The organism is Pantoea sp. Cr_R13, from assembly GCF_029222565.1.
Lineage (GTDB): Bacteria > Pseudomonadota > Gammaproteobacteria > Enterobacterales > Enterobacteriaceae > Pantoea > Pantoea eucalypti.
The window spans coordinates 1-57028 of the sequence record NZ_JARHXL010000014.1 but is presented as its reverse complement, the minus strand read 5'-3'; the positions used below and the strand labels follow the sequence as shown (position 1 = coordinate 57028).

Here is a 57028-nt window from a genome sequence, read left to right as displayed (position 1 = left end):
GATCATCACCTCTGCCCAGCAGACGGAGATCGCAGTGGGCAGCGATCCGGCAGTGATTAACTTCTGCGCCAATAACTATTTAGGTTTGGCGAACCATCCGGCGCTGATTCAGGCGGCGAAAGCGGGGATGGATTCGCATGGTTTTGGCATGGCGTCGGTGCGCTTTATCTGCGGCACCCAGGATAGCCATAAGCAGCTGGAAAAGCGGCTGGCAGACTTTCTGGGCATGGAGGATGCCATTCTTTATTCCTCCTGTTTCGATGCCAACGGTGGCCTGTTTGAAACCCTGCTTGATGCCCAGGATGCAATAATTTCCGACGCGCTGAATCACGCCTCCATTATTGATGGCGTCCGGCTGTGCAAAGCGCAGCGATATCGCTATGCCAATAATGACATGGTGCAGTTGCGCGCCTGTCTGCAGGAGGCGCGCGATAAAGGTGCCCGTCATATTTTGATCGCAACTGATGGCGTCTTCTCTATGGATGGGGTGATTGCGAATTTGCCCGCCATCTGCGATCTGGCAGATGAGTTCTCCGCGCTGGTGATGGTGGATGACTCCCATGCGGTGGGCTTTGTCGGGAATGCCGGACGCGGAACCCATGAATATTGCGATGTCATGGGTCGGGTCGACATCATTACCGGCACACTGGGTAAAGCGCTGGGCGGCGCGTCCGGGGGCTACACTGCAGCAAAAGCTGAAGTAGTGGAGTGGCTGCGTCAGCGCTCCCGTCCTTATCTGTTCTCCAACTCACTTGCCCCGGCCATTGTGGCTGCCTCACTGCGGGTGCTGGATCTGCTCAGCGAAGGCGATGGGCTGCGTCAGCGTCTGTGGGATAACGCCCGTTACTTCCGGGAGCAGATGACGGCCGCGGGCTTTACGCTGGCCGGTGCCGACCACGCCATTATTCCGGTGATGCTGGGTGAAGCCAGCGTCGCCCAGCAGTTTGCCCACCTGCTGCAGCAGGAAGGTATCTACGTGACCGGTTTCTTCTATCCGGTGGTGCCAAAAGGTCAGGCACGTATTCGCACTCAAATCTCAGCGGCGCACACCCAGCAACAACTGGAGCGTGCGGTGGCGGCCTTTACCCGCATCGGCAAACAACTGGGCGTCATCGCCTGAGGAGTCCGTCATGAAAGCACTCGCCAAACTGAAGAAGGAAGAGGGCATCTGGATGGTGACCGATGCGCCGGTTCCTGAGCCCGGTCATAATGATCTGCTGATTAAAATTCGTAAAACCGCCATCTGCGGCACCGATGTCCATATCTATAACTGGGATGACTGGTCACGCAAAACCATCCCGGTACCGATGATTGTCGGTCATGAATATGTGGGTGAGGTGGTTGCGATAGGACAGGAAGTGAAAGGCTTTACGATTGGCGATCGGGTCTCAGGTGAGGGGCATATCACCTGCGGGCACTGCCGCAACTGCCGCGCTGGACGCACGCATCTATGCCGGAACACGATGGGCGTGGGCGTTAACCGCCAGGGGTGCTTCGCGGAATATCTGGTCATTCCGGCCTTCAATGCGTTCAAAATACCCGACAATATTTCTGATGAGCTGGCGGCAATCTTCGACCCCTTCGGCAACGCCGTACATACCGCACTGTCGTTTGATCTGGTCGGCGAGGATGTGCTGATCTCCGGCGCAGGCCCAATTGGCATTATGGCTGCAGCGGTCTGTCGCCATGTCGGTGCACGTAACGTTGTGATCACGGACATCAATGAGTACCGCCTGGAGCTGGCGCGGAAAATGGGTGTCACGCGAGCGGTCAATGTGGCGAATGAGAACTTGCGGGATGTGATGCATTCGCTGGGTATGACGGAAGGGTTTGATGTCGGGCTCGAAATGTCCGGTGCACCGCCTGCGTTTCGTAGCCTGCTGGAGGTGATGAACCACGGCGGGCGGATTGCATTGCTGGGCATTCCGCCGGGGGAGATGGCGATAGACTGGAATCAGGTGATCTTCAAAGGGCTTTTTATCAAGGGAATTTATGGCCGCGAAATGTTTGAAACCTGGTACAAAATGGCAGCACTGATCCAGTCCGGCCTCGATTTAACGCCTGTGATTACCCATCGCTTTGGCATTGACGATTTCCAGCAGGGCTTTGATGAGATGCGTTCAGGACGTTCGGGAAAGGTGATACTGAACTGGAATTAAAACAACGGCCGCCGGGGCGGCCGCCTGATTAGCCTTGCTTTTTCTCTTCATCGGTCAGGTAGCGGACTTTGCGCGTATAGTCCTGGCCTTTAAAGTTCAGCGGCTGTTGCGGATCGGTCAGGTATTTTTGCCATTCCGACAACGGGAATCCGCCGTGAGCGCCAACCACTTCAGGTGGGATCACCGCCGACTGTCCGCCAATTTTCTTCGAGACCGGCCAGTTAGCCCATTCCCCCAGATTGACGGTTTTAATATCCAGCATGTCCAGTAACACCGCTAGCGGGAGCTGATCGGTAGGCGGCTGGCTGTCGTTCATTAAATTCCAGGTATCATTAAACAGCGTCAGCCACAGCGGTGAAATACGCTGCCAGACTTCTCGCGTAGCAGCCAGGTAAGCGCCGTTAACATGGTCTGTCAGATAGGGCCTGATACTGTGCGGATAATAGGCGGGAATCGCTTCATCCGGCGCACCCTCCAGCTTGGCAATCATTTTTCCCTGACGAAAACTGGAGTAGAGATGGCCTGGACCCATCTTGATTTCAGGCATCTTAAGCAGATTGAGGTCGGAATCGATCATCAGAATGCCGTCGCCTTTTGCCTGCAGGGGCGCCTGCAATTTGATTAAACGGCTGCGATAGATCTGTTTGTAACGGTAGCTCTCTTCCCGATGTGGGACATCCAGCGTTGCCACGCGGGTTTTTACGGGCAGGCTGCCAAAGGCGTGAGCGGGCTGATCGCTGACTATCACAATCTCTTCTGCTTCTGTCGCAAAGCGCGCCGCAAAATCAGCACTGAGCAGGGCTTCTTCAATATAGTCCGCGCCAGTGCAGGGAATCACGACAGAAGTGACCGGCACAGTGCCCTGAACCGCTCTATTTGAATAAGGCAGATTATGGCGCGCTCTGATATGACGGTAACGGGGATTCAAAAAATTAAGCATGAGGTTTCTTTTTGGCGACGCTTTGCAAAATATTCTCGACGCCGCTGATATAGGTTTCAATAGCGTACTGTTCACGTACGCGTTTCGCTGCCGCATTGGTCAGGCGCTGACGTAACTCCGCATCCTGCCACAGCGCAGTCAGATGCTGTGTCAGTTGCACCACGTTGCCATAATCAAACAGCAACCCGGTTTCATCATGACTGATCAATTCGGCAGTGCCGACTACGCGGGAGCCCACGACGGTGGTATTTACCAGCATCGCCTCCAGCACAACCCTTGGCAAGCCTTCACTGCGTGAGGCAAGAATAAAGGTATCAAAGGCTGTAAGGTAATCCATCGCATTGTTCTGGAAGCCCGTAAAGACCACGTGATGCTGGATGTTCTCTGCGGTAGCCAGTTGCAACAGATGCTGAAGCTCCGGGCCCGCTCCGACAATCACCATTCGCCAGTCTGCATCGGGGTTGGCGCGTTTAAAACGCCCCAGAGCCTGCAGAATGTGGTGATTAGATTTACGTAATATCAGCGAGCCGATCGTGCCAAACACAAAGGTCGACGGAGAGAGTTTAAAACGCTGGCGTACGTCAAGACGGCTGGGCAGAGGCTGGTTGATATCGATAGCATTACTGACGGTAAAACAGCGCTCCGCTTCCACGCCATGGCGGCGTAAGGTGTCACTAACACCCTGTGACACGGCAATGACCGCCTGACAATCCTGATTAACCATGTTAACCAGCCGCGGTTCCAGAACCGGATCGATACGGCAGTGCTGAACCACCGCGACCGGCAGGCTGCGCGCCGCCAGATAACCTTCCACATTGGTGCTGGGCTGGTTATTCATGTAGAGCGTGTCAAATTTCCCCAGTTGCAGCAATGAATTGATTTTGCTTGCATTGGGCATAATGCGCCAGTGTGTATCAACCTTATCGATGGCGCGTTTCCTGAGTTTTTTATTAAAAAACAGCAGCGCCCGAGCGGCTTCTTTAAAAAATTTCGCCCAGCGTGGTTGCCTGATTTGCGGAATAAAAAAGACCGGAATAGCCAGCGCATTCAACGTGGCTTCAATGGTTTCGTCGTTGCCACGGCTGTAGTTGTGATAGAAGCAGCAGGTAATATCAAACTTTTGACGATCGATACGTTTCAGCAACTCCAGCATGCTGTTGGTGCCGCCGCCCCACTCTCTGCCATTGTCCAGCAGCAGGATTTTTTGTTTATTAATCGTCATCCCTACACTGTTTCCGCAAAGTCTGTTATTGCCTGACCCAGGATTATAGTAATTTCTGTATATAAATGAACGCTAAGCTCAGCACTTAGCATTCATGGCAAATTCAGAACAGATTTTTCAGCATTTTAAACAGCGGACTGTTATTCACACTTTCGGCAATGACCGTCAAGGCTCTGGTCGCCGGAACCGGCGTCAGCGGCTGCTTCGGTTTACATATGTCGGCAGGCCGGAAGCGCGGCGTCACAGGTTTTGTCGGTGCCACAGGCGTCCGTGAGTTACTGTGAAGAGATTCGTTCGATAGCTGGCTGGGGCGAACCAGCGTAACGTCGGCTGGCAGTGTGGGTAACATCTGCTGCAGCACCCGTACGGTGTTAGGGTGGGGATGCCCAATGGCAATGGCGTACCCATCGCGCTGCGCCAGCTTCACCGCCCGACTGAACTGCTGGCGGATGGCGTTGATATCCTGGCTGTCATCAAGGAAGACCCGGCGTTTTAACACTTTGACCTGGGTACCCTGCGCGGCAGGAATAGCCTGACTATTGGCGATGGTCATGCTATCAAGAAAGTAGAGATTATAGTGGTTCAGCGCCTGCATCACCTTCTGCATACCGGGCAGGCTTGAGGTCATCCTGCTGCCCATATGATTGTTCAGACCCACGGCATAAGGCACGTTGTTAACCGCATTGCGCATGATGCGGGCGACCTCTTCGCTGCTCATCTCCGGCGTTAAGGTATCTTTTTCCAGCGGCTGTTTGCTCAGCGGCGCCATGGGCAGATGGATCAATACTTCGTGACCCCCCTGATGCGCTTTAGTTGCCATTTCACGGGCATGGGGTGCGTTGGGTAATACGGCTACTGAAATAGCCTGCGGCATCTGCAGAACCTTGTTCTCTTCGGCAGGGCGATAGCCAACATCATCAATGACAATGGACAGTTTGCCCGCCTGCGCAGCGGAGCAGAACAGCAGGGCGCTCATCAGAACGGGGAGTTTTCGACGTTGCAGCAAAACTTATCTTCCTAACCACGGGAGTGGATTGACGGCCTGTCCCTGACGTCGGATTTCAAAATAGAGCGATGGGGTTCCACGGCCACCACTGGTGCCCACCAGTGCAATAGGCTGCCCTGCCTTCACCTGCGTACCCACGCTCACCAGCGCACTTTGGTTGTAGCCATACAGACTCATATCACCTTTACCGTGTTCCAGCACCACCACCAGACCGTAGCCCTGTAACCAGTCGGCCATCAGCACACGACCATCGGCGATAGCTTTGACTTCGGTGCCTTCCCGCGCATCAATCACCAGGCCTTTCCAGCGCAGTTCACCCTGTAGTTGTTCACCAAAGCGATGTTCAATGCGTCCCCGAACCGGCCACAACGCCTGACCGCCCGCACGACCGAGCCCACCAGTACGCGCCACCAGTTCGCGTTCGCTCTGGGTCGGCTGATAGCTGGAGCCTTTGGCTTTCGCCTGCGCCTGACGCTGACGCACTTTTTCAGCCTCACGCGCTTCGCGGGCTGCACGCTCGCGCGCCTCGCGTTCCGCCCGGGCGATTTTATCCTGCAGACGGCTTTCATTCTGGCGCATCTCGACCAGATCGGCCTGATCTTTTTCCAGCGCGCTTTCCAGCGACGTCAGGGTTTTTTTACGTGCTTCGCTCGCCTGTTGCAGCTTCTGCTGCTGGCCCTGCTGCTGTGCCAGTAAGTCTTTCTGCTGCTGTTGCTTTTGCTCAAGTGTGACGCGTTGCTGATTTAAGTCCTGACGCGTCTTTTGCAGCGATTCAATACTTTTCTGGCGGGCAGCATTCATATAACCAAAATAGGCCAGAATACGCTCACTGCGCTGGCTCTCTTCACCGCCCATCAAAAGCTGTACTCCGTTGTGCTTACCCTGACGAAACGCCGCATCAAGCTGCTCGGATAACAGGCTTTCCTGTTGAGTTTGCTGTTTTTCAAGACGGGCGATGGAGGTGGTGAGCTGCTTGATCTCATCATTCAGGGCGGTGAGGCTATTGCGGGTGTCACGCAGCTGACGGCTTGCCTGCGCGATGATTTTTTCCTGGCTCTGCAGCTGATCCAGTAATTTGCTGCGTTGCACCTTCTGCGCTTTGACGCTTTTCTCTTTCTCAGCAATGTTTTGCTGAATGGACTGCAACTGAGATTTGCTGTCTTCTGCACTTTGGGCTGCGGCAGGCAATAACAGTGCCCCCGCACAAAGCAGGCTAAGGGAGAGGCTGGACAGGTGTAAGAACAACGGCAGGTTATCGCCGTTGCGACGGGTCCTTGTGTGCGAAACGGTTGTTTTTCCCTTCATAGGCCAATGATTATTCCACGATGAACCGCCGCTTACCAGTGCTCCCCACTGGCATTTGCTTTTCCAGTTATGTCTACTTTCGCAATGACATACATTAAGCCTTACGCCATTTTTGCTATTCAGCCACTTTTTTTGGAAAATGGCGCACAAATCGATACTCTGGCCGCATAGCATCTGTACATGCGAAGTGGCGCAGGTATACTCAGAACCCTTGTTTTAGCTTATTAGCCCGGTCTGGAGTCGTTACCCCTCATGCAAGAAATTATGCAGTTTGCAAGCAATCACCCCATCCTGAGTCTGGCATGGGTCGTTTTACTCGTTCTGGTGATTGTGACTACCGTTAAAGGAATGTTCTCTAAGGTAAAAACGATCAGCCGCGGTGAAGCAACCCGCCTGATTAACAAAGAGGACGCGGTAGTGGTAGACGTGCGTTCGCGCGACGATTTCCGCAGAGGGCATATTTCAGGCGCTGTAAATGTGGCAGCCGCTGAGATTAAAAAAGGCAACATTGACGAACTGGCAAAGCACAAAGCGCAGCCCATAATTGTGGTATGTGCAACCGGACAAAGCGCGGGTGATTCTGCTGCGCACCTGAGCGCTGCAGGCTTTGAGCAGGTTTCAGTGCTGAAAGATGGTATCAGTGGCTGGAGTGGTGAAAATCTGCCATTAGTACGCGGTAAATAATCATACAGAGGTGTTGATCATGGCAAATGTTGAAATGTATACCAAGGCCACCTGTCCTTACTGCCATCGGGCGAAGGCGCTGTTAACGCAAAAAGGCGTATCGTTTCAGGAGATCCCTATTGATGGGGACATGGCGAAACGCGAAGAGATGATCAAGCGTAGCGGCCGTACCACCGTGCCTCAGATTTTTATTGATGCGCAGCACATTGGCGGCTGCGATGACTTATTCGCACTCGATAATCGCGAAGGTTTAGATCCCTTACTGCAGGCGTAATTTTACGCCGGACAATCTCATACATAGGATTTGGTCACATGTCAGAACATAACTCGAACGAAATGCAATTCCAGATTCAGCGCGTCTTCACCAAAGACATCTCTTTTGAAGCGCCTAATGCCCCGCAGGTTTTCCAGAAAGAGTGGGAACCGGACGTTAAACTGGATCTGGACACTGCATCTTCTCAGCTGGCTGACGAAGTTTACGAAGTGGTACTTCGTGTGACTGTAACCGCGACTGTGGGCGAAGAGACGGCTTTCCTGTGTGAAGTTCAGCAGGCCGGTATCTTCACCATCAGCGGTATCGAAGGAACGCAGATGGCACATTGCCTGGGTGCATACTGCCCGAACATTCTGTTCCCGTACGCTCGCGAATGCATTACCAGTCTGGTATCCCGTGGTACCTTCCCGCAGCTGAACCTGGCACCGGTTAACTTTGATGCGCTGTTCATGAACTATCTGCAGCAGCAGCAAGGTGAAGAAGGTGCTGAACCACATCAGGATGCCTGATGGAAACTCACGCTTCGATTAGCGTCATCGGTGCCGGTTCTTACGGCACCGCTTTGGCGATTACGCTGGCCCGTAACGGCCATCCGGTGATGTTGTGGGGACATAACCCAACGCATCTGGCTCAACTTCAGAGTGACCGCTGTAACACCGCTTTCCTGCCTGATGTCCCTTTTCCTGACAATCTTTCCCTTGAATCTGATCTGACCAAAGCTATTGCTGCCAGCCGCGACTTATTGATCGTGGTGCCGAGTCATGTCTTTGGCGATGTGCTGCAGCAGATCAAGCCTCATCTGCGACCAGACTCACGCATTGTCTGGGCGACTAAAGGGCTGGAAAAAGAGACGGGTCGTCTGCTGCAGGATGTGGCGCGTGAAATTGTCGGCGATGCTATTCCGCTGGCCGTCATCTCCGGACCCACTTTTGCAAAAGAACTGGCAGCCGGATTACCGACCGCCATCGCGCTGGCCGCAACGGATGCGCAGTTTGCTGACGACCTGCAGCAAAAACTGCACTGCGGTAAGAGCTTCCGTGTTTATAACAACCCTGACTTTATTGGCGTACAACTCGGCGGCGCAGTGAAAAACGTGATTGCTATCGGAGCCGGAATCTCCGACGGAATAGGTTTTGGCGCGAATGCGCGTACCGCACTGATCACCCGCGGTCTGACTGAAATGAGCCGGTTAGGTGCAGCGCTGGGTGCCGATCCCACGACGTTTATGGGCATGGCCGGTCTGGGCGATCTGGTACTGACCTGTACTGATAATCAGTCGCGTAACCGCCGTTTTGGCATGATGCTGGGCCAGGGCGAGGATGTAGATAGCGCACAACGCATTATCGGACAAGTTGTAGAAGGCTATAGAAACACCAAAGAAGTCAAGGCATTGGCTGCGCGGCTGGGTGTGGAAATGCCGATTACCGAGCAGATTTATCAGGTGCTGTATTGCGAAAAACCGGCGAGAGATGCAGCATTGAGCTTGCTGGGACGAACAAGGAAGGACGAAAACAGCACTGGCTAACGCAGGACGCGTAGCATCATTACCTGCAGCGCCCATTCAGGCGCTTTTTTTATCGGGAGAAAGCAGCAATGTCGTCTGATGAGTTAGAACTGGTCTGGAACAATATCAAAGCAGAAGCGCGTGCCCTGGCTGATTGTGAGCCGATGCTTGCCAGCTTCTTCCACGCGACATTGCTAAAACATGAAAATCTCGGTAGCGCACTGAGTTATATGCTGGCCAACAAGCTAGCTAACCCGATTATGCCCGCCATCGCCATTCGTGAAATCGTTGAAGAAGCCTATCGTGAAGATCCGTCGATGATTATGTCAGCGGCTTACGATATTCAGGCAGTGCGTCAGCGCGACCCGGCAGTGGATAAATACTCTACGCCGCTGCTCTACCTTAAAGGTTTTCACGCCTTACAGGCCTACCGCATTGGCCACTGGCTGTGGAATGAAGGCCGACGCGCACTGGCGGTTTACCTGCAGAACGAAATCTCAGTCTCCTTTGCTGTCGATATTCACCCCGCCGCCCATATTGGCCACGGCATTATGCTCGACCATGCCACAGGCATAGTGATTGGTGAAACCGCCGTGGTGGAAAATGATGTTTCGATCCTGCAATCGGTGACGCTGGGCGGTACCGGCAAAACCAGTGGAGACCGTCATCCGAAAATCCGTGAAGGGGTGATGATTGGTGCCGGCGCGAAAGTCCTTGGCAATATTGAAGTCGGCAAGGGAGCAAAAATCGGTGCCGGTTCCGTGGTGTTACAGCCCGTGCCGCCACACACCACTGCAGCAGGCGTTCCCGCGCGTATTGTCGGTAAGCCAGGCAGTGAGAAGCCGTCGATGGATATGGATCAGCACTTCAATGGCAGCCTGGCCGGTTTTCAGTTTGGCGACGGCATCTAGTCTTTGATCAGCGCGCCCGCGTAATCAAGCTGGCGCCACGCTTCATAAACCACAACCGATACAGCATTCGACAAATTCATACTCCGGCTTTCTGCTCTCATCGGGATGCGGATTTTTTGCTGCGCCGGTAACGCGGCCAGGATCTCAGCAGGCAATCCGCGGCTCTCCGGCCCAAACAGCAGATAATCGCCCGCCTGATAGGCCACGGCACTGTGTGCAGGCGTCCCTTTGGTCGTCAGTGCAAACAGACGCTCAGGCGACTCAGTGGCGATAAACGCCTGATAGTCAGCATGGAATTTAATGGCGGTGAATTCGTGATAATCCAGTCCGGCGCGACGTAAGCGCTTGTCATCCCAGGCAAAGCCGAGCGGCTGAATCAAATGAAGCTGGAAGCCCGTATTGGCGCAAAGGCGGATGATATTGCCGGTATTCGGCGGAATTTCTGGTTCAAACAAGACAATGTTAAGCATAAGGCCCCCGATGACAGGGGCCGAAGCATAGCAAATTATTGACGGCCGGAGGAGTAGAGCGGCAACCAGAGGGTCAGACGCAAACCGCCTAATGGGCTGTCATCGGCTTTAACCCAGCCGCGATGTTGCTGCACGGCTGTTTCGACAATTGCCAGGCCAAGACCGGTGCCGCCTGATTCGCGATCGCGCGCTTCATCGGTTCGATAGAAAGGACGGAAAATCTGTTCGCGATCTTCCGGACTCACGCCAGGACCATCGTCATCAACGTGGACCGTGATACCGGAAATATCAACGGAGAAGCTGACGCTGATGTGCGTGTGTGAATAGCGCAGCGCATTGCGCACAATATTTTCCAGCGCACTCTCCAGCGCATGAGGGTTGCCATAAAGCGGCCACGGGCCTGGCGGATAGGGAATATCCATCTTCTTGCCCATCTGCTCAGCTTCGAAACGGGCGTCTTCCAGCACCCCATTCCACAATTGATTCGCCTTCATTGCTTCGCTGACAAGCGCATTTTTATGCTGGGTGCGGGAGAGCACCAACAGATCGTTAATCATGCCATCAAGACGCTGTGCTTCCATCTCAATGCGGCCCAGCTCTTTACCTTCACCCTGACGCCGACGCAGCAGGGCGGTAGCCAGTTGCAGGCGGGTAAGTGGAGTGCGAAGTTCATGACTGATATCCGATAACAGACGTTGCTGACCGGTCATCATCCGTTCCAGCGCACTGACCATCTGGTTAAAGCTGGAACCCGCAGCCAGAAACTCCTGCGGACCCGACTCCAGTTCCGGATGCTGACGTAGATTCCCGCTTGCGACTTCGTCAGCAGCATATTTCAGCTTACGTGCCGGACGTGCCAGGCTCCAGGCCAGCCACAGCAGCAGCGGTGAGCTGATGAGCATGGTGACGATAAGCAGCAGCAACGGACGGTCAAACAGCAGATTAACGAAGTCGAGTTGAGAGCTGTTGGCGGGACGGATCATGTAAAGCTGGTAGTTATCTTCGCCATCGCGAACGGCAAAAGGCCCTACCAGCTCAACGCGACCATATTTCTTCTTCTGAGGATGATCGGCATTGTCAGACTGGCCGATAAAATTGCGGATAACCTGCATTTCATTATGTTGCGCGCCAATCACCCGACCTTCACTGGTTACTAACAGCAGCCGCTGACCCGGCGGTGCCCATTTTTCCACGGCACGAAACAGACGACGCCACCACATCAGATCGTTAGGGGGATCCTGTGACAGCTCTGCTTCAACGTGTTGCTCAATCATGATGCCCTGCCGCTGTTCACTTTCCAGCAGCGGGGTCATCTGTCGTGAATCGAGCTTGGGAACCATCAACACCAGCATCAACACCAGCGCCAGCGTCAACCAGAAGATGGCGAAGATACGGGTGGTCAGACTTCCAATCATGATGCGGAAACCATCAGGTAGCCACGGCCACGTAAGGTTTTAAACCAGGGATGACCGTCACGGCGCTCAGGCAGCTTGCGACGCAGATTCGAGATATGCATATCAATGGCACGGTCAAAAGGTGTCAGGCGTTTGCCCAGCACTTCCTGACTCAGATGTTCGCGCGACACGACCTGGCCCAGGTGCTGCGCCAGCAGATAGAGCAGGGTAAACTCTGTGCCGGTCAAATCCAGCGTAACGTCATCAAAACTGGCCTCCTGACGGCCGGGATTGAGTCTCAGGCAGTCCACTTCCAGTGTGGGCGAGCTGTTGTCGTGTTGCTGCTGCTGTTCACTCCAGTTAGAACGCCGCAAAATAGCGCGGATACGCGCCACCAGCTCGCGATCGTTAAACGGCTTAGGCAGATAGTCATCTGCGCCCAGTTCGAGGCCCAGAACACGATCCAGCTCGCTGCCGCGCGCCGTTAGCATGATGACGGGGGTTTGATGTTGCTGACGCAGTTCTTTCAGAGTGTCGATACCGTTTTTCTTCGGCATCATGACATCCAGTAAAAGCAAATCAATCGAGTTATCGATCAGGTTCAGCGCTTGTTCACCATCACTGGCGACGACCACTTCAAACCCTTCCATTTCTAACAGTTCTTTTAAAAGCGAAGTTAATTCGCGGTCGTCATCTACCAACAGGATTTTATTCATTTTTGTAGCCCTCCGCAGGCAAAATACCGTGTTCCTGGCGCACCTATCCATCGCTTTACGTAGTTTTACACCCCCTGACGGATGTTTGCAGCTGTCGCCGTACACTGGCTCTCGTTGAATCGCAAAACGGAACGAACTGGAGTGTACGATGCGCAAATTAACCGCCGTCGTCCTTGCCTCAGCGATGGCTCTGAGTGTCGCCAGCGCAGATGCTAAAGATGCGACGACGATTGACGAGATGCATCATGGCGGATTGCCGACAGGCAGTATGACGCAAAATCCGCAAAGCCACATGTTCGACGGCATCGAGCTGACTGAAGAACAGCGTCAGCAGATGCGAGACCTGATGCAACAGGCAAGACATGATCGCCCGGTCGTTCATGTTGACGATATCGCTGCATTACACGAATTAGTGACTGCAGACCAGTTTAACGAAGCGGCCATTCGCCAAAAGGCGGAAGTCATCGCCAGGGTTCAGGTTGAACAACAGGTCGAGATGGCGCGCGTACAGAATCAAATGTTTCAACTGCTAACGCCGGCCCAGCAGTCCGCGTTACAGAAAAATTACCAGCGGCGACTTAACGAGCTGCGACAGTTTTCGAATTTGCAGTCAGCTTCATCGCTGCAGGCAGTGAGTAGTACCAGCAGTAACCAGTAATATAGTATCCCTGTTTTCCTTGCCATAGACACATCCCTGTCTTCCCCCACCATGATGGTGGGGGTTTTTTTTATCTTTTTTTCACTTTTTTTATTTTGACAGGAATCATCACCGCACAACAAAACCCCCGTTTTATTAGCGCTTGTCGGTAATTTGTTGGGAAGAATCGCTGATTTCTTAATATCTGGAACATGCTGTAAATTTAAGCGAGCCGGTGAGCATTTTTTCATCATGAAAATATCATAACTTACTGAAACTAAATGAATTGCAGACAAGTCATTAACATTTTAATCATATTTTTCAGTGAGATACATTCCCCGCGTTACGCTTGCTGGTTCAGTCACACCTTCTACACTAAATCTTGTCACTGCAGGGAAGTTAAGTGTCTTTGCGAAGTCTCAGGGAGCAACAACCACATTATGTAGTCCTGATAAATCTATTAACGGAGTAAGTTATGGCAGAGCATCGTGGTGGTTCAGGTAATTTCGCAGATAATCCGCAAAAAGCGTCTGAAGCTGGCAAAAAAGGCGGACAGAACAGCGGCGGCGGAAATTTCAAAAACGATCGTGAAAAAGCATCTGAAGCCGGGAAAAAAGGCGGCAAAAAGTAGTCGCCGACACGTTCCTGGAATTAGCCCGCGGCTGAAAGTAGCCAGGCAATGATGTGTATAACACTTCGCCCCGTCCTTCCCAGGCCGGGGCTTGTTTTTTGTACCTGCTTATTCCTGTCGCGATTTCAAAACAGCCTTCTTCATCGAATGACCTCCTAAGCACAGCCCGCCTCCCGGTGTTAAACTTCAGCCATTCATCTCTTTAAGTGTGCATCTTCACTGATGCTGCATAGGGAATCTGGCATGCAACACTCTTATGGCCGACTGGTAAAGCGTGCTGCGCTCGCGGCCACCATTCTTGCGTCTGTGCTGTTACTCGTGAAAATTTTTGCCTGGTGGTACACCGGTTCAGTGAGTTTGCTGGCTTCACTGGTGGACTCGCTGGTGGATATCGCTGCATCGCTAACCAACCTGCTGGTGGTGCGCTATGCGCTGCAGCCTGCTGATGAAAATCACACGTTCGGGCACGGCAAAGCGGAGTCGCTGGCGGCGCTGGCACAAAGTATGTTTATCTCCGGCTCGGCACTGTTTCTGTTTCTGACCGGCCTGCAGCATCTTGCCTCCCCCAGCGAGATGCGGGCGCCGGGTGTTGGTATTGTAGTAACCATTGTGGCACTGAGCTCAACGCTGGTACTGGTTGCCTTTCAGCGCTGGGTAGTGCGTAAAACCCGCAGTCAGGCCATTCGGGCTGACATGCTGCACTATCAATCCGACGTCATCATGAATGGCGCCATACTGATTGCGCTGGTGCTGAGCAGCTATGGCGTTGTACGGGCGGATGCCCTGTTTGCGCTGGGGATTGGTGTTTTCATTCTTTATAGCGCATTGCGGATGGGCTACGAAGCCGTACAGTCATTGCTGGATCGCGCATTGCCGGAAAATGAACGGCAGCAAATCCTGACGCTTGCGACAAACTGGCCGCAGGTGCAGGGCGTACATGATCTGCGAACCCGGCAGTCCGGCCCGACCAAATTTATTCAGCTTCATCTGGAACTGGAAGATCAGCTGCCACTGGTTCAGGCGCATCGGGTTGCCGACCAGGTTGAGAAAGCATTACGCAAAGAATTTCCCGGGTCTGACGTAATTATCCATCAGGATCCCTGTTCTGTGGTACCGTCTGAGACCAGGGACTCTTTAGGTTTTTAACGTAAATGAATCAAATCGATACGGAAGGGATGACGTAGCGCTAACTTTGCTGCAAAAAATAGTGAAAAGTTGTCTGACCTGAATCAATTCAGCAGCAAGCCTTTGATATACTATCTGCCATCACATGTCGCGCTAATCGTGAAATGATCTTCTGCAGCGATCGACAGGCAGGATTAACCCTTAGTTTTGAACAATCCAGAGGTTGTCATGATCAAAAAAATTGGTGTATTAACCAGCGGCGGTGACGCCCCAGGCATGAACGCAGCTATTCGTGGAGTGGTACGTTCCGCGCTGAGTGAAGGACTGGAAGTTTTTGGGATCTATGATGGCTATCTGGGATTGTACGAAGATCGCATGATCAATCTTGATCGCTACAGCGTCTCCGACATGATTAACCGCGGCGGCACTTTCCTGGGCTCAGCGCGTTTCCCCGAGTTCCGTAATGAAGATGTGCGCCAGGTTGCCATTGAGAACATGAAAAAGCGCGGCATCGATGCACTGGTGGTGATTGGTGGTGACGGATCTTACATGGGTGCTAAGCGCCTGACTGAAATGGGCTTCCCCTGCATTGGTTTGCCAGGCACCATCGACAACGACGTGGCCGGAACGGATTACACCATCGGTTATTTCACTGCGCTGGAAACTGTGGTTGAAGCGATAGACCGCCTGCGTGACACCTCTTCCTCGCATCAGCGTATCTCGATTGTTGAAGTGATGGGCCGCTACTGTGGCGATCTGACCCTGGCGGCGGCGATTGCTGGTGGCTGCGAGTTCATCGTCCTGCCAGAATTCCCGTACACCCGCGAAGAGCTGGTAGCGGAAATCAAAGCAGGCATCGCCAAAGGTAAAAAGCACGCTATTGTGGCGATTACCGAGCATATCTGCGATATCGACGACCTGGCGCGTTTCATTGAAACAGAAACCAAACGTGAAACCCGTTCGACCGTTCTGGGCCATATTCAGCGTGGCGGCGCACCTTGTGCGTATGACCGTATCCTGGCCTCACGTATGGGCGCTTACTCCATTGAACTGCTGATGCAGGGTTACGGTGGCCGTTGCGTCGGTATTCAGAATGAGAAGATGGTGCATCACGACATCGTCGACGCGATTGAAAACATGAAACGTCCGTTCAAGCGCGACTGGCTCGACACGGCGAAAAAACTCTACTGATTCTTCTGCGGGGCGTGCTGCACAGCATGCCCCGGCATCCTCCCTCTATATTCCCCCCGGTTATAACAACTTATTTTTAATTCTTTTAGCTCTGTAATGGTTTATGTCACGCTTAGCCCATAACGACATTGGGAGAGTGCGTAATGAACAAGTGGAGTATCGGCGTTACCCTGTTGCTGGCCTCAACCAGCGTTCTGGCGAAAGACATTCAGCTGTTAAACGTTTCCTACGATCCAACCCGTGAGCTGTACGAACAGTATAACAAAGCGTTCAGTGCGCACTACAAACAGGAAACCGGCGATAATGTCGTGGTCCGTCAGTCGCATGGCGGCTCCGGCAAGCAGGCAACTTCAGTGATTAACGGCATCCGTGCGGATGTGGTTACGCTGGCGTTGCAATCGGATGTCGATGCTATTGCAGAACGCGGTCGTATTGATAAGAACTGGATTCAGCGTCTGCCAGATAACTCCGCGCCTTACACCTCCACCATTGTCTTCCTGGTCCGTAAAGATAACCCCAAGGGTATTCATGACTGGAGCGACCTGACCAAACCCGGCGTGTCCGTGATTACCCCAAACCCGAAAACCTCCGGCGGCGCACGCTGGAATTATCTGGCGGCCTGGGGCTGGGCACTGGATCATAACAACGGCGATCAGGCCAAAGCGCTGGCGTATGTCAGAGCGCTGTTTAAAAACGTTGAGGTGCAGGATTCCGGTGCACGCGGCGCCACCAACACCTTCGTTGAGCGCGGTATTGGTGATGTGCTGATTGCCTGGGAAAACGAAGCTTATCTGGCGGTTAACAAACTGGGTAAAGACAAGTTTGAGATTGTCACCCCGAGCGAATCGATTCTGGCTGAACCCACCGTGTCTGTGGTCGATAAAGTGGTAGATGAAAAGGGAACGCGCAAAGTCGCAGACGCCTATCTGAAATACCTCTACTCGCCAGAAGGCCAGACTATTGCTGCTCAGAACTACTATCGTCCGCGTGATGCTGAAATCGCGAAGAAATTTGCCAGCCAGTTTGCGCCGGTGAAGCTGTTTACCATCAAGGACAAATTTGGTGGCTGGGCACAGGCTCAGAAAGCGCACTTCGCCGATGGCGGCAGCTATGACCAGGTCATGAAACCGTAATAGATTGCGGTCAGCGCCCCGCGCTGACCGCTCACCCGCAACAATCCCACCTTCCTCTTTTCTCTGCCCGGCTGCTGGGTTATCTGCCCGAATTCACCGTGACATTTTTTTCCCGCCAGGCGAGGATGCAGGCTGCTAAACCATTCAGGAAGCGTTGTTATGCCGACACATCGTCGTGCAACCAGTCTGGTTGCGGTTCTGCTGGTGCTGGTCATTGCGGGGATACTGGTTGCTGCACTGCATTTCAAAAAGAACAGTGATGCGCTGTGGCAGATTGTCAGCGAGAAATGTGTGCCTCATCAGCAGAGCAGCGGAGACCCTGCGCCCTGTCAGCGTGTCGATCAGCAGCATCGCTATGCCATGCTGAAAGATATGAATGGGCCGTTGCAGTATCTGCTGATCCCGCTCGACAAAATCACCGGCATCGAAAGCCCACGGTTACTGCAACCCGCTACGCCCAACTACTTTGCCCTTGCCTGGCATGAACGCTCTCTGCTTGCAGAGCGACGCGGCTCTCCCATTGATGATCGGGTTCTTTCACTGGCGATCAATTCACAGTATGGCCGTACGCAGAATCAACTCCATATTCATCTCTCCTGTCTGCGACCCGACGTGCGTCAGCAGCTGGATCGGCTGACGCCGCAGCTTAGCAGTCAGTGGCAGGACATTACGCTGCGTAAGCACCGCTACTGGCTGCGAGCTCTGACGCCAGATGAACTGACTCAGCAGAGTGCCTTTATCCGGCTGGCCGATGAGCGGCCAGAGGCGCGCACAGAGATGGGGAAATATGGACTGGCACTGGCGGAATTAAGCGATGGGCGACTGGTGCTGATGGCCATAGAGCGGAACTGGCTGCTGCTGAACAGTGGTTCGGCGGAGGAAGTGCAGGATCACGCCTGTGAGCTGATTGCGCCCATAAAAAAGGCGGCTTAAGCGCCGCCCTTGACCGGAATGCTAATGCTTAGGCGCTTTTTGCCGCCGCCGCTGCTTTAACGATTACCGCGAAAGCATCTGCTTTCAGTGACGCACCGCCAACCAGCGCGCCATCGATATCAGGCTGGGTGAACAGCTCAGCAGCATTCTTGTCGTTCACTGAGCCGCCATACTGAATGATGACCTGTTCTGCGATAGCCGCATCTTTCTTCGCAATATGATCACGAATGAATTTGTGCACGGCCTGTGCCTGAGCAGGGGTCGCAGATTTGCCGGTACCGATGGCCCAGACGGGCTCATACGCGATCACCGCATCTTTAAACGCTTCGGCGCCCTGCGTTTCCAGAACGGCATCCAGCTGACGAGCGCAGACTTCTTCGGTTTTACCCGCTTCGTTTTCCGCTTCGGTTTCACCAATGCACAGCACAGGAACCAGGCCCACTGACTTCAGCACCGCATATTTCTTCGCGATGAACTCGTCGCTCTCTTTGTGATAAGTGCGGCGTTCTGAGTGACCAATGATGATATATTTCGCGCCGATATCTTTCAGCATCTCTGCGGAAACTTCACCGGTAAACGCGCCAGACAGGTTAACGTCCACGTTCTGCGCACCCAGTGCGATGTGGCTACCGGAGATGGCATGTTTTGCCTGCTCGAGATAGAGCGCTGGCGGTGCAATGGCCACGCCACAACCGTCAACGCCAGAGAGTTCCTTGCGCAGACCCGCGATCAGTTCAGCAGTGAGTTGCTTGCTGCCATTCAACTTCCAGTTACCCATAACCAGTGGATGTCGCATTCTATCCTCCGCATAACGCGATACATGAAAAATCGCTGCCAGCTGGCAGCGTTGTCTGCGAAACAGTATAGAGATCAAATGTAGCGATGGCTTTGCTTTTCGTCATTTTCAGCTACATCTTCAGGGGGGAGCGAGCGCAAGTTTTACCGGCTCGACAGCGAAGGTTAGCCCCTTGTCGCCGTTATCAGCGACCACAAAGCGAAGCGCGCCATCGACCTGCGCAAAGTAAGGCAAATCCTTGCCCTCCTTCAGTAAGCTCTCCAGCTTTTTGCGTCCCTCGTCTGCACCTAATCCCGGTACAAAGAAGCGCAGCATAGCGGTCATGTAGGCCATGGCTTTTTGCTCAGAGGCGTTCTGATCCGGGCCAGGCAGTGGCAGCCAGGTGATCTGCAGCGTCTTGATTTTGCCGGTACCGGGCTCCAGCGCGGTAGACGCATAAAGCGTCTCATTAATTTTGCTGGCAGCACGCGTCAGGTTACTTTTGTCGCCCCGATTATCAATGGCGCGATATTCCGGCAGCATCAGCGTCGCATTAGCCAGATTATACTTTTCGCGAAACTGGCCGATAGTCATATCAAAGGTGGGAGCACCCGCCAGCAGGTAGGGCGCGGTGGGTAATGCATCGGGCCGTTCCTGCGGTGGCGGATCGGCGGCAAAGACCGGAACCGTCAGCGCAAACGATAACAGCAGTGCGCCAGGCAAATTCTTCATTTTGTCGATCCTAACCCGTAAACTCAGGCGCAAATTAAAACGGTTTTTATCCGCGAGGTCAAAAGCGCGGCGGTTGTTTTCTCTCTGGATGATAATGCATGACGTTACAACAATGGTGTTTTTCCTGGCGTGGCAGGCTGGGACGACGTGATTTCTGGATCTGGCAGGCAGTCTGGTTGCTGACAACGACACTGTTATTTACCCTGGCAGCAAACGACTGGGTTGATACCCAGATGGCGGCTTTTGGCGTTGTCTGCCTGCTGTGGCCCGCCAGCGCGGTCATTGTAAAACGTCTGCACGATCGTAATCGTCCCGGCTACTGGGGATTTCTGGTGATTGTGGCCTGGCTGCTGGTGGCGGGAAACTGGAGCATGCTGGGCGGCATTCTGCCCTGGCTGCTGGGGCGCGCCATTCCCTTTGTGTTATTCGCTGGCCTGCTGCTCGAACTCGGCGTTTTTCGCGGCACCCCCGGCGCTAACCGGTTTGGTACCGCGACGCAGCCGGTGCGATACCGGCAACTGGCTCACCAGTAATGTTCGCTGGTGATATGGCCTGGCTTGCGCTTCAGGTGCTTACGCATCTCGCGCGTCTCTTTCAGTAATTGCTGGGTGTCGCGCACCATCTGCGGGTTGCCGCACAGCATCACATGGCTGCTGTCGGCATCCAGTGTTAATCCGGTGGCACGCTCCAGCTCGCCATTTTCGATCAGCGCCGGAACCCGGCCCGTCAGCGAACCGGGGATCGTTTCGCGGCTCACCACCGTCTGGATGTGCAGCTTGCCCTGATAACGCTGTTGCAGTTGCTGCATCAGTGGCAGAAAGCTCAGGTCTGCCGCATAGCGTGCGGCATGGACCAGCACGATGTTTTCAAAGCGATCCAGCCCTTCGCCCTGCTGAAGCATAGAAAGGTAAGGGCCAATAGCGGTGCCGGTTGCCAGCATCCATAAGGTTCTGCACGCCGGAACTTCATCAAGCACAAAGAATCCCGCGGCTTCTTTCGTGACCATTACCTGATCGCCAGGCTGGAGTGCCTGCAGATGCGGACTCAGCTTGCCATCGGGCACGGTTACCAGGTAAAACTCCAGCAGGTCATCCTTTGGCGCATTGACGAAAGAGTAAGCGCGCTGCACCCGCTCGCCGTCGATTTCCAGGGCCAGCTTGGCAAATTGCCCCGCGATAAAGGGATCGATGGGCGCTGTTACCCGCAGACTGAACAGCGCATCCGTCCAGTTTTTCACTTCCTTTACTTCAGCATTGACCCACTCAGCCATAATCACTCCCTGGTTGTTGATTATTCCGGCAGGTTTCTATTTTCGCGGCTGCCCGATGAGATTGCCAGCTTGTGGCCGGGGAAAGGCTCTAATCGACAAACTGTTGCTTTGTCTTTACAGGCTGGTGCATAAACTTGACAGGCGCAAGCCGGGACCTTTTGGCCTGCCTCTCGCTTTGTCATCTAATCCTGATATTTTGCCCGCCATAACAAGATGACTGGCGGGTGAACCGCTGTTTTAACCTCCTTTCACAGGAAGAAATTTTGCATAATCATGATTAGTAAACTGGAAAATCGCCCACTGCTGGTGATGCTCATTGTGCTGGTGGCTGTCGGGCAGATGGCGCAGACCATCTACGTCCCAGCGATGTCGGTGATGGCGGACGCGCTGAATGTGCGGGATGGCGCGCTGCAACGTGTGATGGCGGCCTATCTGATGACCTATGGCGGATCCCAGCTGATCTACGGCCCGCTGTCAGACAGTGTCGGTCGGCGTCCGGTGATCCTTGCAGGCATGATGATCTTTATGATCGGCGCAATCACGGCATTGATGGCGACCTCACTCGATATGCTGGTGCTCGGCAGCGCGATTCAGGGACTGGGAACCGGCGTAGCTGGCGTAATGGCCCGTACCATGCCGCGTGATCTCTACGAGGGGCACGCACTGCGCCGTGCCAACAGCCTGCTTAATATGGGCATTCTGGTCAGCCCGTTGCTGGCACCGGTGATTGGTGCACTGTTGACCCAGCTCTTTGGCTGGCACGCCTGTTTCGCCTTTCTGCTGCTGCTCTGTCTGGCGGTTACTTTGTCTATGGCGCGCTGGTTGCCGGAAACCCGGCCACAGAGTGCTGAAGTGACCCCGTTCTTCAAACGCTATGCCCGGCTGCTCAGTGACGCAAATTTCGTTCGCTACATTGTCCTGCTGATTGGTGCGCTGGCGGGCATTGCGGTATTTGAGTCGAGCTGTGGCGTGCTGCTGGGCGGCGTGCTCGGCCTGCACAGCCTGACCGTCAGTATCCTGTTCATTCTGCCCATTCCGGCGGCGTTCTTCGGTGCCTGGTTCGCGGGACGCGAGCAGGGTTCATGGCACAGTCTGATGTGGTGGGGCGTGAATAGCTGTCTGCTGGCGGGCATCCTGATGTGGATCCCGGCATGGTTTGGCGTAATGAATATCTGGACGCTGCTGGTTCCGGCCGCGCTGTTCTTCTTTGGGGCTGGCATGCTGTTCCCGCTGGCGACGTCAGGGGCAATGGAGCCGTATGCCTGGCTGGCGGGCAGCGCGGGTGCACTGATTGGCGGAATGCAGAACCTGGGATCGGGTCTTGTCGCGTGGCTTTCAGCCATGATGCCGCAGCGCGATCAGTTCAGCCTTGGCATGCTGATGTTCTTTACGGCACTGGTGATGCTGCTCTGCTGGTTGCCGCTCTCACGTCAACCGGAGCGCGGCAACCAGCCGGTTACAGGATAAACGGATGGAGCGCCGGATCCTTACGGTCAAGATAATGAATCGACTGGATGCGGCGAATAGTGCGAGATTTACCGCGAATCAGCAGAGTTTCGCTGGTGGCGACATTGCCCTGACGCGTAATGCCTTTCAGTAGTTCGCCACTGGTAATGCCGGTGGCGGCAAACACCACGTTGTCATTGCGCGCCATCTCACCTAGCGTCAGCTTCTTACCCGCTTCAATTCCCATCTCTGCACAGCGCTGCAGCTCCTGCTCGCCGAGGCGACGGTTTTCAGCATTATCGCCTTTGACGTGATGACGCGCCAGCAGCCGACCCTGCATATCACCGTCCAGCGCACGGATCACCGCTGCTGAAACGACGCCTTCCGGTGCGCCGCCGATGCCATACATCACATCGACTTCGCTGTCTGGCATGCAGGTCAGAATTGAGGCGGCAACGTCACCATCCGGGAAGGTAAATACCCGCACGCCCAGCTGCTGTAACTCGCTAATCACCACATCATGACGTGGCTTAGCCAGGATCGACACGGTCAGCTGTGACAGCGGCTTATTCATCGCTATCGCGATATTACGCAGGTTAGTTTCAAGCGGCAGGTCGAGGTCGATCGCGCCCTGTGCTGCAGGTCCCACGATCAGTTTTTCCATATACATGTCGGGAGCGTGCAGAAAGCTGCCTTTATCGCCCACGGCCATCACAGCCAGCGCATTCGCCTGGCCCAGTGCCGTCATGCGGGTACCCTCAATCGGATCGACGGCAATATCAACGGCATCGCCGTGACCGGTACCGACTTTTTCACCGATATAGAGCATCGGGGCTTCGTCGATTTCGCCTTCCCCGATCACAATCTGACCGTCAATTTCAATGGAGTTCAGGACATGACGCATGGCATGGACAGCCGCACCGTCAGCCGCATTTTTGTCGCCGCGTCCTAACCAGTGATAGCCTGCCAGGGCGGCAGCTTCGGTTACGCGGGAAAATTCAATGGCAAGTTCTCGTTTCATGGCATCTACCTGACAAAAAACCGGCAGGCAGTGTAACACAGCGGGGGGAGTGGGGCGGGGAAAAGGCCCGCGACGGCAATGTCGCGGGCGTTGATATTACTCCTGTTCTTCCCACGCCTGTGCGCGGGCAACCGCTTTTTTCCAGCCAGCATAACGGAAGTTACGCTCGGTGGTTTCCAGGCTTGGACGGAACTCACGCTCAATAACGGCTTTGGAGCGCACTTCATCCAGATCCTGCCAGAAGCCAACAGCCAGACCCGCCAGATACGCAGAACCCAGCGCGGTCACTTCACGCACTTCCGGACGCTCAACACGGGTGCCGAGGATGTCAGCCTGGAACTGCATCAGGAAGTTGTTGGACACCGCACCGCCGTCTACACGCAGCGCCTGCAGGCGGGTATTGGCATCGTTCTGCATCGCTTCCAGAACGTCACGTGTCTGATAAGCGATCGACTCCAGCGTCGCGCGGATGATGTGGTTAGAGTTTGCGCCACGGGTCAGACCGAAGATCGCGCCACGGGCATACGGGTCCCAGTAAGGTGCGCCCAGGCCGGTGAAAGCAGGCACCATGTAAACGCCGTTGGTATCTTTCACTTTCATCGCGAAGTATTCAGAGTCAGCCGCTTCACTGATCAGCTTCATCTCATCACGCAGCCACTGAATAGAGGCACCACCGATAAACACGGCACCTTCCAGCGCATAGTTCACTTCACCGCGCGGGCCACAGGCGATGGTGGTCAGCAGGCCGTGGGTTGAGGTCACCGCTTCAGTACCGGTGTTCATCAGCATGAAGCAGCCGGTGCCGTAGGTATTTTTCGCCATGCCAGGCTGTACACACAACTGGCCATACAGCGCGGCCTGCTGGTCACCGGCGATACCGGCGATAGGAATACGTGTACCCCCTTTACCACCAATGTTGGTCTGACCGTAAACTTCAGAAGAGGACTTCACTTCTGGCAGCATTTCACGCGGGATATCCAGGATATCCAGCATGCGCTGATCCCACTCCAGCTTGTGAATGTTGAACATCATGGTACGTGAGGCGTTGGTGTAGTCGGTGATGTGCACGCGTCCCTGAGTCATTTTCCAGACCAGCCAGGTATCGACGGTACCGAACAGCAGCTCGCCACGTTTTGCACGCTCACGCGCACCTTCAACGTGATCCAGAATCCACTTCACTTTCGTACCGGAGAAGTAAGGGTTAATCACCAGACCCGTGGTGTGCTGGATGTACTCTTCCAGACCTTCTTTCTTCAGTTTGTGACAATAGTCAGCGGTGCGGGGATCCTGCCAGACGATGGCGTTGTAGATCGGCTTACCGGTCTCTTTTTCCCAGACGATAGCGGTTTCGCGCTGGTTGGTGATACCGATTGCCGCAATCTCATCAGAGCGGATATCGGCATGTGCCAGCACTTCAACCAGCGTAGAGCTTTGTGAAGCCCAGATATCCATTGGGTCATGTTCAACCCAGCCCGCTTTCGGGTAGATCTGGGTGAATTCGCGCTGCGATACCGCGACGATGTTGGAGTCGTGGTCGAGAATGACGGCGCGTGAACTGGTTGTACCCTGATCGAGTGCGACAATGTATTTTTTATCTGTGGTAGTCATAAATTCATTCCTGATGATAAAAAGTGAAACTTAAGCTTTACGCTGCTGAGCGCGTGCAACCGGTTTGTCTGCTGGAACACTCGGTTCCTGTGCGGCACCTGGCAGGTAGCGGCCAATCAGTGTGCGATAACCTACTGCACCCAGGCAGGCACCCACCAGCGGGCCAAAAATCGGTACCAGGAAGTAAGGGATATCTTTACCACCCGTGAAGGCAACGTTACCCCAGCCAGCGAAAAAGGCGAACAGCTTAGGTCCGAAATCACGTGCCGGGTTAAGCGCAAAGCCGGTCAGCGGACCCATTGAGCCACCAATGACTGCGACCAGCAGACCGATCAACAGCGGCGCCATCGGTCCACGTGGGACACCGTTGCCATCGTCGGTCAGCGCCATAATCACCGCCATAAGCACTGCGGTAATAACCATTTCAACCAGGAACGCCTGGCCTACGCTGATGTGCGGATTAGGATAGGTTGAGAAGATACCCGCCAGGTCCAGACTCTGAACCGTACCGCGTACCATCTGATGACTCTGTTCGTAATCGAAAAACAGGCTGTAGTAGAGACCATAAACCAGCGCGGCCGCGCAGAATGCCCCGGCGATTTGCGCCAGAATATACGGCACCACTTTACGACCTTCAAAGTTTGCGAACAGGCAGAGTGCAACGGTAACGGCAGGGTTCAGATGCGCGCCAGATACCCCAGCGGTAAGATAGACAGCCATTGAGACGGCTAAGCCCCAGATGATGCAGATTTCCCACTGACCGAAGGCGGCACCGGCAAGTTTCAGCGCAGCTACACAGCCTGCGCCAAAGAAAATAATCAAGCCTGTCCCCAGAAATTCGGCAATACACTGACCTTTGAGCGTGTTAGTTGTCTGACTCATAATAGTGGTTCCTGAAGCGAGGTTAAATTTTATCAGTTTTTGTTCTCAGTCCATGAGGCACCCAGCTTTAATGTAGGGCTGATGTGAATTTATCGTTAACGAACATAAACGAGAAATAGCGAAATCGTTTTTTGTGTACTGCGTCATAAAAATGCGCGTTTTCGCGTATTCTGGCTTTCCTTAGCCCATATTCGCGCCTGATGACAGAGAGGGTGGACACGTGCTGGAAAGCAGACTTAGTAAGCGCAGCGTAAATTCAGGGATTGGCTGAAAAGTGTTACAGACTGCGCTCGCAGCGGCCGCGTTGCTGGACTTGAGGGGTGAGGCTACATACAATCGGGACAACGTTGCTGGCTTAAGCTGGCATCATCAACGCCTTGCAGGAATTTAGGAGAGGTCAGAAAGATGTCATTTGAAGTATTTGAGAAACTTGAAGCGAAAGTACAGCAGGCGATTGATACCATCACGCTGTTGCAGATGGAAATCGAAGAGCTGAAAGAGCAGAACAACTCACTGCGTAACGATGCGCAACAAGTCGCGGGTAACCACGATGCGCTGATGCGCGAAAATCAGCATCTGAAAGAAGAGCAACACGTGTGGCAGGAACGTCTGCGTGCATTGCTGGGAAAAATGGAAGAGGTTTGAAGCCTCAGCTGATGTGAAAAACGGGTGCTCTGGCACCCGTTTTCATGTCCGGCCTATTCGAGGTCCAGCGCATCCTCGGACAGAATCATACCGGTGTTGTCGGCATAGAGATGGTCACCAGAGAAGAAGGTGACGCCGCCGAAGTTGACGCGCACATCGCTTTCGCCAATCCCTTCACCCGCAGCGCCTGCCGGAATCGCGGCAATGGCCTGAATGCCAATCTCCAGTTCTTCCAGCTCATCAACCTGGCGTACCGAACCGTAAACCACCAGGCCTTCCCATTCATTAGTTGCCGCCAGGCGTGCCAGTTGGGCATCGACCAGCGCACGGCGCACTGAGCCGCCGCCATCAATCACCAGTACGCGACCCCGGCCATTCTCTTCCAGCAGATCGTAGAGTAAGCCGTTGTCTTCAAAGCATTTCACTGTGGTAATCTGACCACCGAATGAAGTGCGCCCACCAAAGTTTGAAAAAAGCGGTTCAACAACATTCACTTCTTCATGGTAGATATCGCAGAGTTCAGATGTATCGTATTTCATAAGGGTTTCGTCTGTTTGCCACAGGAAGGGTAAGTATATCGCTATATGCAGATTGTTGGCAAAATCATCAGTATGAAAAAAGCATCGTTCGATCAAGAACATGCATAAAAAAGCCCAGCCGGGTGGGCTGGGCTTCGGAAAAGCGCTGAATCAGTGAATCAGAGAATGAAGCGGCTAAGGTCTTCGTCAGCCACCAGTTCATCCAGGTGTTTAGCCACATAGTCAGCATCAATGGTAAAGGATTCACCATGACGATCGCTGGCGTCATACGAGATATCTTCCATCAGACGCTCCAGCACGGTATGCAGGCGGCGCGCACCGATGTTCTCGGTGGTTTCGTTAACCTGCCATGCGGCTTCAGCGATCCGGCGAATACCCTCTTCGGTAAACTCAATGTTCACGCCTTCGGTATTCATCAGTGCTTTGTACTGCACGGTAATCGAGGCATTCGGTTCGGTCAGGATGCGCTGGAAATCATTGACGGTCAGCGCCTGTAGCTCAACACGAATCGGCAGACGACCCTGAAGTTCCGGAATCAGATCGGAAGGGCTGGCAACCTGGAACGCGCCTGAGGCGATAAACAGGATATGGTCGGTTTTGACCATGCCATGCTTGGTAGAGACGGTGCAGCCTTCAACCAGCGGCAGCAGATCGCGCTGAACGCCTTCGCGAGAGACATCCGGGCCGCCCGCATTCTGGCCGCCACGCTTACAGATTTTATCGATCTCATCGATGAACACGATACCGTGCTGCTCGACCGCTTCAATCGCATCCTGCTTAAGCTCTTCCGGGTTAACCAGTTTTGCCGCTTCTTCTTCGATCAGGAGCTTCATCGCTTCTTTGATCTTCAGCTTGCGGGCTTTCTGCTTCTGGCCGCCGAGGTTCTGGAACATCGACTGCAGCTGGCTGGTCATCTCTTCCATGCCCGGAGGCGCCATGATTTCCACGCCCGGACTGCTTGCAGCCAGGTCAATTTCAATCTCTTTGTCGTCCAGCTGGCCTTCGCGCAGCTTCTTGCGGAACGACTGGCGTGCGGCAGAGGGTTCAGCACTCTGCTCTGCCTGACCCCAGTTGTTTTTCGCGGGTGGAATCAGCACATCAAGAATGCGCTCTTCTGCCATCTCTTCGGCACGATATTTATTCTTTTCAATCGCCTGACTGCGCACCATCTTAATGGCGGAATCAGTCAGATCACGAATGATAGAGTCCACTTCCTTACCGACATAACCGACTTCGGTAAACTTGGTCGCCTCGACTTTGATGAACGGTGCATTCGCCAGCTTTGCCAGACGACGTGCGATCTCGGTTTTACCGACACCGGTCGGACCGATCATCAGGATATTTTTTGGGGTCACTTCATGGCGCAGCTCTTCGTCGAGCTGCATGCGGCGCCAGCGGTTGCGCAGTGCAATAGCCACGGCGCGCTTGGCGCTGTCCTGGCCGATGATAAAGCGGTTCAGTTCGCTGACGATTTCGCGTGGAGTCATCTCAGACATATTTATACCCTTACGCCTTAGACGTTAATTCTTCGAAATTAACGTTGTGGTTAGTGTAGATGCAGATATCACCCGCGATATTCAGCGACTTCTCGACGATGTCGCGTGCGCCCATTTCGGTATTCTCCAGCAGCGCACGTGCCGCTGCCTGGGCGAAAGGCCCACCGGAGCCGATGGCGATCAGATCGTTTTCAGGCTGGATGACATCACCGTTACCGCTGATGATCAGTGAGGCTGACTCATCCGCGACGGCCAGTAAGGCTTCAAGGCGACGCAGCATACGGTCGGTACGCCAGTCTTTGGCCAGCTCCACCGCTGCTTTCACCAGGTGGCCCTGATGCATTTCCAGTTTACGTTCGAAAAGTTCAAACAGGGTGAAGGCGTCTGCGGTGCCGCCAGCAAATCCGGCAATCACCTTATCGTTGTATAAACGACGCACTTTTTTGACGTTGCCTTTCATCACGGTATTGCCGAGCGTAGCCTGGCCATCACCGCCAATCACTACCTGGCCGTTGCGTCGTACACTTACTATTGTTGTCACGGGCAGACCCCTTGTTGCTGTCGGAAAAGGACTCCGCGCACATGGCGCGGAGTATCATGCAACAGATATGGGGCGGGTTTGACGGGTTTCAACCCCCGACGGAGAGCGGAATACAGCTGGAATGTCCGGAACTGCGCAGACGTTTCAGGGTGCTGTCAGCGGATGCGCGATCTTTATACGGACCAATCACCACACGATTCCAGCCGCCACCGGTGGTAATGCGGCTTTCAAAGCCTTCAAAGGCTAAGCCCGCACGTACCGACTCAGCCTGGTCAGTGCCTTTGAACGAACCACACTGCACCATCCAGCGCTGCGAAGAGGCTTTCTCCGCCGGTTTCGCTTTCGCGGTCTCCTGTGGCTTTGACTCCACGTCTGGTTCCCGCGTTATTGGCGCAGGTTGCGACTGGCGCTGTACGTTTTGCTGCTGCTGCTGCTGCTGCTGCTGCTGACGTTGCAACTGCAGCTGCTGTTGACGCTGTTGTTGTTGCTGCAGCTGTAGCTGGCGTTGCTGTTGCTGCTGAGCCTGCAACTGCTGACGTTGTTGCTGAACCTGTTGCTGCTGCTGAACCTGCTGCTGTTGGCGTTGCAGCTGTTGCAATTGCTGCTGATGCTGCAGCGTCTGCTGACGTTGCGCCGGCGTCTGTTCATTCCACGGCACTTCATTGAGCTGTGTTGGCTGCTGACGCATATCAGCCTGCATCTGCTCCAGCAACTGGCGCTGTTCATCGGTCAATTGGGTCTGCGACTTCACTTCGCCACCCGAAGAGGGTTCGATCGGTGTCGGCACAGTAACCTGACGGTTTTCCAGCTCTTTAATGTATTTCCAGCGTTCTTCAGGCTTCGGCGGTAAGCCATTGCCGTTGGCTTTATGATCCGTAATGACCGGCACGTCTTCTTTCTTATGATGCGCCAGGAACCATAAACCACCGGCAAAGGTCACCAACACAGCGACCGCCAGTACAATCATCAATTTAGAAGTTCCCGAACCGCCTTTGCTCTTCTTGCCACGGCTGGGGCTTTTTTTGCGACGCGTCCCTGTTGAACGCCCGCGGCCTACATAATCTTTTTGTGCCACTCTCGTTCTTATACCCTTCAAAAATAGTGCCAGTTGGGCGAAATGATGATTTTTACGCGCCCGGCAAGGAGTCCGCCATGTTACTTAAGGGCCGGAACTTTGACCAGCTGTGTTCGCCTTAAGAATCTACTGAAAAAACCAGACGAATACGCTTATTTTTCACGCTTTTTTGCGCGTGCCGTACTGCCCCGAATCGTTAAACTGGCATCCAGCAGCCGCGATCCGCTGATCACCCGTTTGCCATTTAACTCATCCAGCAGCAGAAGCATCGCTTCCCGGCCTATCTGATAGCGTGGTTGTGTGACCGTCGTCAGCGGTGGCTCGCAGTAACGTGATAACTCAATGTCATCGAATCCCACCACAGAGAGATCTTCCGGTATCCGCAGCCCGCAGCGTCTGGCCTGATTCATCGCGCCCAGCGCCATAATGTCGCTATGGCAGAACAACGCGCGCGGCGGTTGCGGCAGGGTCATCAGCTGATTCATGGCGGCAACGCCTGCTTCAAAGGTGAAGTCACCGCGCACAATATAGGTGGGATCGACCGTCAGCCCGCTGCGACGCATCGCCTGGACATAACCCTGTAAACGATACTGACAGAGTGGCATCTCTTCCGGCCCGGCGATACAGGCAATCTGCGTATGACCTAACTGCAGTAGATGATTTACCGCTTCAAACGCGGCAGTCAGGTTATCAATGTGAACCGTGGGCAGCGACATTTCCGGCGCAAACTCATTCGCCATCACCATGGGTGGCAAGTTGCGTTGCTCATCAATGCTGGCATCAAAAGGCAGTTGTGAGCCAAGCAGCACCATGCCATCGATCTGTCGTGTGACCATCAGGTTAAGAAAGGTTCTCTCCTGCTGATTCTGATGGGCGCAGTCGCCGATCAGCACCAGATAGCCCTCTTCGGCGGCTGTGACTTCGACGCCACGAATGATTTCACTAAAGAAGGGATCGCAGATGTCAGGGACAATGACCAAAATGGTACGCGTCTCATTACGACGCGCGTTGCGTGTGGGGCCATGGGCCGCATAGCCGACGGCGGCAACCGCCTTCTCGACTTTATGGCGTGTAGCCGCAGAAACCTTCTCTGGATTCATCAGCGCACGCGATACGGTGGCGGTTGAGACGCCCGCGTGTTCCGCGACATCCTTCATCGTGGCGGCGGGCGGTTGTTGATTCTGCTCCAACACATGCTCCTGACGCGTTATGGCGCGTTCGATTCTGTTTTTGCCTGACCTGAAAGCAAACCGGGCAACATTGTTAACGATTGCCCGGCTGGTTGTTACTTAATTTGCATAAAAATTGTGACTTATGCGACATTTTTCGATCTGGCTCGCAGTGTCAGAAAAAATCAGCTCTCTGTCGGGTCAATATCCAGCGTCCATTTCACTTTGCGCGCGGCGGGTAGCGTGGAAACCAGCGGCAATGAACTGCTCAGCAGCTGTTGCAGACGCTGCCGGGAAGGATGCTGCAGCAGCAGTTGCCAGCGCCAGCGTCCGCTGCGTTTTGGCTGCAGAGCCGGCAATGGACCCATAAACCACATCGCCTTGTCATTGAGCGGGCTCGCCTCCAGCAAGTTACGGAGTTGTTGCAGAAATTCCGCCGCCTGCTGATTGTCCATATCTTCCGCGCGGAACAGCGCATGGCGGCTCCAGGGCGGCAGGTGAACTGCCTGTCGCTCCAGCAGCGCCTGCTGCGCAAATGCCGAATATCCCTGGTGCAGCAGTGTCTGAAGTAGAGGATGTTCCGGATGATGCGTCTGTAATAACACCTCGCCCTGCTTGCCAGCGCGGCCAGCACGACCGGCGACCTGAGTATAGAGCTGCGCAAAGCGTTCCGCCGCGCGAAAATCGGCTGAGAACAGCGCACCATCAACATCCAGCAGAGACACCAGGGTGACATCAGGGAAATGATGCCCTTTGGCCAGCATCTGGGTGCCGACCAGAATGCGTGCGCCGCCGCGATGAACGTCAGCAAGGTGCTGCTCCAGCGCCCCTTTGCGGCTGGTGGTATCACGGTCAATTCGCGACACCGGCACGCCAGGGAAGAGTGTACCGAGCTGCTGCTCCAGCTGTTCGGTTCCGACACCTACCGGCAGCAGATGCGTTGAACCACACTGCGGGCATTGATTAGGCAGCGGACGCTGGCTGTCGCAATGGTGGCAGCGTAACTGGCGATGATGCTGGTGCAGCGTGTAATAGCGATCGCAGCGGGTACATTCGGCAATCCAGCCGCAGTCGTGACAGAGCAGGGCGGGCGAAAAGCCGCGGCGGTTAAGAAACAGCAGCACCTGATTATCGGCCTGCAGATGCTGGCGCATTTTACCAATCAGGCCCGGTGCCAGGCCGCCGATCAGCTGCACACCTTTTAAGTCGATAAGCTGTTGCAGCGCCGGTCTGGCATTGCCGGCGCGCTTTGTCAGGTCGAGCTGGCGATACTTGCCGCTGCGTACATTGTGCAGCGTCTCCAGAGCGGGTGTCGCCGATCCCATAACAATCGGGATATCCTCTTCATGCGCACGGAAAACGGCCAGATCGCGTGCCTGATAACGCCAGCCTTCCTGCTGTTTATAAGAGCTGTCATGCTCTTCATCAATGATGATGACGCCAGGACGGGCCAGCGGCGTAAACAGCGCCGATCGCGTGCCAATCACAATCGCCGTTTCACCGCGTCGTGCACGTAACCACACCGCCAGCCGCTCACTGTCATTTAAGGCGGAATGCAGCACATCGATAGGCGCATCGAAACGTTCGCGAAAGCGGGCGATAGTCTGCGGAGTTAAGCCAATCTCCGGTACCAGCACCAGCGCCTGTTTACCGCGTGCCAGCACATTTTCCAGCACGCTGAGATAAACCTCGGTTTTGCCGGAACCGGTAATGCCCGCCAGCAGCCACGCAGCATAATGCTCATCATCTGCCCGAATCGCACCTACGGCCATCGCCTGATCCGTATTCAGTCGCAGACGCTCGCCTTTAACGGCATAGGTAGTACGCCAGTCGTGCATCTGCGGCTGATGCTCATGCAGTTCGCACAACCCTTTGGCCCGCAGAGCCTGCAGCGTGGCTTCCGTAAGGTCATGTTCACTGACCTGATGACGATAGAGGGGTTGCTGACGCAGTGCTGCCAGTGCCTGCTGCTGTTTCGGGGCCCGCTTTAAACTTTCGGGTGCCGTTGCCCGGCCCTGCTCGGTGATTTCCCAGCGCCATAAGGGATTATCCTGCGCCGCTTTGCCCTGGCGCAGCAGCACTGGAATGGCGTGGCTTAACACTTCTCCCTGCGGCGAATGATAGTAGCTGGCGGCCCAGTTAAGGATGCGCCACAGCGACGGCGGATAGAGTGACTCACTATCCAGCACCTCGATCACTTGCTTGAGTTGTGCTTCCGGCAGATCGCTGCTGTCACGAAAGGCGACCACAATCCCGATCATCCTGCGATTGCCAAAGGGCACACTTACGCGACCGCCGATGACCGGCTGCGCACCCTGTGGCGGCAGATAGTCAAACAGGCGGGGCAAGGGGACGGGCAGGGCGACCTGGACTACGGGCATAACTCTCTCTTTCCGGCATCATCATCGGGGAAGCTAGTGTACACGCTGACCCTGATGGCGGGTATCTCAGCAGATATTTGCAGCAATCGAAACTTACCTGTATAATATGCCGCCTTCGGTGAGAAATATCTGGCCGGAGTACACCCTATAATGTTCAACCGCGTGTGGTGCTGTGCAGGTCAAAGCCTGGCACGGAGAGCGACACGGCCTTCTATGAGGTTCCCCATGAAACAAGGTATTCACCCGAAATACGAAGCAGTTACTATCAAATGTACCTGCGGCAACGAGATCCACACCCGTTCAACACTGACTCACGAACTGAACCTGGACGTTTGTGGCAAATGCCACCCGTTCTATACCGGTAAGCAGCGTGAAGTGGCAACTGGTGGCCGTGTTGACCGCTTTAACAAGCGTTTCAGCGTGCCAGGCGCTAAAAAATAAGATTAAAAGGCACCTGAACCTGCGGGTTCGGCGGCAAGAAAAAACCCAGCTTCGGCTGGGTTTTTTTATGCGCTGACGAATCAATATTCCCAGGTGTCGGGATCGATGCCCATATCGCGCATGATCTTTTTCGCTTCTTCAGGAATTTCATCGCTGCGTTCTTTACGCAGGTCCACGTCGTCTGGCAACGGTTGCCCGGTAAAGGCATGCAAAAAGGCTTCGCAAAGCAGCTCACTGTTGGTGGCGTGACGCAGGTTGTTCACCTGACGACGGGTACGCTCATCCGTTAAAATCTTCAGCACGCTCAATGGGATAGATACTGTAATCTTCTTGACCTGCTCGCTCTTCTTACCGTGCTCAGCGTACGGGCTGATATATTCGCCGTTCCATTCAGCCATGGGTTACCTTAATTAATAAACGTTAAATGTGAGGAAATCAGCGAATTATGCCTGATTTTTTCCTGCCTGACCCCTGATATGGCGGGTTTTCTTCGCTCACTGCCTCTGCATCACAGAGGGGAACGCCAGGCGATGACGCATAATTTTAGCGGTTATTGCGTTTTTGCTCAATCTATACGCAAAGACATTTAGATGTCCAGATGTATTGACGTCTAATTAGAGGGTGATATCCTGTGACCTACATTTTATTCACTCTTCAGGAACAATTCGCTCATGACGCGTAAACCGGCAACCATCGCAGTGCGCAGCGGTTTGAATGATGACGAGCAATATGGCTGCGTTGTCCCGCCAATCCACCTCTCTACGACCTACAACTTCCTGGATTTTAATGAGCCTCGTGCGCATGACTACTCCCGTCGTGGCAACCCCACGCGTGATGTCGTACAGCGTACCCTGGCCGAACTGGAAGGAGGAGCGGGCGCGGTATTAACCAATACCGGGATGTCGGCGATTCACCTGGTGACGACGGTGTTCCTGAAGCCTGGCGATCTGCTGGTTGCGCCACACGACTGTTATGGCGGCAGCTATCGGCTGTTTGACAGCCTGAGCAAGCGCGGCGCGTATCGGGTTAAATTTGTCGATCAGGGCGACCCGGTGGCGCTGCAGGCGGCACTGGATGAAAACCCTAAACTGGTGCTGATTGAAAGCCCAAGCAATCCGCTGCTGCGCGTAGTGGATATCAGCGCGATTTGCGCCGCTGCCCGCGCAGCAGGTGCCATCAGCGTGGTGGACAACACCTTTATGAGTCCGGCACTGCAGAACCCTCTGGCGTTGGGTGCCGATCTGGTGATCCATTCCTGTACCAAATACCTCAATGGCCACTCCGATGTGGTAGCGGGCGCGGTGATTGCCAAAGATCCGCAACTGGCAACCGACCTGGCCTGGTGGGCGAATAATATTGGTGTAACCGGCGCGGCGTTTGACAGCTATCTGCTGCTGCGCGGGATTCGTACCCTGTCGCCGCGCATTGCGGCCGCACAACGCAACGCACTCGCGATTGTTGAGTATCTGAAGCAGCAGAAGCGGGTGAAAAAGTTGTATCATCCTTCGCTGCCGGAAAACGCCGGACACGAACATGCCGTACGTCAGCAGCGCGGCTTTGGTGCCATGCTGAGTTTTGAAATCGACGGTGATGAGGCACTGCTGCGCCGCTTCCTGAAAGCGTTGCGGCTCTTTACGCTGGCGGAATCGCTGGGTGGCGTGGAAAGTCTGATCTCCCATACCGCCACCATGACGCACGCGGGTATGTCAGCAGAAGCACGCGCGGCAGCGGGCATTTCCGATACGCTGCTACGGGTTTCTGTTGGTATTGAAGATCACGAAGATTTAATTGCCGATCTGGATAATGCATTCCGGATCGCAGCCGAGGGTTAAGTATGACGATTTCAGCAGGCGCGGGAACGCCGACTATCAGGCAGTTGCATAAGTTTGGTGGCAGCAGCCTGGCCGATGCGCGTTGCTATCAGCGCGTTGCCAGCATTATGGCGGATTACAGCCAGCCGGGCGACCTGATGGTGGTCTCTGCGGCAGGTTCAACCACCAACCAGCTGATTAGCTGGCTGAAGCTGAGCCAGAGCGATCGCCTCTCTGCGCACCAGGTGCAACAGGCCTTGCGTCGCTACCAGAGCGAACTGATCGGTGCGCTGCTGCCTGCTGAGATCGCCGAACCTTTAATTACTGCGTTTATTCGCGATCTGGAAAAGCTGGCCGCCCTGCTGGATGCGCCGATTACCGATGCGGTTTATGCCGAAGTGGTCGGGCACGGTGAAGTCTGGTCAGCACGCCTGATGTCAGCGGTCCTGAGCCAGCGTGATCTGCAGGCCTGCTGGCTGGATGCGCGTGAGTTTCTGCGTGCTGAACGTGCTGCTCAACCGCAGGTGGATGAAGGTAAATCCTGGCCGCTGCTGCAGACTTTGCTGGCACAGCATCCACACAAGCGCATCGTGGTCACCGGCTTTATCAGCCGCAACGATGCCGGTGAAACCGTCCTGCTTGGCCGCAACGGCTCCGACTATTCCGCTACGCAGATCGGCGCGCTGGCGGGTGTCGGGCGTGTGACGATCTGGAGCGATGTGGCGGGCGTTTATAGCGCCGATCCCCGCAAAGTCTCTGATGCCTGTCTGCTGCCGCTGTTAAGGCTGGATGAGGCCAGTGAGCTGGCGCGTCTGGCGGCACCGGTGCTGCATACCCGTACGCTGCAGCCGGTTTCCGGCAGTGATATCGATTTGCAATTGCGCTGCAGTTATCAGCCGGAGCAGGGCTCAACCCGAATTGAACGCGTGCTGGCCTCCGGCACAGGCGCGCGCATCGTCACCAGCCATGATGATGTTTGCCTGATTGAGATTCAGCTGCCAGAGCAGCATGACTTCGCTATCCTGCACAAAGAGATCGACCTGCTGCTGAAGCGCGCGCAGCTGCGTCCGCTGGCGTTTGGCGTCCATCCTGACCGTCAACTGCTGCAGCTCTGTTATACCTCCGAAGTGGTTAACAGCGCCTTTACGCTGCTACAGGATGCCGGTTTACCGGGCCATCTCCAGCTGCGCGACGGGCTTGCGCTGGTGGCGCTGGTTGGCGCAGGTGTTACCCGCAATCCGCTGCATACCCATCGCTTCTGGCAGCAGTTAAAGGATCAGCCGGTTGAGTTCATCTGGCAGTCAGAAGAGCACATCAGCGTGGTCGCGGTGCTGCGCGTCGGCCCGACACAGCATCTGGTTCAGGGACTCCATCAGTCGCTGTTCCGCGCAGAAAAGCGCATCGGCCTGATGCTATTTGGCAAAGGGAATATCGGTTCACGCTGGCTGGAGCTGTTTGCCCGCGATCAGGAAACGCTGTCAGCGCGGACCGGCTTTGAATTTGTGCTGGCGGGTGTCGCGGATAGCCGTCGCAGCCTGCTGAGCTATGAAGGGCTGGATGCCAGTCGGGCACTTGCCTTCTTTGATGATGAAGCGGTGGAACGTGATGAAGAGTCGCTGTTCCTGTGGATGTGTGCGCATCCGTTTGATGATCTTGTGGTGCTGGATGTCACAGCCAGCACACCGCTGGCACAGCAGTATCTCGACTTTGCCAGCCACGGCTTTCACGTGATCAGCGCCAATAAGGTCGCGGGTGCGTCAGACAGTCAGACCTGGCGGCAGATTCGTGATGCCTTTACCAAAACCGGGCGTCACTGGCTCTATAACGCCACCGTAGGCGCAGGTCTGCCGATCAATTACACGGTACGCGACCTGCGTGACAGCGGCGATACCATCCTGGCAATCAGCGGGATCTTCTCCGGTACGTTGTCCTGGCTGTTCCTGCAGTTTGATGGCACGGTGCCGTTTACCGAGCTGGTGGATCAGGCGTGGCAACAGGGCTTAACCGAGCCGGATCCGCGCGCCGATCTCTCGGGTCAGGATGTGATGCGTAAGCTGGTGATCCTGGCGCGTGAAGCAGGCTACAACATCGAGCCGGATCAGGTACGGGTGGAATCGCTGGTGCCAGACAACTGTCAGCAGGGCTCAGTAGACTACTTCTTTGAAAATGGTGAAGAGCTGAATGAGCAGATGCTGCAGCGTCTGGAAGCCGCGCAGGAGATGGACCTGGTGCTGCGTTACGTTGCCCGGTTTGATGCCAACGGTAAAGCACGTGTCGGTGTCGAAGCGGTGCGTCCGGAACATCCGCTGGCTTCGCTGCTGCCGTGCGACAACGTCTTTGCGATTGAAAGTCGCTGGTATCGCGACAATCCGCTGGTCATCCGCGGACCGGGTGCTGGCCGTGATGTTACCGCAGGTGCAATACAGTCAGATATTAATCGCCTCGCACAGTTGCTGTAATTTCTCTTTAACAGGCGCTTCGGCGCCTGTTTTCAATGCGTTATCTCTCCTCTGTTGAAACTTCTTCATGTTGATTGAAAATTGATCACGGCTGTTGATCATTTTTAAGTTGACGGCATCCGCAGATTACGTCATTTTGAACATCTGGACGTCTAAACGTGTAGATGTTCACAGGCCGATTGTTAATCGATGAGGGTGCAGGATGAGTTTCTTTCATGCCAATCAGCGCGAAGCGCTAAACCAGAGCCTGGCTGAGCTGAACGGGCAAATTAATGTTTCATTTGAGTTCTTCCCGCCGCGCACCAGCGAAATGGAAGAGACCCTCTGGACCTCCATCGATCGCCTGAGCAGCCTGAAACCGAAATTCGTTTCTGTTACCTACGGCGCGAACTCAGGGGAACGCGACCGCACCCACAGCATTATCAAAGGCATTAAAGATAGAACCGGGCTGGAGGCTGCACCCCATCTGACCTGTGTTGATGCCACGCGGGATGAACTGCGCACCATTGCTCAGGATTACTGGAACAATGGCATTCGCCATATTGTGGCGCTGCGCGGCGATCTGCCTCCCGGCAGCGGCAAGCCTGAGATGTACGGCAGCGATCTGGTGTCGCTGCTGAAAGAGGTCGGCGATTTTGATATTTCCGTCGCCGCCTATCCTGAAGTCCATCCCGAAGCGAAAAGCGCCCAGGCCGATCTGATTAACCTGAAGCGAAAAATTGATGCCGGCGCAAATCGCGCGATTACCCAGTTCTTCTTTGACGTTGAAAGCTATTTACGTTTTCGCGATCGCTGTGTTTCGACCGGCATTGATGTAGAAATTGTGCCGGGCATTCTGCCGGTCTCTAACTTTAAACAGCTCCAGCGCTTTGCCACGCTGACCAATGTGCGTGTGCCGGGCTGGATGAATGCGATGTTTACCGGTCTGGATGATGATCCGGAAACGCGCAAAATGGTGGGCGCCAATATCGCGATGGACATGGTAAAAATCCTGTCACGCGAAGGGGTGAAAGATTTCCATTTTTACACGCTAAACCGTGCCGAAATGAGTTACGCCATCTGTCACACGTTAGGTGTGCGTCCTGCCGCTGCGGCTTAACCCTCTTGTTTCAGCCAATAAAAAAGTCGGGAACGTCCCGACTTTTTCGTTTTCTGGCGGGCAGCGCTGACCGTTGTCAGCGCCTGACCACGATTAACCGGTATTGCGCATACCTGCCGCCACACCTGCAATCGTTACCATCAGCGCCTGCTCTACGCGGGCATCCGGCTCATCACCACGGGCTTCCTGCGCACGTGAACGATGCAGCAGTTCTGCCTGGAGTACGTTGAGCGGATCGGTATAGACGTTACGCAGCGCAATCGACTCGGCAATCCACGGCTGGTCAGCCATCAGGTGTGAGTCATTGGCGATGGTCAGTACCGCTTTGATATCCGCAGCAAGCTGTTCGCGCAGCTGTTTGCCCAGCGGCCAGAGTGATTTATCGACCAGACGCTGATCGTAATATTCCGCCAGCCACAGGTCGGCTTTCGAGAAGACCATCTCCAGCATCCCCAGACGGGTGGAGAAGAATGGCCAGTCGCGGCACATCGCTTCCAGCTGATCCTGATGACCGGCTGCCATCGCCTGCTGCAATGCAGCACCGGCACCCAGCCAGGCAGGCAGCATCAGACGGTTCTGCGTCCAGGCGAAAATCCATGGAATCGCACGCAGCGACTCTACGCCACCGGTAGGCCGGCGTTTGGCCGGACGTGATCCCAGCGGTAATTTACCCAGCTCCTGCTCCGGCGTAGCCGAACGGAAATAAGGTACGAAGTCAGCGTTTTCACGCACATAACCACGATACATCGCACAGGAGTCAGCTGAGAGCTGATCCATAATGTCGCGCCATTCGCGTTTTGGCTCTGGCGGCGGCATCAGGTTTGCTTCCAGAATTGCGCCGGTGTAGAGCGACAGGCTGGCTATGGTCACGGCCGGTAAGCCATATTTAAAGCGGATCATCTCACCCTGTTCAGTCACACGCAGACCGCCGCGCAGGCTGCCTGGCGGTTGTGACAGCAGTGCGGCATGGGCGGGCGCGCCGCCACGACCAATGCTGCCGCCGCGTCCGTGGAACAGCGTCAGTGAAATACCGGCCTTCTCGCAGGTTTTAATCAGGGCATCCTGTGCCTGATACTGCGCCCAGCTGGCGGCCATGACACCGGCATCTTTCGCCGAGTCAGAATAGCCAATCATCACCATCTGTTTGCCCTGAATAAAGCCGCGATACCAGTCGATGCTCAGCAGCTGGCTCATCACGTCGTTCGCGTTATTCAGGTCATCAAGCGTTTCAAACAGCGGTGCAACCGGCATGGCATAACCGATGCCCGCTTCTTTCAGCAGCAGATGCACGGCCAGCACGTCGGAAGGGGTTTTCGCCATCGAAATAACATAGGCGGCGATAGAACCCTGCGGGGCTTCCGCCGCGACACGACACGTCTCCAGCACTTCACGCGTCTCATCGCTGGGTTCCCAGGTACGAGGCAGCAGCGGGCGCTTGGAATTCAGTTCACGGATCAGGAACGCCTGCTTGTCTGCTTCAGACCAGCTTTCATAATCGCCGAGGCCCAGATAACGGGTCACTTCAGCAATCGCCTCTTTGTGACGGGTGCTCTCCTGGCGCAGATCGATACGCACCAGCGGCACGCCGAAGCATTTCACACGGCGCAGCGTATCGAGCAACTGACCGTTAGCGATAATGCCCATGCCGCACTGTTGCAGTGACTGATAGATGGCAAACAGCGGGTCCCACAGTTGATCGTTGGAGACCAGCAGATCGGCCGGACGCGGCAGGCGTTCGCCTTTCAGGCGGCGTTCCAGGAACGACTGGGTCGTCATCAGCTGACTGCGCAGACGTTTCAGGATCACACGGTAAGGTTCCAGCGCTTCCGGATCGCCGCTGAGTTCGCGGATCTCTTCACTACACTCGGACATCGACAGCTCGGAGATCAGCACGCCGATATCGCGCAGGAACAGGTCAGTGGCTTTCCAGCGGCTCAGCTGCATCACATGGCGGGTAATCGATGCCGTGACGTTCGGGTTACCGTCGCGGTCGCCACCCATCCACGAAGTGAACTGAACCGGCACGAAATCGACCGGTAGCCTGATGCCAAACGCCTCTTCGACCTGTTCGTTCAGCTCACGCAGGAAAGCAGGAACGCCTTCCCACAGGCTGTTTTCTACGACGGCAAAGCCCCATTTGGCTTCGTCGACTGGGGTCGGACGATATTTACGGATCTCATCGGTGTGCCACGCCTGCGCCACCAGCTGGCGCAAACGGCGCATAATCTGGTTACGTTCGTAGTCGGAGACATCGCTGTGATCAAGCTGCTTCAGACAGCTGTTAACTTCAACCAGCTTGTGAATCAGTGTACGACGGGTGATTTCGGTCGGGTGCGCAGTCAGCACCAGCTCCAGAGATAGTGATTCAATGGCCGCAAGGATGTCGCTTTCGCTGATATCTTTCTGCTGTTTCAGGGTATCAAAGGTCTTTTTCAGCAGTTCAGGATGATTCTCACCCTCACCACTTTGCGAAATGGTCTGATACTGCTCAGCCACGTTAGTGAGGTTCAGAAACTGGCTGAAAGCGCGTGCAACCGGCAGAAGCTCCTCGTTGGAGAGGTTCTGCAGCGTATTGAGCAGTTCTTTACGATGAGTGTCATTTCCTGCACGGGATGACTTGGAGAGCTTACGGATGGTTTCAACCTGGTCGAGGATGTTCTCTCCCAGTGCATCCTTAATCGTATCCCCGAGCAGTTTGCCGAGCATACTGACATTACTTCGCATTGCGGAATATTGTTCGTTCATTGGACCCTGACACCCTTATCGTCTTGAAAAACTCATACACCCGACCTTTCAGGCAGCAGAAAAATCAGCAACATTGTGTCCCCGATAATCTACAGGGAACCGGCTCCGTTGCCGCCTGTCCACATTCTGAAACGTTCTGGATAATCACCCGGTGGGCATAACATCGTCTTTTATCTAGCCACGTAATGCTGCGTTCGTCAAATGCGTTAAAGTGCACTGAAGATGTGGCTAACTAACGGAAATTCTTAGAATTTATAGAGAAAGAAGCGGGATAAGTTATTCTTATTGTTAAATCCCGCAGATTGCGGGGGCATTTTACTGTTAATACAGTGAAATGCCCCATTTGCTGTCAATCAGTGACAAAAATGCTGCACAACCTGACTGATTAGCGCCCGTGTCGGCTTAATAAATGCTGTATCAATAAATTCGTCGGGCTGATGCGCCTGATTGATTGAGCCCGGGCCCAGGACCAGTGTTGGGCAGAGTGTTTGAATAAACGGCGCCTCGGTACAGTAATTCACCACCTCGGTTGGCGTACCCAGTAATTTCTCAACCACACTCACCAGTTCATGATTTACCGGACACTCATAGCCCGGAATCGGCGGATGCAGTTCGGCCACGGTGACCCGGCCCGGCCAGCGTGCACTCACCGGTGCCAGCGCCTCGTTCAGTAATCCATCCAGATCGCTCAGCGACAGGCCTGGCAGCGGACGAATATCCATATGCAGTTCACAGCAGGCGCAGATACGGTTCGCGGCGTCTCCGCCATGAATATGGCCGAAATTCATGGTCGGATAAGGGATAGCGAAGCCGTCATGGTGATAACGCTCCTGCAGCGTCGTGCGCAGTTGCATCAGATGAGTGATTGACTCATGCATCAGTTCAATGGCGTTGACACCGCGTGCCGGATCGCTGGAATGGCCCGATTTCCCCTCAATACGAATCACATTCGACAGATGGCCTTTGTGCGCGCGCACTGGTTTAAGCGAAGTCGGTTCACCGATGATGGCACAGTCGGGACGCAGCTGCGTCGATTCAGAGAAATATTTGGCGCCAGCCATGGTGGTCTCTTCATCGGCCGTGGCGAGGATATAGAGCGGTTTGCTCAGCGTGCTGACATCCACATCGCGCAGCGTGTCGAGAATAAAGGCGAAGAAGCCTTTCATGTCTGCTGTGCCCAGGCCGTAGAGCTTATTGTCGTGCTCAGTCAGGGTAAAGGGATCACGCGTCCAGCGGCCATCATCAAAGGGAACGGTATCCGTATGACCGGCTAACAGCAGGCCGCCCGCACCGGTGCCGGTTCGCGCCAGCATATTAAATTTATTGCGGGTGCCGGGCACCGGCTGCACTTCAACGCTGAAGCCAAGGTCGCGGAACCAGCCGGCCAGCAAATTGATTAAAGTTTCATTACTCTGATCCAGTGCGGCATCGGTTGCGCTGATCGACGGTGTGGCGATTAACTGGCGGTACAGTTCAATAAAAGGCGGTAATTTTGTCTTCACTGTTGGCGGTCCTTGGGTTAGGATGTATCCATATTCATGCAGTAATAGTGAATAAAAATACATTAACGTCCTCTGCAAGGGAACCATAAATCACTGCAGATGACAGGGTGGGTAACGGGGCAAGGCCGCGACCCGGAACGTGCGACTGTAAAAAGGGTTACAGCCTGATGTTGAATACGCTGATCGTTGGTGCCAGTGGTTATGCCGGTGTAGAGCTTGCCACCTTCCTGAATCGCCATCCACATATCAACATAACCGCTTTGGCGGTTTCTGCGCAAAGCCCTGATGCTGGCAAGCGCCTCTCTGACTTGCATCCACAGCTAAAAGGCGTAGTGGATTTGCCGCTACAGCCGCTAAGCAGCGCAGCTGAGTGGGCAGATAAAGTGGATGTGGTGTTCCTGGCGACTGCGCATGAAGTCAGCCACGATCTGGCGCCGGAATTCCTTAAGGCCGGTTGTGTCGTGTTCGACCTGTCAGGCGCGTTCCGCGTTAATGACGCTGATTTTTATACCCGTTTCTATGGCTTTACCCATCAGCATGGTGACTGGCTGGACAAAGCGGTGTACGGCCTGGCGGAATATCAGCATGAGAAAATTCAGCAGGCGCAGCTGGTAGCGGTACCGGGTTGCTACCCGACCGCTGCGCAACTGGCACTGAAACCCCTGGTGGATGCCGGACTGTTAAACGATGCGCAGTGGCCAGTCATTAACGCCACCAGCGGCGTGAGCGGTGCCGGACGTAAAGCCAATGTCGGCACCAGTTTCTGCGAAGTAAGCCTGCAGCCTTATGGCCTGTTTAACCATCGTCACCATCCGGAAATTGTTGCGCACCTCGGTACACCCGTGATCTTTACGCCGCATCTGGGCAGTTTCCCGCGCGGTATTCTGGCAACGATTACCTGCCGTCTGAAAGCGGGTGTCAGCCGCGAAGATATCGCCGCTGTTTTCCATCGCGCCTATGACAATAAGCCACTGGTGCGGCTCTATGATAAGGGCGTGCCGGCGCTGAAAGCCGTTGTGGGCCTGCCTTACTGTGATATCGGTTTTGAAGTACAGGGCGAACATCTGATTGTCGTCGCCGCCGAAGATAATCTGCTGAAAGGCGCGGCATCGCAGGCGGTACAGTGCCTGAACATCCGGTTCGGCTTCCCTGAAACGCAGTCACTGATTTAACGGACAACTAAACCATGACCAATCCATTGATTATTAAGCTGGGCGGTGTGCTGTTAGACAGCGAAGAAGCGCTGGCCCGTTTGTTTGAAGCGCTGCTGAAATATCGCAGCGCCCATCAGCGTCCGCTGCTCATTGTCCACGGCGGCGGTTGCCTGGTCGATGAACTGATGAAAAAGCTGGCGCTGCCAGTTATGAAGAAAAATGGCCTGCGCGTCACCCCGGCCGATCAGATCGACATCATTACTGGTGCGCTGGCGGGAACCGCAAACAAAACGTTGCTGGCCTGGGCAAAAAAATCGGGCATCAACGCGGTCGGCCTCTGCCTGGGCGATGCGGGCATTGTGAATGTTGCTCCGTTTGATGAAGAACTTGGCCATGTTGGCCACGCAACGCCGGGTAATCCGGCCTTGCTGAACACGCTGCTGGCGGCGGGTTACATGCCGGTGGTGAGCTCAATTGGTATTACTGACAGCGGCGACCTGATGAACGTCAACGCTGACCAGGCGGCAACCGCTCTGGCCTCGACGCTGGGTGCCGATCTGGTTCTGTTGTCCGATGTCAGTGGTATTCTCGACGGCAAAGGTCAGCGCATCGAAGAGATGACCGCCGACAAAGCTGAGCAGCTGATTTCCCAGGGCATTATTACCGATGGCATGATTGTTAAAGTCCACGCGGCACTTGATGCGGCGCGTACACTGGGTCGCCCGGTCGATATTGCCAGCTGGCGTCATGCTGAGCGGCTGACTGATCTTTTTAACGGCGTGTCGATTGGCACCCGGATTCTCGCTTAACGACTCTGATTCAAGGATTACGAAATGCAAACGCAAAACATCAAAAAAATCGTTCTGGCTTACTCCGGTGGTCTTGATACTTCGGCTATCATTCCATGGCTGAAAGAGAACTACGGCGGCTGTGAAGTGGTCGCATTTGTAGCGGATATTGGTCAGGAGCGCGGCGATCTGGAAGGTGTGGAGAAGAAAGCACTGCAGTCTGGCGCCTCTGAATGTCATGTGGTTGACCTGCGTGAAGAGTTCATCAGCGACTACGTTTATCCGGTACTGCAGACCGGCGCGTTGTATGAAGGGACCTATCTGCTGGGCACCTCTATGGCGCGTCCTATCATCGCAAAAGCGCAGGTTGAGCTGGCACTGAAAGTAGGCGCGGATGCGCTTTGTCATGGTGCAACCGGTAAAGGCAATGACCAGGTGCGTTTCGAAACCACCTACACCGCGCTGGCACCACAGCTGAAAGTCGTGGCACCGTGGCGTGAATGGAACCTGCGTTCACGTGAAGCACTGCTGGACTATCTGAAAGAGCGCAACATCCCGACCACCGCATCGCTGGAAAAAATCTACAGCCGCGACGAAAACGCCTGGCATATCTCCACCGAAGGCGGCGTGCTGGAAAGCCCGGCCAATGCACCAAATAAAGATTGCTGGGTCTGGACTGTCGATCCGCTGGAAGCGCCTGACCAGCCTGAAGACGTGACTGTAACCGTTGAGAAAGGTCGTGTTGTGGCGGTTAACGGCGAAAAACTGAGTCCGTTCCAGTGTCTGGAAAAACTGAACGTGCTGGGCGCAAAACATGGCGTCGGCCGTATCGATATCGTTGAAAACCGTCTGGTAGGCATTAAATCCCGCGGCTGCTACGAAACCCCTGGCGGCACCATCATGGTGAATGCGCTGCGTGCGGTTGAGCAACTGGTGCTGGATCGCGATAGCTTCAAATGGCGTGAGCAGCTGGGCCACGAGATGTCTTACGTCGTTTATGATGGCCGCTGGTTCGCCCCGCTGCGTAAGTCGATTCAGGCTGCTGCCGAATCGCTGGCGGAAGAAGTTAACGGTGAAGTGGTGCTGCAGCTCTACAAAGGCCAGGCGACTGCCACTCAGAAGCGTTCTGCGAACAGCCTCTACTCGGAAGAGTTCGCTACCTTCGGTGAAGATGAAGTTTACGATCACCGTCACGCGGGCGGCTTTATCCGTCTGTTCTCGCTCTCTTCGCGTATCCGCGCCCTGAACGAGCAGAAGAAGTAATTTTTCAGGCGGGGTGCGCCTCGCCTCACAGTTTTGATTCAGGGGCGGCATTTATGCCGCCTCTTGTTTAACGATTCAGAGGAGTTTTCACATGGCACTTTGGGGTGGACGGTTTACTCAGGCAGCGGATCAACGTTTTAAACAGTTCAATGACTCGCTGCGCTTCGATTACCGCCTGGCAGAGCAGGACATCATTGGCTCTGTTGCCTGGTCCAAAGCGCTGGTGACGGTCAATGTGCTGACTCAGGATGAGCAGCAGCAACTTGAAGCGGCCCTGAATTCGCTATTGAATGAAGTGCGTGAAAATCCTGAACAGATTCTGCAGAGCGATGCCGAAGATATTCACAGCTGGGTTGAAGGCAAGCTGATCGACAAAGTCGGCTCGCTGGGCAAAAAGCTGCACACCGGCCGTAGCCGCAACGATCAGGTCGCGACCGATCTGAAACTGTGGTGCAAGGTACAGATCGAAGCCCTGCTGGGCGCCACACGTGAGCTGCAGCAGGCGTTAGTGGTTACCGCTGAAGCCAATCAGGATGCAGTGATGCCAGGCTACACCCACTTGCAGCGTGCGCAGCCGGTGACGTTTGCGCACTGGTGCCTGGCCTACGTTGAAATGCTGGCGCGTGACGAGAGCCGTCTGCAGGATACCCTGAAGCGTCTTGATGTCAGCCCGCTGGGCTGTGGCGCACTGGCCGGTACTGCTTACGAGATTGATCGTCAGCAGCTGGCAGGCTGGCTGGGCTTCGCTTCCGCCACGCGCAACAGTCTGGATACCGTATCAGACCGCGATCACGTGCTGGAACTGCTCTCTGACGCGGCCATTGGCATGGTGCATCTGTCGCGCTTTGCAGAAGATATGATTTTCTTCAACACCGGCGAAGCAGGCTTTATTGAGCTGTCAGATAAAGTGACCTCAGGCTCATCGCTGATGCCGCAGAAGAAAAATCCGGATGCGCTGGAGCTGATTCGCGGCAAATGTGGTCGTGTGCAGGGTGCACTGACCGGCATGATGATGACGCTAAAAGGTCTGCCGCTGGCCTACAACAAAGATATGCAGGAAGACAAAGAGGGGCTGTTTGACGCGCTGGATACCTGGCTCGACTGTCTGCATATGTCAGTGCTGGTGCTGGATGGCCTGCAGGTTAAACGTCCGCGTTGCCAGGAAGCGGCTGAACAGGGCTACGCAAACTCCACTGAGCTGGCCGACTATCTGGTCGCCAAAGGCGTGCCGTTTCGTGAAGCACACCATATCGTTGGCGAAGTCGTCGTGGCGGCTATCGGGCAGGGCGTAGCACTTGAAGCGCTGTCGCTGGCACAACTTCAGCAGTTCAGCGCGGTGATTGGCGAGGATGTCTATCCGATTCTGGCGCTGCAATCGTGTCTGGATAAGCGTAATGCGCAGGGCGGTGTTTCTCCGCAGCAGGTTGCCCGCGCTATCGGTGACGCTAAACAGCGTCTGGCGTGATCAGCAGGTAAAAAAAAGCGGGCACATTAAAATGCCCGCCAACCTCTAGCTTCAGAACTACTATTTTTTATAGGCACATCATCAAAGCGCCCGCTCTCCCGGCCGACGCTCAGACTCTCTTACGCTGACAGCAAGTATTGACGCAGATCCTCGCTGCCGCCAACATGACGACCGCCCATGAAGACCTGCAGTACCGTCGCCCGGCCTGAAACGGCTCCTGAACTGACGGTTGTCGAATCCTGTCCCATCACAATTTTCGTACTCAATGACATGCTCACTCAGCCTCTGTATGGCCTGCGCACAGAAACCGCAGCTGGCTTTATAGAGATGAAGACAGACTCCTGAGCTTTTTGTTGCGCGCATTATTCCCAACCACCCTTGATAGGGCCAATCGTTCATTGCTATTCTATCTATCGCCACGGGCTATCGTGGTTTGGAGGGTAATAATGAATATTCGTGATCTTGAATATCTGGTTTCGCTTGCTGAACACCGTCATTTCCGCCGTGCGGCGGATGCATGTCATGTTAGTCAGCCCACGTTAAGCGGGCAGATCCGTAAGCTGGAAGATGAGCTGGGTGTGATGCTGCTGGAGCGCACCAGCCGTAAAGTGCTGTTCACGCAGGCAGGTTTACTGCTGGTGGATCAGGCGCGTACGGTGCTGCGTGAAGTGAAAGTGCTGAAAGAGATGGCCAGTCAGCAAGGGGAAGCGATGTCAGGTCCGCTGCATATCGGCCTCATCCCGACCACCGCGCCGTATTTACTGCCACAGATTATCCCGACGCTGCACCAGACATTCCCGAAACTGGAGATGTATCTGCACGAAGCGCAGACGCAACAGCTGCTGTCACAGCTCGACAGTGGCAAGCTCGACTGTGCGATTGTTGCGCTGGTCAAAGAGAGTCAGGCCTTTATCGAAGTGCCGCTGTTTGATGAGCCAATGAAGCTGGCTGTCTATGCCGATCATCCGTGGTGCGATCGCGATCGTGTGCCAATGTCCGATCTGGCCGGCGAGAAATTGCTGATGCTGGAAGATGGACACTGTCTGCGTGACCAGGCGATGGGATTCTGTTTCGAGGCGGGTGCCGATGAAGATACCCATTTCCGGGCGACCAGTCTTGAGACACTGCGCAATATGGTGGCGGCAGGCAGTGGCATTACGCTGTTACCGGCGCTGGCCGTCCCACCAGAGCGTATTCGCGACGGTGTCTGCTATCTCACCTGCTACAAACCGGTGCCGCAGCGCACGATCGCGCTGGTCTATCGTCCGGGTTCACCTCTGCGCAGCCGTTATGAACAGCTGGCAGAGGCGATTAAAACCCACATGACACACTATTTCGACGCTGCGTTAAAACAGGCGGTTTAAGCCGTTTAACGCCGCAACGCGATAGGCTTCGGCCATCGTCGGATAGTTAAAGGTGGTATTCACGAAGTACTCAATCGTGTTACCACCATTTTTTTGCTCCATGATCGCCTGACCGATGTGAATGATCTCAGCGGCACGCTCGCCAAAGCAGTGAATCCCCAGAATCTCTTTGGTTTCCCGATGGAACAGAATCTTCAGGCTGCCGACGTTCATGCCCACAATCTGCGCGCGTGCCAGATGTTTGAACTGCGCGCGGCCCACTTCGTAAGGCACCTTCATTGCCGTCAGCTGCTGCTCGGTTTTACCCACGGAGCTGATTTCAGGAATGGTGTAGATACCGGTTGGGATATCTTCAATCAGGTGTGCTGACGCTTCCCCTTTGATAATCGCCTGTGCGGCAATACGGCCCTGATCGTAGGCGGCTGAGGCCAGGCTTGGATAGCCAATCACGTCACCGACGGCATAAATGTGCGGCTGCGCTGTCTGATACATACTGTTCACTTTCAGCAGGCCACGCCCATCGGCTTCCAGACCGACGTTTTCCAGCGACAGTGAATCGGTGTTACCGGTGCGGCCGTTGGCATACAGCAGGCAATCCGCTTTCACTTTCTTGCCCGACTTCAGATGCATGATGACGCCATCTTCCACGCCTTCGATCTTCTCAAACTCTTCATTGTGACGAATCACTACGCCGCTATTCCAGAAGTGGTATGAGAGAGAATCCGACATCTCCTGATCGAGAAACGCCAGCAGGCGATCGCGGGTATTAATCAGGTCAACTTTGACGTTGAGACCACGGAAAATCGACGCATATTCACAGCCAATGACGCCAGCGCCGTAAATAATGACGTGACCCGGTTCGTGGTGCAGATTAAGGATAGAGTCGGAGTCGTAGACGCGGGGATGCGTAAAGTCGACATTATCAGGATGGTAAGGCCGTGAACCACAGGCGATAACAAACTTCTCTGCCGTCAGCGTCTCACGCGTGCCATCAGGTTGTTCAATCTCAATCGTATTGGCATCAACAAAATGGGCATCGCCCTGATAAAGCTCACAGCGGTTACGCTCGTAGAAGCCCTGACGCATGGCTGTCTGCTGGCTGATCACGCTTTCAGTGTGATTAAGAATGTCGGCGAAAGAGGAGCGAAGCAGTCGGGTATGATCGCTGTAGAGCGGGTTTTGGTTGAATTCGATAATGCGACTGACGGCGTGGCGAAGGGCTTTGGAAGGGATGGTTCCCCAGTGTGTACAGCCGCCGCCGATGTTGTGGTAGCGTTCGACCACGGCGATGCGCGCTCCCTGTTTTACCAGCCCCATCGCCGCCCCTTCACCGCCGGGCCCTGAGCCAATCACAATGGCATCGTAATCGTAAGACTTTTGCATACCGATACGTCCTATTATTTATACATTTTTACAACGAGATTCTAACATCTCGTCGCGCACTTCTGAATTCTATCAGCGATTTTCATCACATTTTGACAAAGTGTGAGGTTCACAGGCAGTGACAAAGAATGCCAATCTGTACGCTGAAAATTTTGCTATAGTGCCCGCTCAACACCGCTAAAGGCAGAGAGAATGGGCGTCAGAGCGCAACAAAAAGAACGTACACGACGTACACTGATTGAAGCAGCGTTCAGTCAGCTCAGCGCCGAACGCAGTTTTGCCAGTTTGAGTTTGCGGGAAGTTGCCCGTGAAGCGGGGATTGCACCCACCTCCTTTTATCGTCATTTCAAGGATGTTGATGAGCTTGGACTGACAATGGTGGATGAAAGTGGGCTGATGCTGCGACAGCTGATGCGTCAGGCACGGCAGCGTATCGCCAAAGGCGGCAGCATCATTAAAACGTCGGTGTCGACCTTTATGGAGTTCATCGGCAACAACCCCAACGCTTTCCGCCTGTTACTGCGTGAACGTTCCGGCACCTCTGCTGCTTTCCGTGCCGCCGTGGCGCGTGAAATTCAGCACTTTATCGCTGAACTGGCTGACTATCTTGAGGTCGAAAATCGCATGCCGCGCAGTTTTACCGAAGCGCAGGCTGAAGCGATGGTGACCATTGTCTTTAGCGCCGGTGCAGAAGCACTGGATGTTGATGCTGAGCAGCGACGTAAGCTTGAGGATCGGCTGGTGTTACAGCTGCGGATGATCGCCAAAGGCGCTTATTACTGGTACCGCCGTGAGCAGGAACGACTGGCGGTCACCCTGGAAAAACCCGAAGAGCAATGAGTAAGGATCAGTTCATGACCCACCCAGGTACCCGCGATAAAAGCACTCTGGCACTGGCTTTTATTACCGGTTTAGCGATTAACGGTTCGTTTTCTGTGCTGTTCAGCGCCTTTGTTCCCTTTTCGATTTTTCCGCTGATTGCGCTGGGTCTGGCGGCCTGGTGTCTGCATCAGCGGTATCTCAACACCAACATGCCGGACGGCATGCCAGGCCTGGCGGCGGCGTTTTTCCTGCTGGGGATTCTGGTTTATAGCGCGCTGGTGCGGGCAGAATACCCGGACATTGGCTCAAATTTCGTTCCCACCGTTCTGATGGTCGCGCTGGTGTTCTGGATTGCGACGCGGTTTAAGCGCAAGCGTAATCAGTAGGGATATCGGCAGGGAAGAAAAACGGGAACCTCAGGGTTCCCGTTTTTGTTTACGCTTTACGCGTCAGCAGCACACCGCATTCCATGTGGTGGGTGTAGGGGAACTGATCAAACAGCGCCAGCCGCGTCACGTCGTGCGTTTCTGACAACGTCTGCAGATTGTCGCTCAGGGTTTGTGGGTTGCAGGAGATATAAAGGATGCGCGGATACGCCTGCACCATTTTCACCGTCTCTTCATCCAGGCCGCTACGTGGCGGATCGACAAAAATCGTCTCGCATTCGTAGCTGGTCAGATCAATCCCTTCCAGACGATTAAAGCTGCGTACGCCATTCATCGCCTGAGTAAACTCTTCCGCCGCCATGCGAATGATCTGCACGTTATCAATCTGGTTCACGGCAATGTTGTATTGCGCCGACGCAACAGAGGGCTTGGCGATTTCCGTTGCCAGAACGCGGCGGAAATTGCGCGCCAGCGCCAGCGAGAAGTTGCCGTTACCGCAGTAAAGCTCCAGCAGGTCACCCTGTGAATCCTGCGTCACATCCAGCGCCCACTCCAGCATCTGAATATTCATTGCCGCGTTAGGCTGGGTAAAACTGTTCTCGACCTGACGATAGATAATCTCGCGACCCGCAACCGGCAGACACTCATCGACATAGTCGCGATCCAGACAGATTTTGGTTTTGGTCGCACGGCCAATTAACTGTACATCCAGACCTTCCGCACGCAGTTGATCACGCAGCGCGGCGGCGGCCTGCTGCCACTCATCATCCAGCTTGCGATGATAGAGCAGTGAAATCACAATCTGATTGCTCATGGTTGACAGATAGTCGATCTGGAACAGCTTGTAACGCAGGGTGCGGTTATCACGGATCGCGGCGATCATCTTTGGCATCAGCTGATTGATCAGCTGGCTGGCTGCCGGGAACTGATCGACCCGGATCCGCTCGCGCGTCTGCTTATCAAAGATGATGTGATAGATATCATCACCGTCGTGCCACAGGCGGAATTCGGCGCGCATCCGATAGTGGCTGACCGGCGAACGGAACACCTCCACGTCGGGCGCAGCAAACGGCGTCATCATCGTCTCTAAACGACTGACTTTTTCCGCCAGCTGTGCGTCATAGTCTTCAATGGGGAGATGTTCGGGTGTCATGAGTAATCCTGATTAATAGCTTACCAGCGGGCGATTGTAGGCATTCACTTGCTGATGTCCAGTCCCACAGCGATAAGATATTTGGCAGTCTGGACTTCCGTATCTCCACTCCGTAGACTGCAGACGCCGGCCTCAAGCCCGAGTTAATAGGGAATCCAGTGTGAATCTGGAGCTGACGCGCAGCGGTAAGGAATGTCGTGATGAGTGCAATTGCAGACACTGTCCTCCGGGATGGGAAGTCATCATCATTTATGGTTCCCAGCCCGAAGACCTGCCGGTGTAACGTCGCTACTCGTACAATCATCGCGTTCTATTGATTGTCGGCCTGCGGCATCCTGCTTCGTCTTATGGATGCGATTAAAATGACAAAAAAAACTGCATCGCTGTTCGCTCTGAGCGCAACGGCGATTTCTCTCTGGGCGCAAAACGGTTTTGCGCAGGGGAATGATGATACGCAAATCGTCACTGCCAACCGTTTTGCCGAACCTGTTTCCGGGGTACTGGCGCCGACAACCGTCGTCACGCGTGATGAGATTGATCGCTGGCAGGCCAAAAGTCTGACAGATGTGATGCGCCGTCTGCCGGGTGTCGATGTCGCGCAAAGCGGCGGATTAGGGCAGCAGAGTTCGCTATTTATTCGGGGCACTGAGTCCAGACATGTGCTGATCCTGATTGATGGTATCCGGCTTAATCAGGCGGGTATTACCGGTTCGTCGGACCTTAGCCAGATCCCCCTGTCGCTGGTGCAGCGCATCGAATATATTCGCGGCGCACGTTCTGCGGTTTACGGTTCTGATGCCATTGGCGGCGTGGTGAATATTATTACGGGCCGATCGCAACCAGGCACGACGCTGACGGCGGGCATGGGGTCCAACGGCTATCAATCGTATGACGGCTCAACTCAGCAGAGGCTGGGCGACGCGACAAAGCTTACCCTGGCAGGCAACTACACTTACACCAAAGGGTATGACGTGGTGGCGGGCTATCCCAATGACTATGGCCCGGCGCAGCATGATCGCGACGGCTTCATGAGCAAAACCCTCTATGGCAACCTTGAGCATCAGTTCAGCGATGAACTCAGTGGTTTTGTGCGCGGCTATGGCTTTGATAACCGCACTGCCTATGACGGGTCTTACACGTATGATGACAGCTTCACTCATATCATCGGCCTGGCGGATACCCGTCAGCTCTACAGCCAGACCTGGGACACCGGGTTACGCTTCAACCGCGACGTCTACTCCACCCAGCTTATTGCCAGTTATGGCCATACCAAAGACATTAACTACGATCCGCGCAATGGCCGCTATGGCGCTGCATCCACCTTTGATGATGTCACTCAGTACAATCTGCAGTGGGGCAATACCGTGCAGGTGGGACAGGGCGCCGTCAGTGCGGGTGTGGACTGGCAGAAAGAGACAACGGAACCGGGCACGAACTATTTATCAGATGGCTATGAACAGCGTAATACCGGCCTCTACGTGACCGGGCAACAACAGTTTGGCAGCGTCACTCTTGAGGGTGCGGTACGTGGTGACGACAACAATCAGTTCGGCTGGCATAACACCTGGCAGACGGCGGCGTCATGGGAGTTTATTTCCGGGTACCGCGCGTTCGCTTCGTATGGTACTGCTTTCAAAGCGCCTAATCTGTCGCAGGTATACAGCCCATTTTATGGCAACCGCGACCTCGATCCTGAAAAAAGTAAGCAGTGGGAAGGCGGCTTTGAGGGGCTGACCGGGCCGGTGAACTGGCGCGTGTCGGGCTATCGCAACGACATTGATGACCTGATTGAAGGCGATCCGCAGACCTTCCGCTACTACAACATTGAGAAGGCACGTATTAAAGGTGTTGAAGCCACCGCTGGATTCGATACCGGGCCGCTGACGCATCAGCTCTCATATGATTATGTCGATGCGCGGGATGGCAGCACCGATCAGCCGCTCGTTCGCCGGGCTAAGCAGCAGGTAAAGTATCAGCTTGACTGGACACTGCATGAGTTTGACTGGTCCGTGACTTATCACTATCTGGGCGACCGTTATGATACCGACTTCAACAGCACGCCCAGCCGTCGTGTGAAGTTAGGTGGTGTCAGCCTGTGGGATCTCGCCGTCTCATATCCTGTCACTTCACAACTCACGGTTCGTGGTAGAATTGCCAACCTGTTCGATAAAGATTACGAGACAGTGTATGGCTATCAGACTCCAGGACGAGAGTATTACCTCAGCGGCAGCTACAACTTCTGATTTGCGTCCCACCGTGCTGGTGTTTGATTCCGGCGTCGGTGGGCTTTCTGTCTATGATGAGGTCCGTCAGCTGTTGCCGGATCTTCATTATCTCTACGCCTTCGATAACGCTGGATTCCCTTACGGCGAGAAAAGCGAAACCTTCATCGTGGAACGGGTGGTCGCTATCGTTGAGGCCATTACACAGCGTTATCCTCTCTCATTAGTCATCATCGCCTGCAATACGGCCAGCACGGTTTCATTGCCTGCTTTACGTGAACGCTTTGCGTTTCCTGTCGTGGGTGTGGTTCCGGCGATTAAACCTGCCGCGCGCCTGACGCGAAATGGTGTGGTCGGGTTGCTGGCGACGCGGGCTACAGTGCGCCGTCCTTATACCCACGAGCTGGTGGCGCAATTCGCCGGTTCCTGCAACATCGAAATGCTGGGATCGGCGGAGCTGGTGGAACTGGCTGAAGCTAAGCTACACGGTGCCGAGGTTGCACTGGATGAGGTGCGCCGTATTGTTCAGCCGTGGCTGCGGATGGCTGAACCACCGGACACGGTTGTTTTAGGCTGTACGCACTTCCCTTTACTGCGCGAAGAGCTACAGAAGGTGTTACCTGAAGGGACGCGTCTGATTGATTCCGGTGCGGCAATTGCCCGACGAACAGCCTGGCTACTGGAACATGAAGCGCCAGAAGTAAATTCGTCGCAACAGAACGTCGCATTCTGCACGGAGCTGGATGGTGAAGCGGTACAATTATCACCCGTTTTACAGCGTTATGGCTTCCCGTTGCTTGAAAAACTGGCGCTTTAGCGGCTTTTCGCTGAAAAAAGAAGCACTCGAAATTTTATTTGAAATTAGCACTTGTCAGCCTCCGAGAACTCCCTATAATGCGCCTCCACTGACACGGCACAACGGCTTACGAAGCGCCGGGTTGAGTAGGTTCGAAATCATACGAACCAGTGAGTTAAGCGAAAATAAATGCTTGACTGACCATGCGGAAAGCGTAATATACGCAGCCCGCGCCGCAGTAAATCGCGGCATGCTCTTTAACAATTTATCAGACAATCTGTGTGGGCACTCGCAGGATTGATATCAGCGTCTCAGGACGCAACAAAAATATCAAAGCCTCACGAGTGAACACATAATGAA

General features: G+C 54.7%; 53 protein-coding genes, 1 pseudogene and 1 riboswitch (1 of these 55 cut by a window edge). Of the genes and pseudogenes, 29 read left to right on the top strand and 25 right to left on the bottom strand.

The annotated features are described in order from the left end of the window. Both P2R09_RS14505 and tdh read left to right on the top strand, forming a co-directional pair. On the top strand, positions 1-1120 hold the 3' portion of the coding sequence (locus P2R09_RS14505; RefSeq protein WP_008926948.1) for a glycine C-acetyltransferase. 77 nt of this gene lie to the left of the window's left edge; only the last 1120 of its 1197 coding nucleotides appear in the window; its start codon lies beyond the left edge, outside the window; the stop codon is at positions 1118-1120. A gap of 10 nt (positions 1121-1130) precedes the next feature. After that, positions 1131-2159, top strand: coding sequence for an L-threonine 3-dehydrogenase (tdh, locus tag P2R09_RS14500; RefSeq protein ID WP_008926947.1), 1029 nt, complete (start codon positions 1131-1133; stop codon positions 2157-2159). 28 nt (positions 2160-2187) lie between these two features. Here tdh and P2R09_RS14495 read toward each other — a convergent pair whose 3' ends face one another. The 4 genes from P2R09_RS14495 to envC form a co-directional block, all read right to left on the bottom strand. Further along, positions 2188-3099, bottom strand: a complete 912-nt coding sequence (locus P2R09_RS14495; protein ID WP_275770801.1) for a hypothetical protein — start codon at positions 3097-3099, stop codon at positions 2188-2190. Further along, complete coding sequence (locus tag P2R09_RS14490) at positions 3092-4321, bottom strand: glycosyltransferase (protein ID WP_275770800.1); 1230 nt, start codon at positions 4319-4321, stop codon at positions 3092-3094. Before P2R09_RS14490 ends, P2R09_RS14495 begins: the two co-directional genes overlap by 8 nt. Before the next feature lie 103 nt (positions 4322-4424). Beyond that, positions 4425-5327, bottom strand: a complete 903-nt coding sequence (locus tag P2R09_RS14485; protein ID WP_275770798.1) for a divergent polysaccharide deacetylase family protein — start codon at positions 5325-5327, stop codon at positions 4425-4427. 3 nt (positions 5328-5330) lie between these two features. After that, complete coding sequence (gene envC / locus P2R09_RS14480; RefSeq protein ID WP_275770797.1) at positions 5331-6632, bottom strand: murein hydrolase activator EnvC; 1302 nt, start codon at positions 6630-6632, stop codon at positions 5331-5333. Positions 6633-6884: 252 nt separating this feature from the next. Between envC and P2R09_RS14475 the strand changes: the two genes are divergently transcribed. The 5 genes from P2R09_RS14475 to cysE all read left to right on the top strand — a co-directional run bounded on the left by P2R09_RS14475 (position 6885) and on the right by cysE (position 10005). After that, positions 6885-7316 carry a rhodanese-like domain-containing protein gene (locus tag P2R09_RS14475; RefSeq protein WP_003851285.1) on the top strand — a complete coding sequence of 144 codons (432 nt, stop codon included), beginning with the start codon at positions 6885-6887 and terminating at the stop codon, positions 7314-7316. Positions 7317-7335: 19 nt separating this feature from the next. Then, the gene (grxC, locus tag P2R09_RS14470) at positions 7336-7590 is read left to right on the top strand and encodes a glutaredoxin 3 (RefSeq protein WP_008926942.1); all 255 of its coding nucleotides are present in this window, start codon (positions 7336-7338) and stop codon (positions 7588-7590) included. 38 nt (positions 7591-7628) lie between these two features. Next, on the top strand, positions 7629-8099 hold the full coding sequence (secB, locus tag P2R09_RS14465; protein ID WP_003851281.1) for a protein-export chaperone SecB: 471 nt from the start codon (positions 7629-7631) through the stop codon (positions 8097-8099). Continuing rightward, complete coding sequence (gpsA, locus tag P2R09_RS14460; RefSeq protein ID WP_275770796.1) at positions 8099-9115, top strand: NAD(P)H-dependent glycerol-3-phosphate dehydrogenase; 1017 nt, start codon at positions 8099-8101, stop codon at positions 9113-9115. The genes secB and gpsA overlap by 1 nt, the downstream gene beginning before the upstream one ends. A 68-nt stretch (positions 9116-9183) precedes the next feature. Continuing rightward, complete coding sequence (cysE, locus tag P2R09_RS14455; RefSeq protein ID WP_003851279.1) at positions 9184-10005, top strand: serine O-acetyltransferase; 822 nt, start codon at positions 9184-9186, stop codon at positions 10003-10005. On the opposite strand, the gene trmL is transcribed toward cysE, so the two are convergent. Genes trmL through cpxR form a run of 3 tightly spaced genes read right to left on the bottom strand, consistent with a single transcriptional unit; the run spans position 10002 to position 12585 of the window. Beyond that, entirely contained in the window at positions 10002-10475 is a 474-nt protein-coding gene (trmL, locus tag P2R09_RS14450; protein ID WP_003851277.1) for a tRNA (uridine(34)/cytosine(34)/5-carboxymethylaminomethyluridine(34)-2'-O)-methyltransferase TrmL, read from the bottom strand. The genes cysE and trmL overlap by 4 nt on opposite strands. A gap of 35 nt (positions 10476-10510) precedes the next feature. Next, positions 10511-11890: an envelope stress sensor histidine kinase CpxA gene (cpxA, locus tag P2R09_RS14445; RefSeq protein WP_275770795.1), complete on the bottom strand. Its 1380-nt coding sequence runs from the start codon at positions 11888-11890 to the stop codon at positions 10511-10513. After that, positions 11887-12585: an envelope stress response regulator transcription factor CpxR gene (gene cpxR, locus P2R09_RS14440; RefSeq protein ID WP_275770794.1), complete on the bottom strand. Its 699-nt coding sequence runs from the start codon at positions 12583-12585 to the stop codon at positions 11887-11889. The genes cpxA and cpxR overlap by 4 nt, the downstream gene beginning before the upstream one ends. 148 nt (positions 12586-12733) lie before the next feature. Here cpxR and cpxP point away from each other — a divergent pair, with 148 nt between their 5' ends. The 6 genes from cpxP to P2R09_RS14410 all read left to right on the top strand — a co-directional run bounded on the left by cpxP (position 12734) and on the right by P2R09_RS14410 (position 18235). After that, complete coding sequence (gene cpxP, locus P2R09_RS14435; RefSeq protein ID WP_275770793.1) at positions 12734-13243, top strand: cell-envelope stress modulator CpxP; 510 nt, start codon at positions 12734-12736, stop codon at positions 13241-13243. A gap of 454 nt (positions 13244-13697) precedes the next feature. After that, complete coding sequence (locus P2R09_RS14430) at positions 13698-13853, top strand: general stress protein (RefSeq protein ID WP_003851267.1); 156 nt, start codon at positions 13698-13700, stop codon at positions 13851-13853. 243 nt (positions 13854-14096) lie between these two features. Beyond that, positions 14097-14999, top strand: a complete 903-nt coding sequence (gene fieF, locus P2R09_RS14425) for a CDF family cation-efflux transporter FieF (protein ID WP_003851265.1) — start codon at positions 14097-14099, stop codon at positions 14997-14999. A 207-nt stretch (positions 15000-15206) separates the two neighbouring features. After that, positions 15207-16169 (top strand): 6-phosphofructokinase, encoded by a 963-nt coding sequence (gene pfkA / locus P2R09_RS14420; RefSeq protein WP_003851263.1) that lies wholly within the window; start codon positions 15207-15209, stop codon positions 16167-16169. A gap of 143 nt (positions 16170-16312) precedes the next feature. Beyond that, complete coding sequence (locus P2R09_RS14415; protein ID WP_110410912.1) at positions 16313-17302, top strand: sulfate ABC transporter substrate-binding protein; 990 nt, start codon at positions 16313-16315, stop codon at positions 17300-17302. Positions 17303-17461: 159 nt separating this feature from the next. Continuing rightward, positions 17462-18235 carry a CDP-diacylglycerol diphosphatase gene (locus P2R09_RS14410; protein ID WP_275770792.1) on the top strand — a complete coding sequence of 258 codons (774 nt, stop codon included), beginning with the start codon at positions 17462-17464 and terminating at the stop codon, positions 18233-18235. 28 nt (positions 18236-18263) lie between these two features. Here P2R09_RS14410 and tpiA read toward each other — a convergent pair whose 3' ends face one another. Beyond that, positions 18264-19031, bottom strand: a complete 768-nt coding sequence (gene tpiA / locus P2R09_RS14405) for a triose-phosphate isomerase (protein WP_003851259.1) — start codon at positions 19029-19031, stop codon at positions 18264-18266. Positions 19032-19151: 120 nt separating this feature from the next. Beyond that, positions 19152-19742, bottom strand: a complete 591-nt coding sequence (locus tag P2R09_RS14400; protein ID WP_003851254.1) for a DUF1454 family protein — start codon at positions 19740-19742, stop codon at positions 19152-19154. Positions 19743-19840: 98 nt separating this feature from the next. On the opposite strand from P2R09_RS14400, the gene P2R09_RS14395 reads away from it, so the two are divergent. Further along, positions 19841-20275 (top strand): DUF805 domain-containing protein, encoded by a 435-nt coding sequence (locus P2R09_RS14395; RefSeq protein WP_003851252.1) that lies wholly within the window; start codon positions 19841-19843, stop codon positions 20273-20275. On the opposite strand, the gene fpr is transcribed toward P2R09_RS14395, so the two are convergent. Continuing rightward, a complete protein-coding gene (gene fpr, locus P2R09_RS14390; protein ID WP_275770791.1) occupies positions 20266-21012 on the bottom strand; it encodes a ferredoxin--NADP(+) reductase in 747 nt (248 codons plus the stop codon). The two genes, P2R09_RS14395 and fpr, sit on opposite strands and share 10 nt — an antisense overlap. A gap of 273 nt (positions 21013-21285) precedes the next feature. Here fpr and emrD point away from each other — a divergent pair, with 273 nt between their 5' ends. Further along, entirely contained in the window at positions 21286-22479 is a 1194-nt protein-coding gene (gene emrD / locus P2R09_RS14385) for a multidrug efflux MFS transporter EmrD (protein WP_003851249.1), read from the top strand. Here the strand turns inward: emrD and glpX are convergent. From glpX to P2R09_RS14370, 3 genes are all read right to left on the bottom strand, one after another. Further along, positions 22469-23479: a class II fructose-bisphosphatase gene (gene glpX, locus P2R09_RS14380; RefSeq protein ID WP_275770790.1), complete on the bottom strand. Its 1011-nt coding sequence runs from the start codon at positions 23477-23479 to the stop codon at positions 22469-22471. The genes emrD and glpX overlap by 11 nt on opposite strands. 96 nt (positions 23480-23575) lie before the next feature. Then, a complete protein-coding gene (gene glpK, locus P2R09_RS14375) occupies positions 23576-25087 on the bottom strand; it encodes a glycerol kinase GlpK (protein WP_003851245.1) in 1512 nt (503 codons plus the stop codon). A 30-nt stretch (positions 25088-25117) separates the two neighbouring features. Next, on the bottom strand, positions 25118-25969 hold the full coding sequence (locus tag P2R09_RS14370) for an MIP/aquaporin family protein (RefSeq protein ID WP_003851244.1): 852 nt from the start codon (positions 25967-25969) through the stop codon (positions 25118-25120). A 405-nt stretch (positions 25970-26374) separates the two neighbouring features. On the opposite strand from P2R09_RS14370, the gene zapB reads away from it, so the two are divergent. Next, positions 26375-26614, top strand: coding sequence for a cell division protein ZapB (gene zapB, locus P2R09_RS14365; RefSeq protein WP_003851242.1), 240 nt, complete (start codon positions 26375-26377; stop codon positions 26612-26614). 53 nt (positions 26615-26667) lie between these two features. Here the strand turns inward: zapB and rraA are convergent, their stop codons facing one another. The 6 genes from rraA to priA form a co-directional block, all read right to left on the bottom strand. Further along, positions 26668-27153: a ribonuclease E activity regulator RraA gene (rraA, locus tag P2R09_RS14360; RefSeq protein WP_275770787.1), complete on the bottom strand. Its 486-nt coding sequence runs from the start codon at positions 27151-27153 to the stop codon at positions 26668-26670. A 158-nt stretch (positions 27154-27311) separates the two neighbouring features. Then, positions 27312-28649 carry an HslU--HslV peptidase ATPase subunit gene (hslU, locus tag P2R09_RS14355; RefSeq protein WP_003851236.1) on the bottom strand — a complete coding sequence of 446 codons (1338 nt, stop codon included), beginning with the start codon at positions 28647-28649 and terminating at the stop codon, positions 27312-27314. Positions 28650-28659: 10 nt separating this feature from the next. Continuing rightward, positions 28660-29190, bottom strand: coding sequence for an ATP-dependent protease subunit HslV (gene hslV / locus P2R09_RS14350; RefSeq protein ID WP_003851234.1), 531 nt, complete (start codon positions 29188-29190; stop codon positions 28660-28662). A gap of 88 nt (positions 29191-29278) precedes the next feature. Beyond that, complete coding sequence (ftsN, locus tag P2R09_RS14345; protein ID WP_275770782.1) at positions 29279-30265, bottom strand: cell division protein FtsN; 987 nt, start codon at positions 30263-30265, stop codon at positions 29279-29281. 152 nt (positions 30266-30417) lie between these two features. Continuing rightward, a complete protein-coding gene (gene cytR / locus P2R09_RS14340) occupies positions 30418-31455 on the bottom strand; it encodes a DNA-binding transcriptional regulator CytR (RefSeq protein ID WP_275770780.1) in 1038 nt (345 codons plus the stop codon). A 164-nt stretch (positions 31456-31619) separates the two neighbouring features. Then, positions 31620-33815, bottom strand: a complete 2196-nt coding sequence (priA, locus tag P2R09_RS14335; protein ID WP_275770779.1) for a primosomal protein N' — start codon at positions 33813-33815, stop codon at positions 31620-31622. Between the two features lie 225 nt (positions 33816-34040). Between priA and rpmE the strand changes: the two genes are divergently transcribed. After that, positions 34041-34256 carry a 50S ribosomal protein L31 gene (gene rpmE / locus P2R09_RS14330; RefSeq protein WP_003851227.1) on the top strand — a complete coding sequence of 72 codons (216 nt, stop codon included), beginning with the start codon at positions 34041-34043 and terminating at the stop codon, positions 34254-34256. Positions 34257-34336: 80 nt separating this feature from the next. Here the strand turns inward: rpmE and metJ are convergent, their stop codons facing one another. After that, positions 34337-34654, bottom strand: coding sequence for a met regulon transcriptional regulator MetJ (gene metJ, locus P2R09_RS14325; protein WP_003851225.1), 318 nt, complete (start codon positions 34652-34654; stop codon positions 34337-34339). 273 nt (positions 34655-34927) lie between these two features. Here metJ and metB point away from each other — a divergent pair, with 273 nt between their 5' ends. The 3 genes from metB to metF all read left to right on the top strand — a co-directional run bounded on the left by metB (position 34928) and on the right by metF (position 39625). Beyond that, positions 34928-36088 (top strand): cystathionine gamma-synthase, encoded by a 1161-nt coding sequence (gene metB / locus P2R09_RS14320; protein ID WP_003851223.1) that lies wholly within the window; start codon positions 34928-34930, stop codon positions 36086-36088. Between the two features lie 2 nt (positions 36089-36090). Beyond that, entirely contained in the window at positions 36091-38526 is a 2436-nt protein-coding gene (locus tag P2R09_RS14315) for a bifunctional aspartate kinase/homoserine dehydrogenase II (RefSeq protein ID WP_275770768.1), read from the top strand. A 202-nt stretch (positions 38527-38728) separates the two neighbouring features. After that, positions 38729-39625 (top strand): methylenetetrahydrofolate reductase, encoded by an 897-nt coding sequence (gene metF / locus P2R09_RS14310; RefSeq protein WP_275770766.1) that lies wholly within the window; start codon positions 38729-38731, stop codon positions 39623-39625. A gap of 93 nt (positions 39626-39718) precedes the next feature. Here metF and ppc read toward each other — a convergent pair whose 3' ends face one another. Together ppc and argE are read right to left on the bottom strand one after the other, a co-directional pair. Further along, entirely contained in the window at positions 39719-42370 is a 2652-nt protein-coding gene (gene ppc / locus P2R09_RS14305; protein WP_275770765.1) for a phosphoenolpyruvate carboxylase, read from the bottom strand. A 353-nt stretch (positions 42371-42723) separates the two neighbouring features. Next, complete coding sequence (gene argE, locus P2R09_RS14300) at positions 42724-43872, bottom strand: acetylornithine deacetylase (protein ID WP_003851216.1); 1149 nt, start codon at positions 43870-43872, stop codon at positions 42724-42726. Positions 43873-44039: 167 nt separating this feature from the next. Here argE and argC point away from each other — a divergent pair, with 167 nt between their 5' ends. From argC to argH, 4 genes are all read left to right on the top strand, one after another. Next, entirely contained in the window at positions 44040-45044 is a 1005-nt protein-coding gene (gene argC, locus P2R09_RS14295) for an N-acetyl-gamma-glutamyl-phosphate reductase (RefSeq protein ID WP_008926933.1), read from the top strand. 14 nt (positions 45045-45058) lie between these two features. After that, positions 45059-45835 (top strand): acetylglutamate kinase, encoded by a 777-nt coding sequence (gene argB / locus P2R09_RS14290; protein WP_078805310.1) that lies wholly within the window; start codon positions 45059-45061, stop codon positions 45833-45835. Positions 45836-45859: 24 nt separating this feature from the next. Beyond that, positions 45860-47077, top strand: coding sequence for an argininosuccinate synthase (locus tag P2R09_RS14285; protein ID WP_003851209.1), 1218 nt, complete (start codon positions 45860-45862; stop codon positions 47075-47077). Between the two features lie 91 nt (positions 47078-47168). Continuing rightward, on the top strand, positions 47169-48542 hold the full coding sequence (gene argH / locus P2R09_RS14280; protein WP_003851207.1) for an argininosuccinate lyase: 1374 nt from the start codon (positions 47169-47171) through the stop codon (positions 48540-48542). Between the two features lie 119 nt (positions 48543-48661). Here the strand turns inward: argH and P2R09_RS14275 are convergent. After that, positions 48662-48854 (bottom strand): annotated as a pseudogene (locus tag P2R09_RS14275) (glutaredoxin domain-containing protein); the annotation flags it as partial. Between the two features lie 134 nt (positions 48855-48988). On the opposite strand from P2R09_RS14275, the gene oxyR reads away from it, so the two are divergent. Further along, a complete protein-coding gene (oxyR, locus tag P2R09_RS14270) occupies positions 48989-49906 on the top strand; it encodes a DNA-binding transcriptional regulator OxyR (protein WP_275770764.1) in 918 nt (305 codons plus the stop codon). Here oxyR and sthA read toward each other — a convergent pair. Then, positions 49889-51289: a Si-specific NAD(P)(+) transhydrogenase gene (gene sthA / locus P2R09_RS14265; RefSeq protein ID WP_003851201.1), complete on the bottom strand. Its 1401-nt coding sequence runs from the start codon at positions 51287-51289 to the stop codon at positions 49889-49891. The two genes, oxyR and sthA, sit on opposite strands and share 18 nt — an antisense overlap. A gap of 192 nt (positions 51290-51481) precedes the next feature. Here sthA and fabR point away from each other — a divergent pair, with 192 nt between their 5' ends. Together fabR and P2R09_RS14255 are read left to right on the top strand one after the other, a co-directional pair. Beyond that, the gene (gene fabR, locus P2R09_RS14260) at positions 51482-52129 is read left to right on the top strand and encodes an HTH-type transcriptional repressor FabR (RefSeq protein WP_003851200.1); all 648 of its coding nucleotides are present in this window, start codon (positions 51482-51484) and stop codon (positions 52127-52129) included. Positions 52130-52143: 14 nt separating this feature from the next. Further along, positions 52144-52497, top strand: a complete 354-nt coding sequence (locus P2R09_RS14255; protein ID WP_003851197.1) for a YijD family membrane protein — start codon at positions 52144-52146, stop codon at positions 52495-52497. A 49-nt stretch (positions 52498-52546) separates the two neighbouring features. On the opposite strand, the gene trmA is transcribed toward P2R09_RS14255, so the two are convergent. After that, complete coding sequence (gene trmA / locus P2R09_RS14250; RefSeq protein WP_275770763.1) at positions 52547-53650, bottom strand: tRNA (uridine(54)-C5)-methyltransferase TrmA; 1104 nt, start codon at positions 53648-53650, stop codon at positions 52547-52549. Positions 53651-53760: 110 nt separating this feature from the next. Then, a riboswitch (cobalamin riboswitch) is annotated at positions 53761-53944 on the top strand. 68 nt (positions 53945-54012) lie between these two features. On the opposite strand from trmA, the gene btuB reads away from it, so the two are divergent. Continuing rightward, positions 54013-55893, top strand: a complete 1881-nt coding sequence (gene btuB / locus P2R09_RS14245; protein ID WP_275770762.1) for a TonB-dependent vitamin B12 receptor BtuB — start codon at positions 54013-54015, stop codon at positions 55891-55893. Beyond that, on the top strand, positions 55838-56689 hold the full coding sequence (murI, locus tag P2R09_RS14240; protein ID WP_275770760.1) for a glutamate racemase: 852 nt from the start codon (positions 55838-55840) through the stop codon (positions 56687-56689). The genes btuB and murI overlap by 56 nt, the downstream gene beginning before the upstream one ends. Positions 56690-57028 lie beyond the last annotated feature (339 nt).

Excerpts from the sequence above, each read along its gene's own strand:
- glpX (WP_275770790.1), bottom strand. The coding sequence starts at position 23,479 with ATGAAACGAGAACTTGCCATTGAATTTTCCCGCGTAACCGAAGCTGCC.
- rraA (WP_275770787.1), bottom strand. The coding sequence starts at position 27,153 with ATGAAATACGATACATCTGAACTCTGCGATATCTACCATGAAGAAGTG.
- fabR (WP_003851200.1), top strand. The coding sequence starts at position 51,482 with ATGGGCGTCAGAGCGCAACAAAAAGAACGTACACGACGTACACTGATT.
- trmA (WP_275770763.1), bottom strand. The coding sequence starts at position 53,650 with ATGACACCCGAACATCTCCCCATTGAAGACTATGACGCACAGCTGGCG.
- trmL (WP_003851277.1), bottom strand. The coding sequence starts at position 10,475 with ATGCTTAACATTGTCTTGTTTGAACCAGAAATTCCGCCGAATACCGGC.
- btuB (WP_275770762.1), top strand. The coding sequence starts at position 54,013 with ATGACAAAAAAAACTGCATCGCTGTTCGCTCTGAGCGCAACGGCGATT.
- P2R09_RS14255 (WP_003851197.1), top strand. The coding sequence starts at position 52,144 with ATGACCCACCCAGGTACCCGCGATAAAAGCACTCTGGCACTGGCTTTT.
- P2R09_RS14430 (WP_003851267.1), top strand. The coding sequence starts at position 13,698 with ATGGCAGAGCATCGTGGTGGTTCAGGTAATTTCGCAGATAATCCGCAA.
- argC (WP_008926933.1), top strand. The coding sequence starts at position 44,040 with ATGTTGAATACGCTGATCGTTGGTGCCAGTGGTTATGCCGGTGTAGAG.
- sthA (WP_003851201.1), bottom strand. The coding sequence starts at position 51,289 with ATGCAAAAGTCTTACGATTACGATGCCATTGTGATTGGCTCAGGGCCC.
- P2R09_RS14285 (WP_003851209.1), top strand. The coding sequence starts at position 45,860 with ATGCAAACGCAAAACATCAAAAAAATCGTTCTGGCTTACTCCGGTGGT.
- P2R09_RS14415 (WP_110410912.1), top strand. The coding sequence starts at position 16,313 with ATGAACAAGTGGAGTATCGGCGTTACCCTGTTGCTGGCCTCAACCAGC.
- hslU (WP_003851236.1), bottom strand. The coding sequence starts at position 28,649 with ATGTCTGAGATGACTCCACGCGAAATCGTCAGCGAACTGAACCGCTTT.
- secB (WP_003851281.1), top strand. The coding sequence starts at position 7,629 with ATGTCAGAACATAACTCGAACGAAATGCAATTCCAGATTCAGCGCGTC.
- envC (WP_275770797.1), bottom strand. The coding sequence starts at position 6,632 with ATGAAGGGAAAAACAACCGTTTCGCACACAAGGACCCGTCGCAACGGC.
- tpiA (WP_003851259.1), bottom strand. The coding sequence starts at position 19,031 with ATGCGACATCCACTGGTTATGGGTAACTGGAAGTTGAATGGCAGCAAG.
- argB (WP_078805310.1), top strand. The coding sequence starts at position 45,059 with ATGACCAATCCATTGATTATTAAGCTGGGCGGTGTGCTGTTAGACAGC.
- metB (WP_003851223.1), top strand. The coding sequence starts at position 34,928 with ATGACGCGTAAACCGGCAACCATCGCAGTGCGCAGCGGTTTGAATGAT.
- P2R09_RS14495 (WP_275770801.1), bottom strand. The coding sequence starts at position 3,099 with ATGCTTAATTTTTTGAATCCCCGTTACCGTCATATCAGAGCGCGCCAT.
- cpxA (WP_275770795.1), bottom strand. The coding sequence starts at position 11,890 with ATGATTGGAAGTCTGACCACCCGTATCTTCGCCATCTTCTGGTTGACG.
- priA (WP_275770779.1), bottom strand. The coding sequence starts at position 33,815 with ATGCCCGTAGTCCAGGTCGCCCTGCCCGTCCCCTTGCCCCGCCTGTTT.
- gpsA (WP_275770796.1), top strand. The coding sequence starts at position 8,099 with ATGGAAACTCACGCTTCGATTAGCGTCATCGGTGCCGGTTCTTACGGC.
- metJ (WP_003851225.1), bottom strand. The coding sequence starts at position 34,654 with ATGGCTGAATGGAACGGCGAATATATCAGCCCGTACGCTGAGCACGGT.
- cpxR (WP_275770794.1), bottom strand. The coding sequence starts at position 12,585 with ATGAATAAAATCCTGTTGGTAGATGACGACCGCGAATTAACTTCGCTT.
- P2R09_RS14410 (WP_275770792.1), top strand. The coding sequence starts at position 17,462 with ATGCCGACACATCGTCGTGCAACCAGTCTGGTTGCGGTTCTGCTGGTG.
- cpxP (WP_275770793.1), top strand. The coding sequence starts at position 12,734 with ATGCGCAAATTAACCGCCGTCGTCCTTGCCTCAGCGATGGCTCTGAGT.
- grxC (WP_008926942.1), top strand. The coding sequence starts at position 7,336 with ATGGCAAATGTTGAAATGTATACCAAGGCCACCTGTCCTTACTGCCAT.
- P2R09_RS14315 (WP_275770768.1), top strand. The coding sequence starts at position 36,091 with ATGACGATTTCAGCAGGCGCGGGAACGCCGACTATCAGGCAGTTGCAT.
- fieF (WP_003851265.1), top strand. The coding sequence starts at position 14,097 with ATGCAACACTCTTATGGCCGACTGGTAAAGCGTGCTGCGCTCGCGGCC.
- P2R09_RS14370 (WP_003851244.1), bottom strand. The coding sequence starts at position 25,969 with ATGAGTCAGACAACTAACACGCTCAAAGGTCAGTGTATTGCCGAATTT.
- cysE (WP_003851279.1), top strand. The coding sequence starts at position 9,184 with ATGTCGTCTGATGAGTTAGAACTGGTCTGGAACAATATCAAAGCAGAA.
- ppc (WP_275770765.1), bottom strand. The coding sequence starts at position 42,370 with ATGAACGAACAATATTCCGCAATGCGAAGTAATGTCAGTATGCTCGGC.
- argH (WP_003851207.1), top strand. The coding sequence starts at position 47,169 with ATGGCACTTTGGGGTGGACGGTTTACTCAGGCAGCGGATCAACGTTTT.
- oxyR (WP_275770764.1), top strand. The coding sequence starts at position 48,989 with ATGAATATTCGTGATCTTGAATATCTGGTTTCGCTTGCTGAACACCGT.
- pfkA (WP_003851263.1), top strand. The coding sequence starts at position 15,207 with ATGATCAAAAAAATTGGTGTATTAACCAGCGGCGGTGACGCCCCAGGC.
- P2R09_RS14395 (WP_003851252.1), top strand. The coding sequence starts at position 19,841 with ATGACGTTACAACAATGGTGTTTTTCCTGGCGTGGCAGGCTGGGACGA.
- P2R09_RS14475 (WP_003851285.1), top strand. The coding sequence starts at position 6,885 with ATGCAAGAAATTATGCAGTTTGCAAGCAATCACCCCATCCTGAGTCTG.
- fpr (WP_275770791.1), bottom strand. The coding sequence starts at position 21,012 with ATGGCTGAGTGGGTCAATGCTGAAGTAAAGGAAGTGAAAAACTGGACG.
- metF (WP_275770766.1), top strand. The coding sequence starts at position 38,729 with ATGAGTTTCTTTCATGCCAATCAGCGCGAAGCGCTAAACCAGAGCCTG.
- P2R09_RS14490 (WP_275770800.1), bottom strand. The coding sequence starts at position 4,321 with ATGACGATTAATAAACAAAAAATCCTGCTGCTGGACAATGGCAGAGAG.
- P2R09_RS14400 (WP_003851254.1), bottom strand. The coding sequence starts at position 19,742 with ATGAAGAATTTGCCTGGCGCACTGCTGTTATCGTTTGCGCTGACGGTT.
- emrD (WP_003851249.1), top strand. The coding sequence starts at position 21,286 with ATGATTAGTAAACTGGAAAATCGCCCACTGCTGGTGATGCTCATTGTG.
- rpmE (WP_003851227.1), top strand. The coding sequence starts at position 34,041 with ATGAAACAAGGTATTCACCCGAAATACGAAGCAGTTACTATCAAATGT.
- murI (WP_275770760.1), top strand. The coding sequence starts at position 55,838 with ATGGCTATCAGACTCCAGGACGAGAGTATTACCTCAGCGGCAGCTACA.
- glpK (WP_003851245.1), bottom strand. The coding sequence starts at position 25,087 with ATGACTACCACAGATAAAAAATACATTGTCGCACTCGATCAGGGTACA.
- zapB (WP_003851242.1), top strand. The coding sequence starts at position 26,375 with ATGTCATTTGAAGTATTTGAGAAACTTGAAGCGAAAGTACAGCAGGCG.
- tdh (WP_008926947.1), top strand. The coding sequence starts at position 1,131 with ATGAAAGCACTCGCCAAACTGAAGAAGGAAGAGGGCATCTGGATGGTG.